The organism is Eggerthella sp. BIOML-A1 (assembly GCF_009875595.1).
Lineage (GTDB): Bacteria > Actinomycetota > Coriobacteriia > Coriobacteriales > Eggerthellaceae > Eggerthella > Eggerthella lenta.
The window spans coordinates 1-49,192 of sequence record NZ_WWRZ01000009.1 but is presented as its reverse complement, the minus strand read 5'-3'; the positions used below and the strand labels follow the sequence as shown (position 1 = coordinate 49,192).

Sequence of the window (49,192 nt, the reverse complement as noted above, 5' to 3'; positions counted from 1 at the left end):
TCCGACGGTTTCCGAGCCGTCGGACGCGCCCGATTCCTTACACGATCTTCTTGCCGAAGACGGCGGCGATCTCGCGCAGCTTCGCCACGAGCACCTTGAACTGGGCCGGCGTCAGCTGCTGCGGGCCGTCGGACAGGGCCGCGGGCGGGTTGGGATGCACCTCGATCATGAGGGAGTCGGCGCCGGCCGCCACGGCGGCAAAGGCGAGCGACGGCACCAGGTCGCGCTGGCCGGCAGGGTGCGACACGTCGATGCACACCGGGCACAGCGACTGCTTGTGGATCACCGGGATGGCGGCGATGTCCAGCGTGAAGCGCGTGGCCGTCTCGAACGTGCGGATGCCGCGCTCGCACAGCACCACGTTGTCGTTGCCTTCCGCCGTGAGGTAGTCGGTGGCGGCCAGCCATTCGGCGATGGTGCCCGCGAAACCGCGCTTGTACAGCACCATCTTGTGCGACTCGGCGGTGACCTGGCCGATTTTCTTCAACAGGCTGAAGTTCTGGAAGTTGCGCGCGCCTACCTGCAGGCCGTCCACGTAGGAGTGGACCAGCTCGCAGTGCGCCGAGTCCATGACCTCGGTGAGCGTTTTCAGGCCGTGCTTCTCGCCGGAATCGCGCATGATCTTGAGGGCCTCCTCGCCCAGGCCCTGGAACGAGTGCGGGTTCGTGCGGGGCTTGAACGCGCCGCCGCGAATCCAGGTGAGACCGAGGCCCGCGACGCATTCGGCCACTTCTTCGAACTGCTCGGCCGACTCGACGGAGCACGGGCCGGCGAAGATGGTGATCTCGTCGGTGCGGGTGCCCAAGTCGGGGATGGGGGCTATCTTCGCTTCGCTCATACGGACGGGGTCTCCTTCATGATCTTGAGAATGGTGGCGTAGATCTCGCACAGGTTCTCGTTGTACAAAGGACCCTCGTTGTAGCTGCTCACCTTCGCGAATATCTCCTCTTCGCGCTTGGCGTCGTACAGGCCCAGGTGGGCTCCGGGCTTCAAACCGCGGATGACCAGCGAGTGGCCGGCGCGCTTGTTGAGCAGCGCGACGATCTGCTTGTCGATCTCGTCGATCTTGGCACGATGTTCTTGGATCTCCGCCAGGGAGCTGTCTCTCTCAGACATCGGCTTTTCCTCTCATGACTCTCATGCTTTAACGTGCGGTTCGACCCGCTGCCTCGCGCGAAAGCGGCGATGTTCTCGGGCGACACGTGTGCTGACATGATAGCAAAAGCGGCGCGCCCGATTGCCATGCCGGCCGAATTAGCGAGGAAGTTCATGGGATATCGCGGTCGGCGCATGCCGAAAACCGATGGAAGGGCGAAGCTGCAAGCCGCTCGGCGCCCCGGCTCCCGTTGACGGTGTACACTGGAAACGCGCGCCTCGCTGCTGCGCCGAATCCGAACCTATTGAGAGGGAAGCCTCGTTGATCTCGCAATTCGCCGACATATTCGTGCAGATGGTCGTCCTGTTCGCCGTGGGCGCGACAGGTTACGCCGCCAAGCGGCTGAACCTCATGGACGAGGACTTCGACAAGAAGTTCTCGAAGCTCATCCTGAATACGGCGTTGCCGGCGCTTATACTGGCCTCCGTGCTGACCGCCGAAACGCTGCCCTCGGCGACGAAGATCCTCTGGACCGCGGGCGTTTCGTGCGCCAGCTACGTGGTGCTCGTCGCAATCGGATTCTCCATCACGGCCGCGCTGCGCGTGCCCGACGGACGCAAAGGCGTCTTCCGGTTCATGATGGTGTTCGGCAACACGGGCTTCATCGGCTTCCCCGTGACGGCGGCTGTTTTCGGCGCGGAGGCGCTCATCTACACGACGGTGTTCAATCTCGCGTTCAATGCGCTCGTCTTCACGCTGGGCGTGTGGATGCTCGCCACGGACAACAAATACGGCGTGAAGATCAAGATGAGCCCGAAGTCGTTCCTCTCGCCGTGCATCGTGGCCAGCGTCGCGTCAATCGCGCTGGCGTTCGCCGGCATCCACGGCGTGCCGGTGCTCGGCGAGGCGCTGGACACCCTGGGCTCGCTCACCACCCCGGCGGCTATGCTCATCATCGGCTCGTCGCTGGCCAACGTGCCGGCGCGCCAGCTGGTGGGCGGGCCGCGCCTCATGGCGGCCGCGCTCGTGCGCCTGTTGGTCGCGCCAGCGCTCGTATGGCTGCCGCTGCATTTCCTCGTGAGCGACCCCGTGCTGCTGGGCGTGATCGTGCTGCTGTCGGCCATGCCGGTGGCCACGAACGGCACCATGCTGTGCTACCAGTACGGCGGCGACAGCAAGACTATGGCGCAGGGCACGTTCGTAACCACGCTGGGCGCCGTTTTCACCATCCCGCTGCTCGCCGTGCTGTTCATGGCGTAGCGGGGCGCAGCGATAACGCAAAGCGGCGCGCCCGAAGGCGCGCCGCGAACCGTGCGATATCTGTATGCACGACCTTTACGGCAGCATGCCCATGCTTTCGAAGACGAAGTAGCCCAGCACCAGCACGCCTACGACGATGCGGTACCAGCCGAACGCGGTGAAGTCGTTCTTCTTGATATAGCCCATGAGGAACTTGATGGCCACCACCGACATGGCGAACGCCGTGATGATTCCCACCGCCAGCACGAGGATCTCGGTGGAGGTCATGGCGATGCCGGCCGCCACGAACTTGATGCACTTCACCAGACCCCAGCCGAACATGATGGGAATGGCCAGGAAGAACGTGAACTCGGCCGCCGCGGTGCGCGAACAGCCGGCCAGCATGCCGCCGATGATGGTGGCACCGGAGCGGCTGGTGCCGGGGATGATGGCCAATACCTGGAAGCAGCCGATCTTGAGCGCGGTTTTCCAGTCGATCTCGTCCACGTCGGTGATCTTGAACAGCGATGCCTCGGCCTCGTCGGACACATCGCCGTACGACACGCGCGCATGGCGGCCGCGCGGCGCCTCGAGGGCGGCTTCGGCCTCGCGCAGTCGACGGCGATTGCGGCGCTCGAGCACGATGAACACCACGCCGTACAGGATGAGCATGGCCGCCACGGTCACCTTGTTGTAGAAGTACTCGTTCACCAGATCGTCGAACAAGAGGCCGATGACGGCAGCCGGGATGCAGCCGATGGCCACCATGCCCCACAGACGCCACGTGCTCTTCTTCTCGACGGCGTCCTTCTTCGGCGAGAACGGGTTCAGCTTGTGGAAGTACAGGATGAGCACGGCCATGATGGCGCCCAGCTGGATGACCACGAGGAACAGGGCCAAAAACTCGTCGGACACCTGCAGCTTCACGAACTCGTCCACGAGGATCATATGGCCGGTCGAGGAGATGGGCAGCCATTCGGTGATGCCCTCCACGATGCCGATGAGGAAGGCCTTCAATGCTTCGATGATCATGCGTGCGTATCCTTGGTTGGGTCGATGCGGTTATCGTTTGCGCTGATGATGGTCTTGCAGCATGGCGATGGCCAAAAGCGCCACCGACAGGCACAGTCCCATGAGAACGAATTGGGGAAGCTCTTGGCCCAGCGCGATGGTGGCAAGGGAGACGAGCGCCACTACGAGCGCCGCCATCTTGCAAAGGTAGGAGATGCGGTCGTTGAACGAGGCGTGCATCTGACGGCGCTCCTCGTCGGTGGGAGCCTCGCGACGAGGACGTTTCGCCGGGCGCGCAGGCGCGGCGACGTCGTCTGACGCGGCAGGAACGGACGCGGGCGCGTCCAGCTCCAAGTCGTCAAGCGCCTCTATGTCGTTTCGCGCGTTCTCCATGCCGGAAATTGTACACGAGGATGAGCGTGGAGCGTCGAGAAACCACAGGGGGCACATCGAGGGGGCATGCGCCTACGGGTTGCACCTGCCGCAGGGGACGTAGCCGCGCGCCTCCGCCTCCTCGCGCGAGCCGTCGAAACCTTCCCGGTTGGCCGCCTTCATGTCTTCGACCGAGGGGCAATCGGGCTTGTGGAAGCGTTTCGTCTTGACGTTGAGGACGTAGGCGTACTGGGACGCATCGAAGGCGCCCTGCGATTCCAGCGAGCCGTCCAGCCGGCTCTCGCCGGTGGCGTAATCGATCTCCACCCCCGGCTGCGCGTTGTAGGCGAACACGTTGAACGAGACGCCTGCACCGCCGTCTTCCACCGACTCGGCTTCGATGTGAACGCCACGCGCCACCAGATCGTCCCCCTCGAACACCGGCGTCGCCCGGTACAGAACGTGGTTCCCCGTTCGATCGACGTACGAAGCGACCCGGTCCTCGAACGGAACCATGCCTCGAACGTTCATGAAACGCGTGCCCGTGACGAGGTTGCGCTCGTTGGCATTCTCCCCCGCAAGCCGATACGCGATGAGGTGGCAGCGATTGTAGAGGTACGCCCCGTCGACGATGTCGTACTTGACCAGATGCCAACCCGACGGCTTCACGCTGCCGATGGAGCCGCGTTCCTCCGTCGGCATGGTCTCGGGGCCGATCAGCGCGAACGCCGTGCCGCAACGGCCGAGCCCGTCGAGGGGAGCATAGGCTTCGAGCGCGGCGAGATCGCGCTCCGCTTCGGAGAAGGAGGGCACGTTGCCGTTCACTTCAACGAACGGGTCGCCCGAGAATTCGGGCAACGCGTCAAGGGAGACGGCTTGCCTCGGGGGCTCGAGCGGCGCCTGCGTTTCGCCGGCGCACCCTGGCAGCAGGACGCCGCTTGCCAGCAGCACGCCGACAAGCAGAAGCTTCGCTAGATTCCGAGCCATCGTCCCCCCTTCGACCGTCGGTTGAGTATACGGCATACATCTTACCGCGCGCGCTGCGAAGAGCCCGTCGAAGCGTCGTTTCCGCTACAATACGGGGAAACGATCGGAGGAGGAAGCCATGCCCGAGAGAGAAGAGCGACGAGCCCAAGCGGCGAAGCACCTTGCCCTGATGAAGGGGGCGTTCTCGACCGAAACCGAAGCGACTGTCGCCGCCGCACGCGTGTACGAGGACGGCGAAGGACGCGAGCTGCCCATCCCGGAAGCCGTGTTCGAGACCACCGAGACCTCTGTCACCACCGCCTTCGCCCCCGCCGCCCTGCGCGACGCGCGAGGCAAGACCGTCGTGGTGGATCCGGCGTCGTTCACGCGGCCCGGCGGCGGCTACGAGGACGGCTCGTTTGGGCCGGAACAGATCCTGTGCTCGGAAAGCAACCTCTACCCTATTCTTTACGGGCTGAAAAGCGCGTACCATGACGGCAACCGCGGCTGCCAGCGCGGGCAGCTGTTCACGGATCGCGCCCTCTACCTGCCGAACGTGGCGTTTTCGCATGCGGGCGTCATCCGCAAGGCGGACGTCGTCGCGCTGCCCGAGCCGAACCGCGCCCGCGCGCTGGAGAACCATCGCTCGGAGCGCGAATGCGACCAGGTTCTGGCGGAGCGCATCGAAACCTTGCTGCGCATCGCCGCCTCCAACGGATGCGAGACGCTCGTGTGCGGCGCGTTCGGCTGCGGGCGCGGAGGGTTCGACGCGCAGCAGGTGATCGGCCTGTTCGAGGATTGGATCCGGAAGCATCCGGGCGTCATCGGCCGCATCGTGTTCGCCGTGCCCCGCACGCATGCCGCCGCGTTCGACGCCGCATTCGGCGAGCCGAAGGTCGAGGAGATCGCTCCGGTTGCCGCCCACGAAGACGAGGAAGACGACTTCGACCTCAGAAATATCGAGCTGCCCGAAGGCGTTACGCTGCGTTAGAGCAGAGGAGCCTCCAAGAAGAATAGCTGTGCGCCGATGCAGCCATCTTCAAGATGGCTGCATTGAGCCATGAGTTGCTTTGCCCTGCGCAAGCTCCGGACGAAACGCGGAACGGCGCGACCGATTCCGCCATCCCTTCCCGTCATGCAAAACACGTGCAGGTGGGCCGACAAACGCCGTGCGGGTTTCGTTTTCATGTAAGATGGCAGCGAGATAATTTCAACGGGCGCTTCCAACATGCCACCGCCCGTACGCAAAGGAGCAAACATGACTGCCACCCCGTCCAGCCAGTTGGTCATCGTCGTCGATTTCGGAGCCCAGTACGGGCAGCTGATCGCGCGGCGCGTGCGCGACTTGCGCGTGTACTCGGAAATCGTCCCATGCGACATCACCGCCGACGAGGTGCGCGAGCTTGCGCCCGCGGCCATCATCCTGTCGGGCGGCCCGGCCAGCGTGTACGCCGAGGACGCGCCGTCCATCGACCCGGGCATCTTCGAGCTGGACATCCCCGTGCTGGGCTTCTGCTACGGCCAGCAGATTATGGCCGTCACGCTGGGCGGCACCGTGGGCCACACCGAGAAGGGCGAGTACGGGGCCGCGCCTTTGACGCGGCGCGACGAGGGAGCGTCTTCGCTGTACGGCGAGACGCCCGTCGAGCAGACGGTGTGGATGAGCCACCGCGACGCCGTGTCCGAGGTTCCCGCAGGGTTCGCGGTAACGGCCTCGACCGACGTGTGCCCCGTGGCCTCGATGGAATGCGCCGAGCGCCGTCTGTACGCGACGCAGTTCCACCCCGAGGTGCGCCACACGCCGCACGGCGACCAGCTGCTGAGGAACTTCCTGTTCGGCATCTGCGGCCTTGAGGCCAGTTGGACGATGGACTCCATCATCGACGATGCCGTGGCGGCCATCCGTCAGCAGGTGGGAAGCGATCGCGTGATCCTGGGCCTTTCGGGCGGCGTGGACTCCTCCGTGGTGGCCGCGCTGTGCGCGAAGGCTATCGGTAAGCAGCTGACCTGCGTGTTCATCAACCACGGGCTGCTGCGCAAGAACGAGCCCGAAGAAGTTGAGGACGTGTTCACGAAGCAGTTCGACGTGGACTTCGTGCACGTGCACGCCGAGGACCGCTACGCCGCGCTGCTGGCCGACGTCGTGGAGCCGGAGCAGAAGCGCCGCATCATCGGCTCGCAGTTCTGGAAGGAATTCTTCGCTGTGGCGGAGGAGCTGGCCGAGAACGGGCGGCCGGTGAAGTACCTGGCCCAGGGCACCATCTACCCCGACATCATCGAGAGCGGCGCGCGCAAGACCGGCGGCAAGGCCTCGACCATCAAGAGCCATCACAACCTGATTCCCTTCCCCGACGGCGTACATTTCGATTTGATCGAGCCGCTTGACCACTTCTTCAAGGACGAGGTGCGCGCACTGGGCACGGCGCTCGGGCTGCCTGATCACATCGTGCATCGCCAGCCCTTCCCCGGACCGGGTCTGGCCATCCGCATCATCGGCACGGTGACGCGCGAGAAGCTGGAGATTTTGAAGAACGCCGACGCCATCGTGCGCGAGGAGCTGGACGCTTACAACGTCCGCGTGTTCGAAGAGACCGGCGAGCGCAACAGCGAACGCAGCGTGTGGCAGTACTTCGCCGTGCTCCCCGACGTGAAGAGCGTGGGCGTCATGGGCGACGAGCGGACGTACGCCTACCCCATCATCTTGCGCGCCGTGGAGTCGAGCGACGCGATGACGGCCGACTGGGCGAAGCTGCCCTACGAGGTGCTGGCCCGAGTGTCGGGCCGCATCGTAGCCGAAGTCCCGGGCGTGAACCGGGTAGCGTACGACATCACCAGCAAACCGCCCGCGACGATTGAGTGGGAATAGCGAGAACTGGCTTCTGAACTCGCGTTTTGGTGCTGCCGAGTACCGCCTGATACTGTTTCGGCATCGCCGCAGGACGAAGCCACCAGCGAAATAGTGGGAATAACAGCCCTCGAACCCTCTGGTTCGAGGGCTTTCTTTTTACATCTCTACCTGGGAAAACGACCCAATTATTCCCGCATACCCCTACTGGGCGGTACGGCGGAGTACTCGGCGGTACGGGAATAATTGGGCCCTGCGGGAATAATTCACAATTCGGGTCCCCCGAAGGCCGATTTCGAACGGTCGAAACTGAGTTGAAACTGCGAGGCGGATTCAAGCCCTCGTCGATTTCATTTGCCCAGGTCAACAAACGGGAATAATAAAACGCGATAATCGGTTTCCGCAGTTTCGAGAACCCCGAATACCGCCGAATAACGCCGCGTACTCTGCCGTACTCGGGCATGCAATTATTCCCCGAACAGGGCTTCTGGGGAGCGGATTTCATACGGGAATAATGGAACAGCCCCGGAGAACCGGAGGCTGTTCGCAAGGAAACGTCAATTTACCTGGGAAGATATCAGAAAGATGCCTTCCAGTCGGCGTAAGCGGCCTCGTCGACTTCTCCGCGCTCAAGCTCAGCGCGCTTTTCCGCCCAGGTCTTGATCGACTGCGCAAGCTTTGCGGCATGCGGCGCCCCGGGGTCGACCGCCAGGCCCATGCCGCCGTCGCCGGGCACGAGGCCATAGTCCTCCTCCAACTGCAGCAACAGAGCCATGAGGTCGCGCGATGTCTCGATTCCGTAGTCTTTGAGCGCACCCACGGAGACCTCGAGCGCCTTCGCGATCTCCTCCAGCAGCTCTGGCTTCACCGCGCGGATGCCGCTCTCGTAGTGCCTGATCGCACCCTCGGTGAGCCCCACGGCATCGGCGAGCTGGGCCTGCGTAAAGCCCTTCGCCTTGCGATACCGCCGAATGTTGTCGCCTGTCGCCATGTGCCCTCCTGTAGATTCCATCGCCGACCATTCTATCAGCGTACGAGTTTGTACGCAATTCTATTGACAGTACAGATACGTACGATTATTCTCAGGAATACGAGCGTACGAATACGTACGGATAGACAGGAGGTCCAAGATGGAACAGCCGGTGGCAAAGACGCCGAGGCCGAGCATGCTCACCGCCGACGAGGTGGCGGAGCGCCTGAAGATCAAGAAAGGCAGCGCCTACGAGGTCATCCGCCAGATGAACAGGGAGCAGGAGGCCCTCGGGCGCGTGGTGATCCGCGGACGCGTCCGCAGCGACCTGTTCGATGCCCGCTACTTCCCGGAGGTGGACGATGCCAGCTTATAAGGACAAGAAGACGGGCCTCTTCTACGTGCAGTTCTACTACCGCGACGCGCGCGGGGCCAAGCGGCACAAGACGAAGAAGGGTTTCCAGACCGAGCTAGAGGCGCTCCTGTGGGAGAAGAACTTCAAGGCCCTCAAGGACGACGCCATGGACATGACCTTCGCCGACTTCTGCAATGTCTACGAGGCGGAGGTGAGGCCGAGGGTCCGCGAGCACACCTGGCTCACCAAGGAGAACATCATCCAGAGCAAGCTCCTGCCGTTCTTCGGCGACATGCGCATGTGCGACATACGGCCCGTCGACATCGTCAGGTGGCAGAACTCCCTCACGGGGTCAACAAGGCCGGACGGGGACGGCTTCAAGCCCACGTACCTGAGGATCATCAACAACCAGCTCAACGCCATCTTCAACCACGCAGAGCGCTACTACAACCTGGAGAAGAACCCCGTTCACAAGGTGGACAAGATGGGCAGCAAGGAGGCCGGCGAGATGCAGTTCTGGACCAAGGACGAGTACCTCCGCTTCTCGGAGGCCATCTCCGACAAGCCGCTCGCCTTCTACGCTTTCGAGGTGCTCTACTGGATGGGCATACGCTGCGGCGAGCTCATGGCGCTCACGCCCTCGGACTTCCTGATGGAGACGTCCGAGCTGCGCATAAACAAGTCCTACCAGCGGCTGCGCGGCGAGGACGTGGTCACGAAGCCGAAAACGCGCAAATCGGTGCGCACGATCAAGATGCCCGCGTTCCTTCGCGACGAGATGGCGGAGTTCATCGAGATGCGCGATGACGTGGCGCCCGACGAGCGGCTCTTCGGCTTCACGAAGCACTTCCTCGTGCACGAGATGGACCGCGGCTGCAAGGCGTCGGGCGTCAAGCGGATACGCATCCACGACCTTCGCCACAGCCACGTGAGCCTGCTCATCAACATGGGCTTCTCCGCCCTCGACATCGCCGAGCGCGTGGGACACGAGGCCATCGACATCACATACCGCTACGCGCACCTTTTCCCCGCCAAGCGCGCGCAGATCGCCGACGCGCTCTCCGAGCTGAGGGGCGAATAGGATGCCGTGCGAGAACGGCGCCCGCAAGCGCAGCAAGACGATGGCGTTCCGCTGCACCCCGGAGGAGTACGAGCTGATCGCCAACATGGCCGCCTGGAGCGGCATGAGCAGGCAGGACTACATCATGGCGAGGCTGACCGGGACCGAGATAACGGTGAGGCCGTCGTCGCGGACGCAACGGGCGCTGCGCGATTCCATGAAGAGCCTGGCGGAGCGGCTCCTCGCCGTGTGCGACGCCGATGAGCTTGATGCGGACCTCCAAAGGCAGCTCGCCCTGGTCATGGAGATCTTCAACGGGTTCGGCGAGGCGCCGCCGCCCGGAAGGCGCGCAAAGCGCGAGAAGGGGCCCAGCGACGATTTCTTCGGGATGTCTCGATGCTAATCCCGGGCCGCGATTGGGAGGCGCAACCGCTTCCGGGCGCACGCGCGCGTGCCGGCGCGGCGAGGGGCCGCAGGCGCGATGCGTGGGCGACCAAGGCAATCAGAGGCAATTTGATGAAAAAGGTATATACTATTTTCATCAAAAAGGAGGAACGCTATGACAGAAGCAGAGGCCATCGCTAAGCGCATAGAGAGCTTCGGCGCCGGCAGGGCCTTCACAGCCGCCGACTTCTCCGACGTCGCAGGCCGGCGCAATGCCGCCAACGCGCTCGGGCGCTTGCATGCAAAGGGAGGGATCGCCCGCGCCATCCGCGGCGTCTACTACGCGCCGGAGCGCAGCGCGCTCATGGGCACCGAGGTGCCGGCCAGCGCCGACGAGGTCGTGCGCGCCGTCGCCCGTGCCAACAAGTGGATCGTCGCACCGTCCGGCGACGCAGCGCTCAATGCGCTGGGCCTCGACACGCAGGTGCCCGCAAAGCTCGTCTACGTCAGCAGCGGTCCGTACAAGCGCTACGAGTACGGGCCGTACGATATCGAGCTCCGGCACCGCGCCAACCGCGACCTGCTCGACTGCTCGCAGATCACCTGCACCATCGTGCAGGCCCTCAAGGCGCTCGGGCGCGATAACGTGGGCGACGAGGAAATCGGAACGCTCGCGCGCAACCTCACGGAAGAGCAGGTCGGCGCGTTCCTGGAAGAGTCGGCGGGGCTCACCTCCTGGGTTGCCGACGCCGCGAAGAAGATATGGGAGGCGAAGCATGGACAGAATCGCTAGGGCCTCGACCGGCGAGCGCAGACTGGTCTTCGAGGCCGTCGCGCAGAGGATGGCGCTTGCGCCGGCCGTCGTCGAGAAGGACTTCTGGGTGTGCTACACCTTGGACCACCTTTTCCACAGAAGCGGCTTCGCCGAGTCCATGGTGTTCAAGGGCGGCACGAGCCTGTCGAAGGCTTTCGGGCTCATCGAGCGCTTCTCGGAGGACATCGACCTCATACTCGATTGGCGGCTCCTGGGCTACGGCGAGGACGAACCGTGGGAGCCGCGCAGCAACTCGGCGCAGGAGCGGTTCAAGGCCGACAGCATCGAGCGCACGAACGCCTTCCTGGCCGACGCCTTTGCTCCGAAGCTCAGGGCTACGCTCTCCGAGTCCCTCGGCACCGAAGCATCCGTTAGGTGCGGGGCCGAGGAGGAGACCGTGTACTTCGACTACCCGCGCTCCTACGAGTCGGCGGGCACGCTCGACACCATCAAGCTGGAGATAGGACCCATGGCGGCATGGTCGCCCTCCGAGGAGGCGGCGATAACCCCGTACGCGGCGGACGTGGTTCCGTTCGGGCCCGAGCTGTCGACCACGGTGCGCACCGCGAGTCCCGAGCGCACGTTTTGGGAGAAGGCCACCATCCTGCACCAGGAGGCCAACAGGCCCGAGGGCAAGGCTATGCCCAGGCGCTACTCCCGCCATTACTACGACATGTACCGCCTCGGCCACTCGTTCGTGCTCGGCCGCGCCGTAGCGCAGCCTGGCCTCCTTGAACAGGTCGTCAGGTTCAAAGAGAAGTTCTACCGCACGCCGTGGGCCAAGCTGGCCGACGCGAGGCCCGGCACGCTCAGGCTCGCCCCTCCAAAGGGCAGGCTCGACGAGCTGGCAGCCGATTACGCCTCGATGAGGCCGATGCTGTTCGGCAGCTACCCGAGCATCGATGAGATAGTCGCCTACATGGTGGAGCTCGAGGAGACCATCAACGGGCTAAGCTGACCAAGGGCGCCCCAATTCCGGGCGCCTGCCGGAATCGAAGAGGCGGGGCGGGCAACGCGACGGCTTCCCCGCCGAGAGCGGAGCGTTCCTTTTCGACGGGCGGCGTTGAGAGTTCGGCATAAAAGACCTCGTTCTGCAGCCTCCAGGATGCGCGCGGCGTCCTCGATGCGCTCGGCGCATCTCTCGCTTATCGACCTCAGGGCCAGTATGCCCTCGACGTCGAGAGGGTCCAGCTGGTCGGCGTGCGCCATGGACTCGAGCAGCTGGTCCAGCCCCCTCGCCAGCCTTCCCGCATCTGCCACCGCGTCGAGCAGCTCGCGACGCTCGTCCTTCTCGTTGATGCCTATCATCAGCCGTCCTCCTTCTTCCGACGGACGTGCTGCGCAGCACCGTAGCCGTTCCGCATGGAGAGCCGCCCTGCCGCCAGCGGCCCCGTGAGCATATCGACCGTGAGCGGCACGGGAGAGGCCGTCCCGATTAGGGTAGCGGCGCCGCGACTCGGAAACGCGCCTCCGTCCTCCACGCGACGTCCCGACGTAACCCTCGCGAGCGCCCCAGCAATCGCCGACAGATCGCATCCCATGTCCGGAAGCCCCGGCGCCCATGCCCGATTCCATACCGCACGCCTCCGCCCCTCCGACTCGAAACCCGCCCTGGCGCTCCTTGGACGCGCAGGGTCGCACGCCGGCGGGCGGCCAGCAAGGGCCGCGACACTTTTTCGGGTTCTTCGCCCCATGCGCTCCGCGCGCGAACAACGCGAAAAACTGACGTCGGGAGATTTCTATAACCACGCCCGACTTCGCTTCCTCCCTTGCCGGCGCGCCCGCGCTGCATGCGACTCACGCGACGCAAGGCACGCCACAGGGGCGGGCCTCAGAGTCTAAGGAGCAAGACATGAACGACATGAAGGAAAAGGCGATGGGCGCGGTCAAGGCCTTCCTCGAGCGCAAGGGCTACGAGATCGTCGACGAGGCCTGGCAGGGGCCCGAGGGCATCGGCGGGATCGACCTCGTGGCGGTGGACGAGGACGGGACCCTGGTGTTCGTCGACGCCACGGTCCGGATCGGGACGGACGGCTTCCCCGAGGTCCACAGGGCGCGCGGGCTGCGCGAGGCGCTGGCGGCGACGTGGCTCGCCGGCAACGGCGACGACTACGCCGACACGCCGGTCCGCTTCGACGAGGTGGCGATGATGGTCGTCAAGGAGAACCGAGCGCTCCTGCGCCACCACGTCAACTGCTTCGGCGAGATGGAGCCGCTCTCCTAGGCGGCGCGCCCGGCCCCGGGCTCCCGGGGCCGGGTTTCCCCGAATCCGGCCCCTGTACCACGAAAGCGTACATATTCGTACGTTTTCGTGGTACACTCCGCTTGTCGGACAAATCCGTACGGTTTTGTCCCGACGCTCCGAGACTCGGGGCGCGCCGGACCGGATGCGGCGAGGCGCGCCCCACGCTACACGCTAGAGAGGACGCGACCCATGCGCACGATAGCCATTTCCAACTACAAGGGCGGCGTCGGCAAGACGACTACCGCCGTGAACCTGGCGGCCATCTTCGCCGCCCGGGGCCTCCGGACCCTGCTCGTCGACCTCGACCCACAGGCGTCGGCAACCGACTTCTTCGGCCTCTACGACCGGGCCGCATCCGAGCGGCGCACATCGGTCGAGCTGCTCTACGGCGGCGCGCCCGTGGAGGAGGTCGCCTACGCCGCCGGGGAGAACCTCGACGTGGTGGCCTCGACCATCGACCTCGTCGACCAGAACGAGATGCTCCTGCGCGAGCAGCGACTCAAGTTCGCCCTCGACGACGCCTCGGGCTCCTACGACGCCTGCCTCATCGACTGCAGCCCCGTGATGCGCAGGCTCGCCTTCAACGCCTACCTCGCCGCAGCGGAGAGCGGCATGGTCATCATCCCCGTGAAGCTCGACTCCACCGTGATGCGCGGCACGGCGCTCACCGTGGAGGCGACGCGCTCCATCGCCGACGCGCTCCGCATGCCGACGCCCCGCTGGAAGATTCTCCGCACCTGCGTGCCCGGCCGCATGACCAACGCCGAGGCAACGGGCGCGGCCGTGCTCGACGGGTTCTTCCCGGGCGAGCAGTTCGAGACGGTCATCCACGCGAGCAGCAAGGTCTGCGAGGGCAGCTGGCAATGGAAGCCGGTGGCGGCCTTCGAGCCGGGGAGCCGCCCCGCGCGCGACTACGAGGCGCTCGCAGACGAGGTATGCCGTGAGCTCGCCTAGGCAGGTGGCCGCGGGCTTCACCATCACGGGGCTTCTCGACGGCGCGTCGCGCACCCGCGGGCGCTACCCGGTGTCCGAGATCGCGGTGGCCGACATCGCCGACCACCCGGCGAACGCCGCGTACTCCATGGACCCGGCCGGCATAGCCGAGCTCGCCGAGTCCATACGCGAGGACGGCCTCACCGACCTGCCGCTCGTGCGAAAGGTCGGCGACGGCTCGTGGCAGATGGTCTCCGGGCACCGGCGCAAGGCCGCCTATGCGCTCCTCGCGAAGGACGACCCCGCCTACGAGAGGATGCCCTGCCGCGTGATCGAGGGCATCGACGACGAGCGGGCGGTGACGCTGCTCCACGCCGCGAACTACTTCACCCGCGCGCTCACCGTGACCGAGCGCGCAGCCGCGACGGAGGCGCTCAGGGGCGACGCCGTGCGCCTGCGCTCCGAGGACCCGTCGCTTTCCGGCATGCGCGTCGACGACGTGAAGGCCGCCATCATCGAGCGGCAGACGGGCCGCAAGGTCTCCGGCAAGACCATCGCGCGCGAGGAGAGGCTGGCCCGCCGTATCGCCGAGGATCTCTCGCCCGAGTGGGCCGCCGAGGCCGACCGAGGCAACCTCAGCGCCGAGGCGGTGCGCTCGCTCGCGGGCATGCCGAAGGAGCGCCAGGCGGAGATGCACGCCGCAATGGAGCCCTGGCGGCGCACCAAGCGGGAGCTCTCCGACTACGTGAGGAGCGAGAGTAAAACGCAGGCCGGCCCCGACGGGCGCATCTCCAAGGCAGCGAGGCTCGTGGCCGACTTCCTCGAGAGCCCGCCCGAGAGCCCGAGCGCGGCCGACCTCTCGCTGCTGCGGGAGATGGCGCTCATGACCGCGCCCTACGCGGAGTCGGGCGCAGGAGCCCGGAAGGTTCGAAGAAGGGCCTCGCATTCGAAATCCAGCAAGTAGCCTATGGCGTCCGACATCCCGTCGGGCGTCCATAGCACTTGGGGACCGGGCGGCCTCGGACCTGTCATGCCGCGGGCCGTTCGGGAGCCCGCTTGCGCGAGGCCCGGTCCCAGAGGCGGCGCCCGGGCCGGGCCGCCGCCTGCGGGGGATCCCCCGCGCCCCTAGAGAGACGCGCCCGCCGCGCGGCGGGCCCGAGGAAAGGAATCCGCCATGGAAGAGGAAGCCGGCGCCGTCAAAGGCAAGGAGCGCCGCGTCACGTTCCGCATGGAGGGAGGCGACTACGACGCGCTCTGCGAGCGGTGCGAGCGCGCCGGCCTCAGCAAGTCTGAGTACCTGCGCTACCTCGTGCGCATACCGCTGTCGACGGAGGCCAACGCGGGAGACGAGCACCGCATACTCGTGGACCGCAGGGCCCTATGGGCGATGTCGCGGGAGCTCACGAAGTGGGGCTACCACTACAACCAGGCCGTGCACGCGATGAACCTCATCAACTTCCACGCCCGCCACGGGCACGTCGACCGCGACCTCGTCGCGGAGAGCATCCCGACGATCGAGCGGGAGCTCGCCGACGTGAACGGTGCGGCCCGAGAGATGGCGGCCGAGCTCGGGCGCATCGGGGCCGACTCGCTCGTGGAGGGATCGCCATGCCGATCCTGAAGCCGATAAGCGGCCACGGCTCGACGGGCGGCATCCGCCGCTACCTCGAGAAGGGAGGCCGCGCCCTGGCGCGAGACCTGTTCAACCTGAGCTACGACGAGCGCGACGCCGGCGCGCTGGGAGACGAGGCCAAGGAGGCCTGCGCCTGGGACGCCGAGATGGACGCCACGCGCGCCGCGTTCGGCACGGACGCACCCTGGAGGGGAAAGCCCGCGCGCACGTTCAAGCACTTCGTGCTCTCGCCGGACCCTGGCGACGACATCGACCTGGCTGCGCTGCGAGAGCTCGCGTGCTCGTGGGCGCTCAAGCACTTCGGCGACCACGAGATCGCCATCGTCTACCACGACGACAACGCCCGCGGCATACCGCACGCGCACATCGTCATGAACAACGCGAACCTCCGCACCGGCTACCGCATGCAGACCCGGCACCCCGAGGACCTCAACCGAGACCTGCAGGACATGGCGCGCGAGCGCGGGCTGTCCGGGCTCTCCAACGACCGGTCGCCCGAATCTCCCTCGAGGGCGCGCGGGCATGCCGGCGCGGGCGGGCCCAGGAGCCGCAGGAACGTCTACCTGGGCCGGGCCGAGAAGGAGATCATGCGCTCTGGCGGCTACTCGTGGGTCGGCGACATCCGCGCCCGCGTCGCGCTCGCCAAGACCACGGCGCGCGACGAGGCGGAGTTCCTCGGCATCCTCGACGCCTTGGGCGTGCACGTCGCCGACAACTCGGCCAAGGCGCGGCGGGACGACTGGGTGTTCAGTCTGGCGGAGGAGCCGTCCAAGAAGGTAACCGGCGAGCGCCTGGGCTTCGTCTACGGCAAGGAGATGCTGCGCCGGCGCTTCGAGCGCGAAGACGCCTACCGCCCCACGGACGCGAGCACCGCGCGGATCCGCGAGGCCGCCGAGCGGGCCCTCGAGCTCAACGACCTCTCGGAGCTGAGCAGGCTCTCCTCGGCGCTCGAGACGTGCGCGAAGTTCGACGTCGAGTCGATTGAGGAGTTCGGTCTCAGGATGGCGACGCTCGAGCGGCGCGGCCAGGCGGGTGGCGAGGGGTACCGCCGCCTCGAGGCTGCGCGCGCCTACATGGCCGAGAACGGGCTCATGCCCCTCAAGATCCGCTATGGGGACGATCGCGGGCGCAATGCTGCCGAAGGAAGCTCGCGCGACGGCCGCCGCGAGGACGAGCAACAGCGCATCCTCGCCGCCGAGCGGCAGCGGGTCCAGCAGGACCAGCGCAGGGAAAGGGGCCGGAGATGATGGTGAGGATAGAGTACGAGGGCGGCAGGACGACGCTGTTCGACACGCTCTCGTTCACGGAGGGCTCGCCGTTCTCCGGCGCGAACATGCTCACGGAGTTCGAGCTCGAGATGCGCGAGGAGCCCGAGAAGGGGCTCTGGCTCACGGCGAACTGGCACCAGGTACGCGACGACTGGCGCGCCGACGCGCCCGCGGACGGCATCCCGGCGGCGCGCAGGTCCCGCGGGTGGCGCTTCATGCTGGCCTCGGAGGCAGAGCTCGGGCGCGCCCGCCGCGTCCTGCTCGACGGCGACGAGGCGTTCGCCCGGGTGCGGGGATACCTGTGCGACTCGACCGCGATTGGCGCCTGCTACCGCGAGCACGTGGGCCCTCCCTCAAAACCGCTGAAGTCGCAGATAAGGGAGCTGCAGCGCGCGCTGGGGAGGGCGGAGGTCCCGGGCGTGCCCGACGAGCTGGCGAGGCTGCTCGCGGAAGAGAAGGAAGAGGACGCCGAGGAGGGCGTGCGTAAGGTCAAGGAAGATTGGGGTGACGTCGATGAAGAGGCTTGGTAGGTTCCTCATGGCGGCGCTTAAGGTCACGCTGGGCTTTTTCGTCTGGCTGTTCCGCGCCGTGTTCAAGTGGGTGATGTGAGAAGAGGGGGGCAATTGCCCGCCTCTTCTTCTTGGCATCTAATCTTTCTGATCGTCGATGAGCCAGCAGTCGGTTCCGTCCGTGAGCAGCGTCCTGGCTGTCCGGGATGCCGCTGCGATACGTTCGATCTCGCCTTTTCGATCTTCGGCTTCGGACCTCAGTTTCGACTCTCCCGAGCGTAGGCTCGTGCGCATCTCAACCTTAGCCTCGAGGAGCTGCTTTTTTGCGGCGGCTCTAGGCGTCTGGGAGACCAGCCTCTTGAGGGCGTTCCCCTGGGTGCCGCGAGGAAGCGCGATAGGCGCCCCCTTCATGCCCCCGATCTTCATCTCCATGAGCGCGGCGAGGACCTGCCTCTTTTTCAGGAAGCCCTGAGATTTGTCGAGGATCCGCTGCTCTTCGATGAGGGCGCTGCGGTCGTCCATGCTGCCGTCGTAGTACATGCGCGTCATGGCGAGCGCCGACAAGGCCTGGAGGCACATGCCGAACTGAGCCTCGTAGGATTGGATCTCTTTAAGCAACGGTTCGAGGTCCTTCTCGCGCTCGGCGGCGCCCCTGACCCCGTCTTCGACGCCGGCGAGTTGCTCGGTAATCCAATCGATTACCTGGCCGACGTCGTTGTATCTGCCCTCGATCTCGTTTCTTGCCGCCTGGCGCGCCTCGGCGGGCTTTTGGAGGTAATCGTCATGAAGGGCTGCGTAGGTTCTGGCGATATCCAGGGCATTTTTGACCTTCGCCTTCTGATCTCCGGCGATCATGGAGGCGATCGATTCCAGCTTGGCGTCGATGCGCCGGAGGCTGTCGCTGATTTCGGTCATGTACGCCTGGCCGACAACCATCGCCGCCGCGGCAAGGCCGATGCTGGCGATCTGCGCGGGGCTGACCCCGGTGGCTTTGAGCGAGACGTCGCCGCTCAGGCGACCCTTTGGGTCTCGGACGAGGGCCCTCACCGCTTCCGGATCCTTCTTCGAGGCGACGAGGTCCTTAAGGCTGTAGCCTTCGGGGACCTCGACTTTGTAGAGCTGCTTTCCCTCGACGAGGTCTATGACATCCGAGGCGAGGCCGAGAAAGGCGTCCGCCCGCTCTCCGATGCCGACGTTGTTCTCTTTGCTCGTATTGGTGTTCGCGATGACCTTGATACTGTTGAGGTCGTCGATCGCAACAACCTCGACGCTAATCGGCGCAAGTTCTTTGTCGCTCATGCTCTTAGCGCCTATCTCGCCTCGTCGGAGCGTGCCAGGACATCCCATTTGTTGTACGAGCTCTCGGCCTGAAGATCCCTGACGAGGGTCTCATAGCGGCTCTCGAGGTCTTTCTCCTCACACGGGAAGAGCAGGATCATCATGGGTCTTTTGAACTTGAAGTCGGCGTAGACGTCGACGTTGCCGAAGCCGCAAAGCTGTGTGTATATGCTGAAGCCCATGGATTTGCCGCAACCGACATAGACGTCCTCGTAGACGGAAGGGTCTTTCTCTCGTGCCGATTTCATCGTGACGACGGCGTAGCAGCCGGCGATCGCCATGTACCCATCGCTGAGGTCGGCTTCGCTGGAGACGTTGTTCTCGAAGTTCTCGAAGAAATCTTTTGCGGAGATCGGCGGAAGCGAGCTTGCCACGGCCTTCTTGCGGGATGCCTCGAGTGACTTTTGCTGCTCCTTCTTGTCTTTGATTGCCCGACCCTTTGAAAGGAATGAGTCCCTGGCTTCTCCCAGGCTATCTGCCGCCTGCTTCCCCCTTTGCTGCCCCCAGTCGATCAGAGCGGGCCCGTATTTGTTCACAGCGGGCTCAACGAAGGGCAGAACGTCTTTTCCGATGTCGATAGCCTTTTTGACGTCTTGCAGCTTAATCTTTCCCAATTGCGCACCTCTGTTCATGGACAACCGGAAGCTTATCGAGAAGCAGTCGGCAGCGTCTTGTTTCTATCAAGTGCGTAAATTATCTCACCACATGCAAGACCCCTTGCCGAGATATAGCGGCAAGGGGTCGAAGGGCCATATTCGGTTGTAGTTTCGATCTGCAAGTCCTAGTCTCGGTCGTCGTCGCCGGCTGCGCAGCAGGCGTAGGCCGTGAGCGTGAGGAGCCCCATGAGGAGCCCTATTCCGAAGGGCGCGAATCCCATGCTTCCACCTCCTTCGCATAGACCACGGTGCGGGAGTTGCTCGTCTGGTAGCTGCACGTCACGAAGGCCCAGGCATGCGCGACGTCCGCCGAATCTTCCAGGACGACCTCGCACTGGGACAATTTGTCCCCGAGGTAGGCGTCGAGCTCCGCAGCGCCGGCGAAGTTGGTCCGCTTGCCCTCCGAGCTCGCGTCGACCACGTCAGCCGCGAAGACCTCGAGCTCAATCGCATTCTCGCGGGTGTAGACCCGGATGGTGCGGTGCCCCTCGGCGAAACCGCGCGACGAGTACTGCGCGAGCGGCGCGAACATGGTGCCGTCGGACATATGGTGCCCGTAGACGATGACGAGCGGGCTCTCGGCGCCCTGCGCGCACCCGGCATCGATGTAGGGAGCGCCCCACGCTGATCTTTCGCCGCCGGCGTCGTGCGTGAGGTAGAAGTCGGGCGATTCGGGCCGGCCCTGGACGATCGGGTAGTCGACGGTCGTGCCCGGCACGCGCACCCAAGCGACGACGGAGGCGGGAAGGGCGTCCCAGTCGATTCCGCCTCCCGTCTCTTGAGCCTCCATTGCCGCGTCCTCTTCCGCAGTAGGAACCTCGTGCATCTCGTACGGGCTCCTCTCGGGCAGCGGCAGGACGGCGAGCGCCGCCAGCGCCAGCAACGCTACGGCAATGGCGAGTGCCGTAGCGGCTTTCCCTTTGTTCATGTCCTCCCCCGTTCGCAGGGGAGGCCCCGGGCGGGCGCCCAGGGCCTCCGGTTCGGTATCGATGCGGCGCCGCTACTCTTCCGGCTCTTCGGCTGCCGCGTCCTTACCTGCACCGGCCGTCTTGCGCTTGCGGTACGCGAGCGCTCCGCCCGCGCCCGCCGCAGCTGCTAGAGCGATGCCTGCGGCCACGGCGTAGCCGGTGCCGTCGGGGGCGTCGGCCCCGGTCTTGGCGTAGGGCTCCTCGGGCACCTCGGGCGTGTCGGGGTTGTCCACGACGACGCTCTGCTCGGCGGAGTCGATGTCCTCGTGGGTCGCAACGACGTTGCCGGCGGAATCCAGGACCTTCTCGAAGACGACGAACTCGTCTCCCTCGGCCAGGCCCTCGGTGTCGAACTCGAAGGTCACCTCGACGGTGCTGGAGGGCACCTCGGGCTCGAAGGGCGTGCGTGCGGTCACCTCGTTGCCGTCCTTGTCGAGGAACGGCTCTCCGGTGCCCTTGTCCATGAGCGTGCCCACGGCGATGTAGGTCTCGCCAGGAACGAGGCCTTTGTAGGCCACCGTGTCGACGACCTTTGCCTTGCCGGCCTCGACGACCTGGTCGCCGTCGGCGGCGTCAGCCGCCTGGGTGCCCACCTCGACGGCGACGTGGACAGTCTGGCCCTCATCGGAGAGGTCCGCGTGCGACGCCACCTCGGCGCCGTCCTTGCGAAGGCTCTCGAACACGACCAGGTCGCGGCCGCCGAGCAGGCCCGCGTCGAAAGAGATCTCTACGTCCTGGCTGCCCGTCGAGAGCGCGGGCGCGAACTCGGCCTTGGCCCCCACGGGCTTGCCCGAGGCATCGGCCACGGGCTCGCCGGTCGCCTTGTCGACGAGGGTTGCTGAGAGCTCGTATTCCTCGCCGGCCTTCAGCCCCTCGTAGGCCACCGCGTCGACGACCATGGCCTCGGCGTCGGCCGAGACGTCCTTGTCGCCGTCCGCCCCGTCCTTTGCTGTGGTGGAGATGCGCGGGCCCTCCTGATCGTCGAGGCCCATCCACGCGGCCTTGGCTACCGTCGAGTCGCGCTCGATCCAGAAGCTCCTGGTGATGAGCTCGAGGCCCTCGTTGGCCTCGCAGCGCAGCTCGGTCATGGTGTAGGCGCCGTACGGCAGTGCCGCCAGCGAGTCGTCGACCGGCGCCGAGGAGCCGTCCTCGCCGAGCGAGAACCAGATGCCGGCCTTCGGGTCCATGTCGGCGGCAGCAATCGGGCCCTCATGGCCGAGCAGGGCGTCGTTGACGTTGGTGTCCCTCGAGTGCCTGTTCCAGCTGCTCGCGGTGGACGCGTCGCCGTTGCGGTCCGTCACCAGCACGTGCGTCTCGCCGGTGGCCGCGTTCTCGATGGCGAACGGGACCATGAGGCCGGCGTTGTCGGACTCGCTCTTCTTGGAGACCTCGAGGTCGTTGCGCACCACCTGGTCGCGGAACTCGAGCGCGGCGCCGTCCGCGGAGGCGATTACGACCTCGCCGTTGGCGCGAACCTCGAAGGTGCGGGGCTCGCCGTCGGTCAGCAGGTAGCTCCCGTTGGTCGCCGTCTCCCGCACGTCGTAGGTTCCGCACGGCAGGGCGTTGGCCGCGGTCTGGGCGGTGTAGGCGCCGGCCTCGTCGTTCCATGCGGTGGTCAGCGTCGCCACGGCTTCGCCCGGCTCGCGCCACTCGCCGTCAACGAGGACCTTGTGCGCCGAGCGGTTCGTGACAGTGAACTCGATCCCGTCGAGGCCGGGGTGCTCACCAGGCGCCTCCTTGTGGCCGCTGCCCGCGAGTGCTTCGGACGCCTGCAGCTCCTTGTCGGACTTGGTCACCTGCACGCCGCCGCGAAAGACCTCGTCGGTCACGGGATCGCCCGTGAGGTCGCGCACCTCGCCGGCTTTCACGGTGAACGCGACGGAGGCGTCGCTGGCGTCGTAGCCCTCGGGCGCTCCGGACTCGACGATGCGGTAGCTGCCCGCGGGCAGGGCGTCGGCGCCGGTCGCGGCGACGTGCGACCCGTCCTCGGGCACAGTCTTGATCGTGGCGCAGGCCTCGCCGTCGGCGTAGTACTTGCCGCCGACCAGCACGTAGCGGCCGGTCTCGTTCACTACGGAGAAGCTCGCGCCGTCGAGCGAGGCGTCGCCCTGGGGCTCGGCGCCCGCCTCGGAGTCCTCTTTGGCGACCTTGACGCCGCCTGCGGACCAGCTGAAGCTCACGAGCGTCTGGGAGCCGCCGCCGGTCCTGACGCAGAACGCCTCGAACCCGGCGGAGACCTTGCCGGCGTCCGCCTTCATCTTGGCGAAGGTTCCGCCGATCAGCTCGGATTTCGCCCAGGAGGAGAACTCGGAGCTCGTGCCGTGCGTGGCCGCCGACTCGGACCCCGAGTAGGCGTAGGCGATGAGCACGTGGCTCGCAGCCGCGTACTTGGCGTCGTCCCAGCCGCCACCGTCGTACCAGCTGCCCGGGAACATCGACGCGTCGAAGCCGGGAGAGCCGAACGAGTACCAGATGGCCGCGGTCACGTCGGCGTTCGGCACGGGGCTCGTCGAGTAGGAGCCCGGCGCGGGCGTCGGGGACGAGGGCTCGGCGCAGTAGGCGATGTTGCCGTCGGCGCTCATCCACGTGGTGGCGAAGCCGCCGTAGGGGATCTTGCCGCCGATGGACACGTCGACCGTGCTCGGCGCGGCGTAGGCGGGCGAGGCCGCCACGGAGGCGAGCAGCGCCCCCGCCGCCAGGATGAGCGCCATGGCGCATCGGAGGAGCTTTTCCTGCAGGGTGCAGTCTTTCGCTGCGTTCATCTTTCCGCCTCCCTATCTCTCGACGCTTCGCTGGGCGCGGGGCGCCTCGTGCTCGGCGGCGCGGCTCGCCTGGCGGGCGTGCTCGGCGCGCTCCGCGAGGTAGCGCGAGCGACCTGCGTCAACGGCCTCCTTGAGCTGCGCCGGCATGACCTTCACGGTGTCCTTGACCGCGCGGCCGCCCTCGTCGAGCTCGGGCTGGCCGTCCGGGCCCATCACCGTCTTCCTCAGCCACACCTCGCGGTTCGCGAGCAGCGGTATGTCTCTGAAGTCGGCCCCCTTGAAGCGACTCTCGTTCACGAACATGGGGCTGAACTCGTAGCCTCCCACGTCCACGCCGTCGACGACGGTGCCCTTGGGAAGGGTCGCCGAGTTGAAGGTCCTGGCCTCGCCGGTCGCGCGGTCGGTGTACTCGATGCCCTCGCGCACGAAGCTCTTGTGCAGCGAGAGGTACACGTTCTTCCTCTCTTCCATGTCTTTCCTCCTTTTCGTTTTCAATCGGTCCTTGTCTTCATCCGCCGGGACGCGTGCCCCGGCGCGGTGCCCCTATCTCATGGCGACCGCCCCCTTCCTCGCTTTTCCGCTAGAAGCCGCTCACGATGTCGCGCGCCCAGGAGCCGCTCTTCACGAGGGCCAGGATGAGCAGCACGCACATGGCCAGGTACTGCAGCGCGTAGGTGAGCCCGTTCGCGACCGCGTCGGCCGGGGTGCCCGTCCCGGGGTTCGCCCCGGTGAGCCCGCCGAGCACGAGCGGGAACGATATGAGCAGCACGAGGATGATGACGCCGGCGATGCAGACCGCCCCGAAGCTCTTCAGGTAGCCAAGGCCTATCTGGCGCGTGGCGTCCATGCCGAGGAACGCCAGCGGGATCGGGGCGAACGCGGCCATGATGTAGAGCTGGAGCGCGCGGGCCCAGCAGACCACGAGGGCGACGACGTAGGCCGCCAGCACCACGACCCAGCTGATGAGGCTCACGACGAGCATGGCGATGAGCGACGGGATGTCGTCGTCGGTGGTGACGACGGACACCTCGGGCAGGTCGAGCGCGCCTCCGGCGCCGAAGAGCGCCTCGACTCGGTCGATGGCGAGCCCGCAGATCTCGTAGATCGACGCCATCAGGTCGAAGCTGTTCTGTATGAGGAACAGGAACACGGCGAAGAACACGAGAAGGAAAACGACCTCCTTGACGCCGGGAAGGCTCTGGCTGCCGTCCATGCGCTGGGAGATCTCGATGAGCTTCAGGGTGAAGACCAGGCCGAGCACCCCGCACCCGATCGGCAGGATGGCAACCTGCCATACGCCCCGGGCGACGTCGTGCATGGTCAGGTCGCTCGAGCTCGTGAGCATGTGCGCGAAGTCGGCCGAGAGGATCCCGTTCGCGCCGATCGACCCGAGCACGCCCGTCTGCGCCTTGAACATCCAGTTGCAGCAGTCGCGCAGAAGGCCGCACAGCCAATCGTTGACGTCCTCGGCTATGTCGGCGTATGCCGGCTGCGCGGGGACGAGCAGGAGCGCGCAGAGGGCGAATGCCGTCGCGGCGGAGATGGCGAACGCCCTTCGGCGTCGCGATTCAAGCGCCCGCACGGCTACATCGCCTCCAGCGAGCCGCCGCGCGAAACCACGGTGACCACCGTCGAGGCGGGGTCGTCGAGCGTGAAGGTCGTCGACGCGACGTTCCCGGCGTAGTCGAGCCACACCTCCTTGTCCCAGGTGGCTCCCGTCGCCTGCGGGGACACCTCCGCCGCCTTCCCGGCGACGGCCTCCTCGATGGCGGCGACGTCTGCGCCAAGCGCCTTGGAGAGGCGGTCGTCGGTGCCGGTCACGGAGAACGCTCCGTCTTGCGCCTTCTGGGGCACGTAGGCCTGCGTCAGAAGGTCGCATGCCAGGGTGCGGTCGTCCCCGTCGCCCGAGACCTGGATGAGCGACAGGCCTCCCGCCTTATCGCCGGTTCCCTTGACCTCGATGGGCACGCTGAGCACGCCGCCGGCCTCGGAGGGCTCCTCGGCCGAGAAGAACCAGGCGCGCTCGGTGCCGCCCTCGCTCTCCACCATGGCGCCCTCGACGATCCGCAGCGTGGCTGTCGGATTGTCGGCGCCCGTCCATGCGGTGTTCCAGAGCGCCTCGGCGCCCGAGGCGGCCTTTCCGGTTGCCGCGTCGGCGCCTGCAGCCGCGGGCTGCTCTTGCTCCTGGGGACTATCCTGCGCGCCTTCCTGCGGGGCGATGGCGCAGCGCGCCGCGCCCGCGCCGAGCGCCACGATGAGCGCCCCGGCCGCGACGGCTGCCATGACCCTTGACTTTCCCTGCATTGGTTTCTCCTATCTCGCGGTGAGCGCGCAGCTGAAGCTGCCGATGCCGCTCGCTATGCGGCACACGTCGCCCGTTCGCGGCTCGTGTATGTACCTGTCGTCGCCGATGTAGATGGCCACGTGGCCCGAGCGGTAGAGGATGTCGCCGGGCTTCGCCTCGGAGAGCGGTATGCGCCTGAGCTCCTCGTACTGGGAACCCGTGTAGTGGCTTATGCGGATGCCCGCCTGCGCGTAGCAGTACTGCGTGAGCCCGCTGCAGTCGAGGGCCTTGCCGGGGGTCGAGCCTCCCCACACGTAGGGCACGCCGAGCTGGCTGTACGCCGCCTCGACGATCGCGTTCCCGCTTGCGGATGCGTCCTTCAGGTCCTCGACCGTCATGGAGTCGAACCTGTAGAGGCCCCATTGCGCCATGATCGACTTCAGGGACTCGACGTAGGACGAGTCGGTCGCCCAGCCCGCGTCCTTGAGCCCCTCGGCCATCTTGTCCGAGTCGTGCCTCTCGATCGCCTCGCGGATGAGGGCGTTGCCCGAGTAGCGCTCGGCCTGCAGGAAGACCCTGCTGCGGAAGCGGACGCACTCGGCGTCGCCGGTGAAGCGGATGAAGCTCGCCGTGATCTGGGTGTGCTCGCCGGGCACGTACTCCTCGCTGGTGGCCCAGTTCGCCTTGCCTGCGACCTCCGGGCAGCCCGCGTAGCCCGACCACCACTTCATGCCGAAGAGGTTGTGGTCGCGCTCTGCGAGTCGGCTCATGCGGTCGCCCTGCCCGGACTCCTGGATGATCTGCGCGATGGTGCAGCCCGCCGGGTGCCCGTACTCCTCCTGGCACTCGAGCGCCGCCTCGACCATCTCGTAGGTGATGTAGGGCGGCAGTCCATCGAGGACTTGCTTGGAGGCCGCGTCGTCCCAGAAGCCGAACAGCGCGCTCAGCAGCTGCGCGACGGCGAGCGCGCACGCGACGAAGGCCATGATCCCGGCCACCGCCCCGAGCAGGGCGGGCGCTGCGCCCGAGACCGCGCCCGTGATAGCCGAGGCGGCGCCCTTCGAGCCCGCGGCGCGGGCCGCCTCGCCCGACGCCTGCGCCGCCGCCTGCGCCGCCGCCTGGGCCGCCTGGGGCTTGGCCGAGGCCGTCGCGCCGGCGGCCTCGGGGCTGCGCGCGCCTCCCTTGGGGGCGCCGAGGGCGGTCGCCGCCTTGCGGCTGCCTTGGGCGGACTTCTTCGCCTTCCTCCGCCGCAGCCTTCCCGCGGCCTTCTCGGCCGCGCGCCCCGCGTCGTACATGCCTGAGGCGCCCTCGAGCTCCTCCGAGTCGTCGAATTGGGAGACGGCCTCCCGGGCGATCGCCAGCTTCGCCGCCTCGACGCGCGAGCGCATCGCGGCCGCCGCGCGCCGGTCGCCGGCGGGTTGGGACAATTTGTCCCCGAGCCCGCCTTCTGGAGCATCGGGCTTGGAGGGGCGCCCCTTCGCCGTTGCGGCGGGGCCTCCCGCCTCGTCGAGCGGGCCGGCTCCCTCCGAGACGTTTCCCAGGGCGTCGCGCTCGGTCTCCGCGACGTCGCCCGAGGCGAGCACGTCGCGGCGCTGCGCCCCGACCACCTCGAGCATCCCGCCGCCCTCGCTCGGGCCGGCCATTCCTATTCCTCCGCCTCTCGCGCCGCCCGGCGCATCTCTCGCTCGGCGACCTCTGCGGGCTTGGTGTTCCACAGGTCGTAGAGCGAGCCTTTCGGGAAGTCGTCGGTGATGGGCACGCGGATCCCGGCGCTGATGAGCAGGCCCTCGCCGGGCTTGACGGCGTCGCCGATGTAGCCGCGCTCCGTTGCGGATAGCTGGAGCATCTCCGCCCACGCGTCGAGGTCGGCGGTGGACTGCTTGTGCAGCAGGAAGAACTCGGAGTTGAGCACCATGTCGCGGGCCTCGGCGTTGGCCAACATGTGGCTCGTGTTCTGGCTGATGCCGGTGCAGATGAGGCCAAACTTGCGCCCCTCGCGCCACAGGCGGGCGAAGTACTCGACCACCGTCGGGTGCGCGAAGAGGCTCTGCACCTCGTCGATGTAGAGCCACGTGTAGTTGGGGCGCGGCGGTGTGACCATCACGCGGTTGCGCACCATCTCGAGCGCCGTGATCATGCCGAACACGCGCATGTTCTGGCCGAGGCCGTGCATGTCGATGTTGGTGATGCGGTTATCGAGCGCCACGTTGCTCTGTCCGTTGAAGAAGGAGAAGGCGCCCTTCACGTAGCGCTCGTAGCGCAGCGCGATGTCGGCGGCCTCGGGCTCGGGCTGTGCGAGCAGCGCCGCGTGGAAGTCGCCGAGCGTGGGCAGGCGGCCGTCCTTCGCGCACTCCCGGTACGCTTCGCCGACGCAGCGCGCGATGATCGAGCGGTCGCGCTCCGGCAGGCCCTCGCGGCCCTCGGCCATGAGCGCGCTCGAGAGCGCGAGCACCGCGTCGGTCTTGTATGCGAGTTTGGCGGCGTCGGCGCGGTCCGCGACGTCGGCGGTGTCGAGGGGGTTGAGCACCGCCGAGCATCCCGGGGCGAGCTCGACGTTCGCGCCGCCGAGCGCGCCCACGAGGTTGCCGTACTCGCCGGCCGGGTCGAAGATCACGACCTCGTCCTCGGGGTGCGCGAGTACGGTGTTGGTTATCTCGCGCTTAACCGAGAAGCTCTTGCCCGAGCCTGGCTTGCCGCACACGAAGCCCATGGGGCTCGCCAGGCGCTTGCGGTCGCACAGCACCAGGTTCCCGCTCTCCTTGGACTGACCGTAGTAGCCGCCGCCCGCCTCGTCGAGGCTCTGGCTCGCGAAGGGCATCTGCATCGCCACCTGGCCCGTGGTGAGGTAGCGGCTCACGGAGACGTGGTTGTCTCCGAGCGGGAGCACCGAGTTGAGCGCCTGGCGCTGGCGGAAGTGGAGCGGCTCGAGGCCGATCGTGCAGCCCTGCGCGACGCTCGTCACCTGCTGGACGCGGCGGTCGAGCTCGTCGAGGCTGTCGGCCCAGGTGTAGACGAGGCCCGTGTAGACGAACAGGCGCTCTGACTTGTTGCGCAGGAAGTCGAGCAGTTCCTCGGCCTCCTCCTTAGAGAAGCGCAGCTCGGGCGGCAGGATCTGGTAGTCGTAGCCCTTCTTCACGGCGCTCATCTGCTCGTCGATGATCTCCTTGTCCATCCAGTCGATCTGGCGCTTCACGAGCGCGAGCGCCTCGCTCTGCGCGATGGGCTGCACGTGCAGCGTCACGTTGAGCGGCAGAGGCAGGTCGATGACGGAAGCGAGGTAGGTCTCCTCGATGACCGACCCGAAGCTGCGCACGGCGAGCACGGCGCCGTAGCGCCCGTCGCTGCAGAAGCAGTCCGACCTGCCCTCGGGCTTGAAGTCGAGCGTGGAGGGCATGACGAAGTCCTTCGTGCGCGCGCCCGACGTCGGGGACAATTTGTCCCAGGAGAACTCGAAGCGCGACCCGGGGCGCAGCTGCCCCTGCAGAAGCTCGAGTCTCTCGGCGCCGTCGAGGGCGCGCGACGAGCAGCGTATGCGCGCGAGCGTCTGCTCCACGTCGCCGCGTATGCGCGCGAGCTTGGGCACCGCGGCGTCGACGTCGTCGGCGCCCACGGCGTAGGTCAGGTAGCGGTGGCGCACGAGGTTCGAGACGCCCTCGCGCATCTTGTCGTTGAGGATGCGGTTGTACTCGGCGGCGAGGCCCGCCGTGGCGCGCTCCCCGGGCTCGAAGAAGACCTTGCGGCCTACCTCGTCCGCGGGGATGGGCGCGTTCACGACCTGGAGCTGCACGTGGGAGTCCGCCGGGAAGTAGTTAAACAGCGAGCTCATCACGGTGAAGGCCGTCTCGCGCGCCTCCTTGCGCGCGGACTGGTAGCTGATGTCGGAGAACTCGAGCGTCTGGCTGAACACTCCGGGCATCACCTGGGCGATGCCGTCCCTGTACATGGCGTCGTAGCCGACGTAGGCGGCCATCTCGCGCGAGCGGTCGCGCTCCCGGCGGCGCCTCTGCCGCTCGGCCTCCGCGCCCTTCGAGGCGTCCTTGCGCCCGCCTGTGCCGCCGAGGAGCAGCCCGAGGGTGCTCGGGCGCTTCGGCCTATTCTCCTTGTTGGTTCTTGCTCGGCTCATAGAGCTCGGCTCCTTTCTTCCTGGCCCTGCGCCTCGCGCGCCGCCCTGGGCGGCCCGGGCGCGGCGAGCCCTCGGGAAGGCTCCCGGCGAGGCAGGGCTCGTACGCGAGCAGCTGCGGGGAGAGCTCGTGGGCCGCCAGGAGCGGCAGCAGCTCCTCGGCCCGCATGCCGAAGGGCCGCCAGAACCCGGCGAGCCAGAACGGCATGCTGCAGAGCATGATCGGGAAGGCCGCATCCGCGACGTCGGCGTGCAGTCCCAGGTGGACGAAGGCCGCCGCCCCGACCGCGCTGCCGAAGCCGAGCGACACGCACGCGAGCGTGCGCAGGCTCATCTTCCCGACGATCTTCTCCTCGTACTCGCCGATGTCCTTCTGCACCGGTATCCGGAGCGCCATTCGCGACGCCCCCTATGCCGGCAGCCAGGACGTGTCCAGCTGCCCGAAGTAGACCGATGCGGCGATGATGATCGCGCCGCCGGCGATGGTGGATATGGCGGTCGCGATCTGCGGGCCGCCCTGCTGCTCCCTGATGGCCAGGCCGAGCGAGACCGCGCCCCACACGACCAGGAAGCCGCCGAGGAAGGTTACGCAGCCCGACACGAGCTTGATGACGTTTGCGAGCATGCTGCTCTCCTTTGCTTTCGGTTGACGATGTTTCTTGCTGCTTCTCCCCTTCGGCGGGGGAGGCCCGCGCCCGGCGCGGCCCCGTCACGAGTCGCCCTCCTTACGCCTGCGGTACTCGGCGAAGTCGAACGGGCCGCGGCGCGCCGCCTCCTCGAGCAGGCGCGAGCGCGGGTGGCGCTCGAGGCGGTACTTCCGATCCATGAGCGGCATGCAGCCGTTCACGAGCACGAGCGCGTCCTCGCGCGGCATGCGCGCCACCTCGGCGGGCTGTATGAGGTCGCGCTCGGAGATGCCGCGGTTCACGGTGCGGGTCCAGCCGGCGCCCCGCGAGTCGCTCTGCGTCTCGCTCGCCACCGTCTGCTTGCCGGCCATCTTGCTGATCTCCTCGTTGGTCTCGTTCGCCTTGCCGCCCAGGTAGAGCAGCGTGTCGCAGGCGTTCATGATGGTCTCGGCGTTGTTGTCGCCGTAGGTCTCCTTGAGCTGCGAGAGCGACTGGGCGATCATCGAGACCGCGATGTTCCTGCTGCGGGTGACGGCGATGGTGCGCTCGAAGTCGGGAATGCGCCCGATGTTGGCGAACTCGTCGAAGACGAAGTGCACCGTCGTGGGCAGCGATCCGCCGTGCGTCTCGAGCGCCTCGGCGCAGAGCGCGCTCACGGCGGTGTCCATGAGCAGGGCGAACAGGAAGTCGAAGGTCGAGTCGGTGTCGCTCATCGACGCGAAGAGCGCGACCCTGGCGCCCTCGTCGCCCATGTGGGCGAGGTCGAGCTCGTCTTTGGAGGTGAGGTTGCGCACGGCGCGGATGGAAAGCGGCTTCAGGCGGACGTTGCAGCTCGAGAGCATCGACTTCATGGTGTCGCCGGCGGCCACGCGGAATTCGTGGTAGCTCGCGAGCGCGAAGTCGTCGGGCGGCGTGGGCTCGCGGACCTTGACCCACTCCCACGCTCCGTCCTCCTCGGAAAAGCCGCGCAGCGATCCTGCGCCCTCCGCCGCGGCGCCCTCGCGCTTGACGTAGCGCTCGCCGGTCTCCAGCTCGCGGAACACCATGTCGAGCGGGCTCATGTACCCCGGGTCGTCGCGGGCGTCGGCGAGCGAGAGCAGCGTGAGCAGCCCGTCGAGGTTCCGGTCGGCGGGCTCGCAGTGCATGACGAGGTAGGCCGTGAGGGCGGTGTAGACCAGTCGCTCGGCCTTTTCCCAGTAGGGGTCGCCCTTGTGGTCGGCATCGCCCTCGGTGTTGGCGACGATGGCTCGGGCGAAGCGGATGACGCCCGCCTCGTCGCGTATGTAGGCTATGGGGTTGAAGCGCATTGAGCGCGAGAAGTCGATGGTGTCGAACGCGCGGATCTCGTAGCCGAGCTCCGCCAGCGCGCTGCCCATCTCGCGGATGAGCGTGCCCTTCGGGTCGGTCACGAAGAAGCTCGCGTTGGCCTGCAGGAGGTTCGGCTTGACGTAGTAGCGCGTTTTGCCGGTGCCGGGTCCTCCCACCACGAGCACGTTGTCGTTGGTGTCGGTGGAGAGGTCGAACCTGCGGCTCACGAGGCGGATGCGCGCGTTGTCCGTGAGGATGATGTTGTTGTCGGGGTCCTTGGAATCCCCGAAGGGCGCGATGTCCTTAGGCGTGGCCCACCTGGAGCTTCCGTGCTCCTCGCCGTCGCGCCGGGCCCCTTTGGTCCCCAGCGAACGGGCCCAGGCGAGGAGCACGCCGCATGCGCATGCCGTCCCCGCGCACAGGGGAAACGCCTCCGCGGAGAAGGCGCGTCCCGCGCGGAGCGCCGCGGGGATCGCCGCCATGGCAGCCTCGGGGTCGAGGAGCGGGTTCGCGCCCGACGCCGTGGCGGCGCCTGCCGCGAAGTCTCCCACGGCGAACGCGGCTGCGGCCAGCGCGGCCGCCGCCTGCCACCTCATCTCTCGGGCCTCTCGATCTGGCGAGGGCCGCGGTCCCGTCCGAGGCCCTGGCTGTGGGCCCTCGATGCCTCGCGCGCCCGTTCGGCGCGCTCTGCCAGCCGTTCGGGCGCCCGGCGCCTCTCGGCGATCTCGACGAGGCGCTCCCTGGCGCGGTCTGCGGCCTTGCCCGTCTCTTGCTCGAGCTGGCGGAATGCCTCGTCGACCTCGGGTGCGTCCTCCACCTTGAAGAGCAGCCAGTCGTGGCCCTCGCCAGGGATGATGTGGTGCTCGACCGACGCGGCGCGCAGCTTGTCGGATACGATCTCCTTGATCGTCGCGTACTCGGGAAGCCCCGAAAGCTCCTCGAGGCTGAGCTTCGCGTAGGTCGGCGCGCCCTCGGCCGCGACCTGCTCGGCGCGCCCGCCGGCGATGGTCCCGCGGATTCCCGCGAGGCGCTCCGAGAGCTCCCTCGCGCTGCGCGTCATGGCCTCGGCGCCGGCCTCCTGGCCGATTCTCAGCATCCAGTCGAGCAGCTTGCCGCCCGCCTCGTCCCCGTAGTCGCTCGCCATCCCGCGCCTCCCTTCCAGTCGAGTTGAAAAGGGGCGCATTCGCGCCCCGGTTGTCCCTATTCGGCCCCGACGGACCTCTCGCGCGCCATGGGCGCGCGGGCATCCTGCCCGGCATGCGCGCGGCTCGCCTCGCGGGCGGACGCGGCGCGCTGCGCCAGCGGCTCTGGCGCCTTCTCGTGCAGGTGGGCCCACTCGCCGCTGCGGCACTGCTCCGGCGTCGCCTCGCACATGTCGAGCATGGCGCGCTCGAACCGCTCGGGCTCCTGGGCGATGGCGCCGAAGCTCCAGCTCTCGAAGCTGGTCCATGCGTCGCCGTCGCGCTTGAGCGTCCACCACTCGTCGCCGCCGTTTACCTGCTGGATGAACGCGAGGTCGCGGTAGCAGAACCCCTGGCGTATGGCCCAGTTGCCCGAGCCGAGCGCTTCGCGGAGTCTGTCGAGGCTATCTGTGCGGGAGAACTCGTAGGGGTACTCCTCGAGGAACGGGTCGTCCTGCCAGTCGAAGCCGCCGACCTTGAGCCAGCCGTTTTCCTGGCACTTCTCCACGAGCCCTTCGTGCTCGCGGCCGGTTATCCTCTCAAAGCCGTCCATGGGCGCTCTGCCTTTCGTTTTCTCGTATGGCAGGCGGCGTCCTCGCGATGGGGGCACGGTGCGAGTCGGAGCAGGCGTGCGTGCTGGCGCGTCGGCGCCGCCCAAGACGTGTATAGCGATTTCGATTGTGGCGGCGACCGGGGCCGCCCGCGATGGGTCGAGCTGGGTCGAGCCGTCCGCGCCTCCACGGGAAGCGCACAAGCTAGCCGAGCCGGCGCCTGTCCCTTTCGCCCAGGTAGACGGGCCTGCAGGTCTGGAAGATCCTGCTCGCAATCGCCTCTGCCGTTACGCGCTCGCCGCGCCTCGCGAGCCTGTCCGCCAGCGCGCCCGGCGCGTAGTTCGACGTGACGATGTTCGGGCGCATGTCCTCGTAGCGCGCGTCGAGCACGCTGAACACGGTGCCGACGGACCATTCCGTCGCGTCCTCCTTGCCGAGGTCGTCGAGCACGAGGACGTCGCACTTGGCGTACCGCGCGACGGCGGCCTCGGTGCCGCCCTCGTCGAACGTGGCCTTCACGCGCTCGAGCATGCCCTTGGCCGTCGTGAAGGCGACGTCGTAGCCGGCCTCGGCGAACAGCCTGGCCATGGCGGAGGCGGCGTGCGTCTTGCCGGCGCCGACGCCCCCGTGTATGTAGAGCCCGGCGCCCCCGTTGCCCGCGAACGAGGCGATGTACTCGGCGAACTCGGGGCGGTCGGCCTCGGCGGCCCAGTAGCGCCTGGGGATGCCCGCGCGCGAGAGCGCCTTCTCCCGGCGGGCGGCCTCCTCCTTGGCGGCGAGGGCCGCGCGCCTTCGCGCCTCGGCCTCCCGCTCGCTGGCTGCGCCCTTGCACGGGCAGGGGGCGGCGGAGACCCAGGCGACCCTGCCCGCCAGCGCCGCGCCGAGCGGATCGAGGGCGGCGCCGCAGTGCGGGCACGCCCTCGGCTCCGGCTCGTCGAAGGAGAGCCCGGCCGCCCGGGCCTGCTCCAGGGTGATGAGTCCCGCTCGGTCCATCGGGCGCCCCTTTCTTATCTTCTGAAGTCCTTGTTGTCCCTTTTGCTTATTGGGTGGCATATCGTCAGGGGTTTCCCTGTCATTTCGTCAGGGGTTCGGGCTGCGAACCCTGACGGTTCGTTATCCTTGTTCGCTGCGAACCCTGTCATTTCGTCACCCTTCCGCGCCGGAAACCCTGACGAATCGTCAGGGGTTGCCAGCGCTCCGGGCGGCAGCCTCTCGCGCACGATGCGGTACCGCTTGGTGGCGTGCCCGCGTGCCGGGGCGTGCATGCCGCACTCTTCGATGAGGCCCCGGTCGAGCAGGTCGCGGATGGCGCGGTGGACGCTGCGCTCCTGCACGTTGAGGAATCGGGCCAGGCCGCCCTTGCTCTCGAAGTAGCCGCACCCGGCATCGCAGAAGCCGAAGATGCGCGCGTAGACGAGCAGGGAAAGGCCGGAGAGGCCCAGGTCTGCCATCATGAAGTGCCGTACCGTTGTGAACTCGCGCGGGGAGGGGCCGTCGCGCCCCTTCGGGCCTGCGGCCGCCATCGGCGCTAGCCCCTTCTGGGCGAGCCGACGATGCTGTTCCGCTCGACCCATGCGACGAGCTCGTCGTGCAGCACGATGCCGTCGCGCGTCTTGCCGCCGATGTAGCGGATCGGGAACGGGTCGTCGGGGTCCTTGGCGAGCCGGTACATGGCGTCGCGGCTGATGCGCAGCATCGCGCACGCCTCTTCGGCGCCGAATATCGCGTTGGTCGATGCGATGAGCCTCACCTGGCTCCTGCTAATGCTCTTGGTCATGGTCGTCCTCGAGCTCCTTTCGTCTCGAGGCTCCCTCGCGTGCCCGGCCGCGGGCGGCTCCTGGGGCGGTCGCCGCCGTCATTTCCTGCCACTCCTCGACTCGATATAGGCGTCCACTGACGCCCTCGACACCAGGAGCTTCCTTCCGAGCCTGTACGAGTCGATCTCTCCCGACCAGATGAGGTCGTACGCCTTGCTCCGGCTCGCCCCCATGTACTCCTGCATCTCGATCACCGTCATCCACTCGTCGCGGCTCCGGTTGCCCTCGGGCGCGGCGCATTTCGTCGTGTTCGCCATGGCTGCCTCCAATCTTTCCGCGCCATGCGTCTGCGCGGTCCCGTGTGCGTTTTCGTCTGCGCGACGATTGAACCGCCTGATGGCGATTTGTGCGCCTGATGGGAACGTAGACGGGTCGAGGTGGGTCGAGCTGGTCGGGCCTTCACGAAACGGCCACAGGCCGTGTGCCTTAGCTCGCAGCTAAGTCCCTGAAAAGTAAAAGGCGCCCATGCGGGCGCCTGCCTAGTAGCTGGAATTGTTCGGTTGTGGTCGGAATGCTCGTCTTCCGCGGTGCTGTCGTCCGGGGTCTGGCATCTGTCGTTCGCCTCTTCTGTCGTGTTTGCTGTTGCGTGTTCTGCGAGCGACCTTGCTCAGGTTTTTCAACCCGTTGCCCCAGGTGCACCCGGGTAAATAGTACCCATCCGTTGGGACATGGCCTACTGAAAGAGATGATTGCGTGATGAGGTGGTAGATGAGTGGCGCAATACACGTGCCCTTACAAGTTTTGCGTCAGCAAAGCACTAAGCGATTGACAGCACTGAATAAGGTCCTTGATTTTCTTCGCTGCTTTGATAAGCTGTTGCGATTATTCTTTCTGCCGTTTAGCGTGAGCTCCTTCTGATTTTCTTGATTGTCTGCTACACTTCAGCCCATTGGATGTCAGCATCCAATGGGCTGAATATTTAAAAGGAGGGGCAATGTACTGCACAAAATGCAACCGCTTTACCGATAGCGGTACATGCCCTGAATGCGGCGGAGAGACAACCGAAGAAGCTCCTCATGTCGTTTATTGGTGCGGCAGCTGCAACATCCCGTTGATTCACATCCCGGGGGACCGAAAAATCGAATGCCCGATTTGCGGGCACGAGGCAAAGTATCTTTGTGCAGATATGCGCCCCGTCTTTCCTGAGGAAAGGCTGCTTTTTGAGGTAATGACGGGGAAACCCCTTGCGTATATCCATGAATCCGTGTGGGCTTCGGGAAGCAAGTATTACGTCAATGGCAAGGCAACAAACATTACGGTTGCCGAATTCCTTTCCTCTAACCCAATCGAGGTCAGGTCGCAGATCGACGAATATGCCAAGGGGAATAGCTACGATGCATTCGATCGCTACGTCGATGTTTTCGTTGAGGCGAACCGTGCGCATCTTGACGCTATCGTGCGCGAGGCGTGCTCTTTCGTCGTCGACGCCTCCAAGGATTATCCCGAGGAAAACCTCGTTGTCTCTTTTTCGGGCGGCAAGGATTCGACCGTAACCGCCGATATTGCTGTTCGCGCCTTGAGTGACCCCTACCTCGTTCATATATTCGGCGATACTACGCTCGAGTTTCCTAGTACTACCGAGTATGCAAAGCGCTTTCGCGCCAACCATCCTTTGGCGATTTTCAAGACTGCGCGTAACTACGAACAGGATTTTTACGATATGGCCGAGGTCATCGGTCCGCCAGCGCGAATGATGCGGTGGTGTTGTTCGATGTTCAAAACGGGGCCGATTTCGCGAGCATTCAAAGGGCTTTTCGGCGATGAGCCCATCTTGACCTTCTACGGCATTCGCAAGGGAGAGTCGGTCTCGCGCAGCAAATACAATCGCATTGAGGACAGCGCCGAATCCGTCAAGATTCAGCGGCAGACGGTTGCGGCACCAATTTTCTATTGGAATGACCTTGACGTTTGGTTGTACATACTTGGTGAAAAAATCGATTTCAACGATGCCTACCGTCTCGGTTATGAGCGCGTGGGCTGCTGGTGCTGCCCGAACAACAACGCGCGAGCTCAATTCCTGTCTCAAATCTACATGCCAGAAGCTGCGGCTAAATGGCGCAGCTTCCTAGTTGATTTCGCGCGCCGCATCGGTAAACCGGACCCGGAGGTATACGTCGACACGGGCAAGTGGAAAGCGCGCCAAGGGGGCAACGGTCTTGCCGCTGCAAGCTCTGTTCTTGTTGAGGCGAGCCACTGCGCCACCGACGACAGCGCGACCATCTTCTCGCTTGAAAGGCCCTACTCAGACGAATTGGTGGGCCTGATGACGCCCATAGGCGATTATGCGCCTGGCCTCGGCCGTCCGCTACTCGACGAGAAGGTCATCGTCGATCACCGCACGAGGGAGCCGCTTATCTCCGTCATGCCTTTCGCGCAACCTGGCTACGAGTACGCCGCGAAAGTGCGCGTGCTAAAGGCCTCTGATGCCGAGACGTTGCTGCGCATGGCGAAGTATCAGGTCGTTAAGTTCAATGCTTGCAGGCAGTGCCTCAAATGCGAAGGCCTGTGTCGTTTCGGCGCGATCAGCATTACATCGGACGGCTATCGAATTGACCCGCAGAAGTGCGTGCACTGTCGACAGTGCGTAACCGATAAGTATCTTGAGGGCGGTTGCCTCATGCGCAAGTACCTCAGAACCAAGGAAGAGTAACGTCATGCAGATGAAGTTCAAGGCACACCAGTCTTTTGCCGTGCGCAAAGGATGGCTCGGAAAAGGCCTCCGCACAATAGCGAATCCCGATAACGCTGCGCTTCTTATGCCGAGCAACAGCAAGGCCGCGATGGACGAGCTAGGTTTGGGCTCGAACCAGGTTGTGGCGCTGCGCTATTGGATGCAGACGCTTGGCCTTGTGGACTACAGGAAGGGATCTCGCAATCGCGAGCACGTTCTTACGCCTCTAGGTAAGCTTATCTATGAAAACGACCCGTACACCGAGGAGATTGGTACGCTTTGGGCGCTTCACTGCAACCTCGCATCCGCGCTAGAGGACGCCGCTTCCTGGTACTTTTTCTTCAATGAGTTCGGTATGAGCGTTTTTACGCGAAAGGATTTTACTCGCGCCCTTGAGCGCTACATCTTCACCTACAACGACAAGAAGGATGTGTCCCTTAAGTCGCTCGAGGACGATTTCAACTGCATCATCAACACTTACGTCGCGCACGGCTATGCCGGCAAGAAGGGCGGCTCGCCGGAGAGTGTTATCGATTGTCCCCTCGGCGAACTCGGCCTTGTGAGTATCGAGAGCCGCAGCGCAAGAAGCTTTCGCAAAACGAGCGCTAATCCCACCATGCTTCCTGCATTGCTGGTGCTCTATTGCATCTGCACGATGATGGATTTCCAAAAACGCATGGACAGCCCTTTCGGACGAGAGATAAGGCTCGCCGACTTGCTTGATGCGCCGTGCTCGCCCGGAAGGGTTTTCAACCTTGACGCCGTGGCACTTCTTGGCAAGCTTTACGAACTTGAGGGCGAAGGCTATGTCCGTATAAATCGCACTGCTGGCCTCGATGTCGTTCGTCTCAATGAGCCAGGCATGACTGCAACCGCTTGTCTCGAGCGCTATTACGAGATTATTGGTTAGGAGCGCTCCTGTGAACCTAAAAGATATGGTCGTCCCCAACAAGGACTTTCAAACATCGATAAACATCGAATTCGACTTCGGCTCCAAAGAGAAAATCGAGGGTCTCATTCCCACCGATTCCGTTTGTCGCTACCTTGAGCGCATCTTGGGCGATGTTATTGCCCCCTCTAATCAGCGGGCAAAGCTGCTCGTCGGCGCCTACGGCAAGGGTAAGTCCCATGTCGTGCTCGCGGCGCTGATGGCGATGTGGTGCAAAGACCCCGGAGCATTTCAGAGAATCACAAACGCATATAGGCGCAGGAACAGCGGTTTTGCAGAGACCTTCGACAGATTCGTTCAAGATGGCCAGCGCTTGCTTCCCGTCGTTATTTCGGGAAGCACGTCTGATCTTCGCCATTCGCTTCTTTTCGCGCTCAGAAATGCCCTGAAGCTTTGCGATTCCACCGATCTTATGCCTTCGACGAATTACGACGGCGCAATTAGAGTACTTGACAGATGGCGCCGCGATTATCCGAGCACGCTGAAACGATATGAAGAGCTTACGGGCTCGACCTACGGTACGACTGTCGCAAAACTGCGCGCCCTGGAAACTGAAACGTATGAAGAGTTCGTTGCCGCCTACCCAAGCTTGACCTCGGGTAGCACGTTTGATGTGCTCGACGGAGCAGACGTGCTTTCCGTATACGAGCAGGTGCTCTCCGGCCTTGCCGAGCGCGGCGTTAGCGGTCTTTATGTCGTCTACGACGAATTCAGCAAGTATCTAGAGACGAGCATAGGACGAGCCACCGTTGAAGACACGAGGCTTCTTCAGGACTTTGCCGAGGCATGCAACAGGAGCGGCGCAGAAAAGCAGCTACATCTTCTGCTTATTAGCCACAAAAGCATCTCGAACTACATTGACGCCGACCTGCCCAAAGAGAAGGTCGATGGGTGGCGCGGCGTGTCCGGTCGCTTTGAAGAAATCGAAATGTCCGACGACGAGAACCAGTCCTACGAGCTCATGTCTTCGGCGATTATCAAGGATTCCACGAAGTGGAGCCATTGGCGCTGTGATCATGAAGCGCTTTTATCGCGAATCGAGGGACGCTACGTTCATAATGGACTTTTCGCGGGCAATATGTCCGATGTCGTTGTGCGTGGTTGCTACCCGTTGCATCCGTTGACGGCGTTCTTGCTCCCGAAGCTGTCTGAGAAAGTTGCCCAGAACGAGAGAACCCTGTTCACCTTCCTGTGCGCCGAAGGCGACAAAACCATGTCGGCGGTTCTGGCGGAGTCGGCAGAGTTCGTTACTCCCGACTGCATTTACGACTACTTCGAGCCCCTCCTTCGCAAGGAAATGTACACGAGCCCCCTCCATAGGGTTTACGAGCTTGCTCGCGCATCCCTTTCGCGCGTCGAGCCCGTCTCCCTCGAGGCGCGCATCATTAAAACCGTTGCCGCAATCGACGCGGTCGCGCAATACGATCGGGTGGAGCCAACCAAGGAGACTCTCCTCGACCTCTTTTGCGACTGCGGACTGAGAGCAAAAGAGGTCGACGAGGCCATTACTCGCCTTGTCGAAGGAGACTCAATCGTCTATCTGAGGCGCAGCAACGCATATCTCAAACTCAAGGAAACCACTGGCGTCCATGTGGATGCAGAGGTTTCCAATCGAGCTGGCTCGCTCCGCAGCATGATGAGCTGCGAAGCGGCGCTTAACCGAGAAATCGGAAATATGGCCCTGTACCCGTCTCGATACAACGAAGACAAAGGCATGGTCAGGTTCTTTGAGTGCGGCTTCGTTGGCGCGTCCTCGCTAAAGAAATGGTGCGAGCAAGAGGTGAGGCCCGATCGTATCCTCGACACCGGCAACGATTGGGTGGCGGATGGTCAGGTCGTCGGGGTCTACTGTTCGACGCCGGATGAGCTCGTTGAGCTGAAGGACCTTGCCAAGAATGAGCTTTCGCGTGAAAAGCTGACCGTTGCGGTTGTGCCGAGATCGTTCACGAGGATCGAAGAGGCGCTTTACCGGCTTGAGGCCGCAAGGCAGTTGAAGGAAGAGGCAGCAGACGATGCAGCGCTTGCTGACGAATACGAGATAGTCATCGAGGACTACTCGGAAATCGTCAACGGCTATATTGCCGGCTTCTTTCAGCCAGAGCTGAGGCAATCCCTCTATTACGTCAACGGAAGCCAGAAGAAGGTCGTTACGCGTAAACGGAAGCTTTCCGAAGAGCTGTCTCTGCTTTGCGACGAAGTCTTCGGCTCAACGCCAAGAATAACCAGTGAGTCCCTCAACAAAAACGATCTAACGGGAACAGCCTTCAGCAGTCGAACCAAGATTCTTAAAGCTTTGTGTGCGCCTACGCTTGCCCAAAACCTGGGCTTCGTGGGTAACGGCCAGGAGACGTCCATGGCGAGGAGCGCATTCGAGAAGACTGGACTCATCAAGGATATCGCGAAAGCAATTAACGAACCCGGCGTTCCAGAGTCAGGCATTGAAGCGGTCGTCGATACCATCAAGGACTTTATTGAAACTGCTGACAACACGCCCCTTTCAGAGCTCTACGATAAACTGATGGGGCGCGATCTCGGCATCGGCTTGCGAATGGGCCCGATCCCTCTCTACCTTGCCTACGTTCTCAGAGACTACAGGGAACAGGTCAAGATAACCTTCAATGGCGAAGAGCGGTCCCTTAACGAGACCCTCTTTGATGACATAGCAAAGAATCCAAGCGATTACCGCCTGACAAGACTCAACTGGTCCCCCGAGATGGAATCCTATGTGAAGAAGGTAGCAGGGGTTTTCGGGTGCAAGTCCGATAGGGCTACGCGAGCCGACGTTGTCGACGCCATGCGTCTCTGGTATGTCGCCCTTCCTCAGATGACCCGTAATGCCAATACTGATCGCTCCCATGGCGGGGCGGAGCCCATCTCGAGGATAAGGAAGCGCTTCTTTAAGGCGATAAAGAAAATAGATTGCGACACCGACAAGCTGCTGTTCGAGGAAATCCCCTCGATATTCGGAGAGCCTTGCGATTCGGACGCCTTAATATACGCGCTCAAAAACGAGAAGGACGAGTGCGATGAATATCTGCGCGACTGCATCGAGGGGCTGGCGCACGCTTTAATGGCGTTGTTCGGCCCCGATGCGCACGAGGACGCGAGTCTTTCATCCGTTTTGAGAGATTGGGTTGATGCCCATCCGGCTGTGCAAACGAGCGTCTATTCGGGTATCAACAATCAAGTCCTTCAAGCTGTGGCTACTTCAACGGGCGACGACTTCGTGACCATCAACAGAATCGCCAAGGCGGCGACCGCGCTTCGCATCGACGACTGGAATGACGAAAGGTTCGATGACTTCCTCCGAATCGTTCAAGGTATGAAAACTGAGGTCGAATCAACCGTCGATGAAGCGGGAACGACTGAAGACGAATCCGCCTGCCTGAGCATCAGGTTTGCCGACGAGGGTGGCGTGCTTAGGGAAAAAACGTTCCCGGTCGTTATCCCGTCCCGGCGCGCCAAGCTTCTTAAGACCGGACTTCTTGCGTGTTTGGATGAGATGGGCGGCGCTCTTTCCCCCGAGGAAAAGAGACAGGTCGTTTTCGATGTTCTGAGGAGGCTTTGCTAGCTATGCCAGAAACAGCTTATTTCGATAATGCGGCGACCACTTTTCCGAAGCCGAGCGTCGTCTATGACTATGCCGACTCTTTTTATCGCAATTCCGGCGGCAATATCGGCAGGGGCGGCAACGCTCTGGCCGTTGCTGCCGGCGAAATCGCCAAAGTAGCAAAGAGCAACCTGAAGAAGCTCTATGGCTGCCCTGCGGGTGAGATCGTTTTCACGGCTTCGGCGACCGATGCCCTAAACCGCATTCTCCTTGGCTTGAATCTCGCCAAAGACGACGTTGTTTACTGCACGCCCTTTGAGCACAACGCTGTAACCAGGCCTTTATTCCATTTGGTCGAAACGACTGGTATAAGGATTGAGATTCTGCCATTTGATGACGAGACGTTTGTGCCCCGATACGAGGAAATCGAGGAAGCCTTTGCTGCCCAGCCGCCGAGGCTCGTTGTGATGACTCACGCTAGCAACGTATGCGGCGCGGTCGTTCCTGTGGAAACTGTCGCGCGAATGGCTAAAGCCTATGACGCAACGACCGTTATCGATATGAGCCAGACTGCTGGCTTGCTCCCGCTTCAGCTCTCCAGCGATCTGTTTGATTTCGCAGTCTTTGCGGGCCATAAGACCTTATACGGTCCATTCGGCATCGGAGGCTTTATTTGCAAGCGCGGAGCCAAGCTCAGGCCCGTTTTTTTTGGCGGGAATGGCATCAACTCGGTCGAGCAGCGGCTCCCTGAGAATATCGTCCAGATGGAAGAGATCGGAAGCCAAAACACGTATGCAATCGCGGGGCTTAAGGCGTCCACAGATTGGCTGCTCGAGCAGGGATTGGAAGCGATTCGTAAAATCGAAATGGAGAATCGGGACAGGCTTTTGGAGTGCCTGAGGGCCGCCGGGTTTTGCTCTCTCATCGGTGAAGGCATGGAATGCGAGAGGATAGGCGTTGTGTCTGCTCTGTTTGACGGGTACTCACCGGATGAAGGGGAAATGGTCCTTGGCCGATGCGGGGTTGCTGTGCGCTCCGGCATTCAATGCGCCCCATACGCCCATCGTTTTCTCGGCACTCTACCCGCTGGAACAATTCGCTTCAGTGTGAGCGCTTTGACCGGCGACCCCGAGTTCGATGCGCTGGAACGAGCGTTGGACGCCATCGCAGAATAAAATAGCCGCCCATTGATAAAAACTAAACCATCTGCCGAACTTATCCCCAGTGGATAAGCCACTTATTGTCCGACAAACCCATAAGCCGCCTTATAATGGATAAATTGTCGGACGGAGGTGCTGGGGTGAGTTTTCGCGACCTCAAAATCAATAATGAATATCGCTCGTTGCTTCACGACGTAGTTCGCGAGTTCTACACGCCTTTGCTTTCTCAGGCTTGTCTATATCAGCGTGCCGTAGGTTTCTTCTCCTCATCTGCTTTAATTAGCATGACCGAAGGAATTAGAGGCCTTCTTGAAAACAACGGTCGCATCGAGGTCGTTGCCTCGCCGAGGCTTACCGAGGAAGACCTCACTGCAATTAAGGACGGTCTAGAGAGGCGCGACGACATCATTGTCGACTCTCTCCTGCGCGAGCTCGATGCACCAAAGGGCGCTTTTGAGGAGGCTAGGCTCAATCTCCTTTCGAATTTGATTGCAGCAGGCGTCATGACCATCAAAATCGCACTCCTAGACTCCACTACCGATATCGGCATGTTTCATGAGAAGCTGGGGCTAATTTACGACTCTTTTGATAATGTCGTTGCCTTTTCGGGTTCGATGAATGAAACAGCGAACGCCTTTTATCGCAATTACGAGGCGTTCGATGTGTTCACTTCCTGGTCCGAAGACGCTGAACGTGTGCGCACAAAACAAGCAGCGTTTTCGGCCATGTGGCACGATACGGAGCCAGGCATTAGGGTTTGTGAGTTCCCCCAGGTTTCCGAAGCCATTATCAAAAGATATAAAGTTAGGGACGGTATCGACCTCGATGATCTTAGCGTGGGGGTGTCTGACGATGCTGTAGATAATGTATCGACGGCGAAAGAGGAAATGGTTACGAATCGCCCTCGCATTCCAAAAAGTGTTACGCTGCGCGGCTATCAGAACGAAGCTATTGAAGCGTGGGAAAGTAACGACTTCCGTGGCGTTTACGACATGGCTACCGGCACTGGAAAGACGTTCACCGGCCTCGCTTCCGTCTGCCGTCTTTCTGAGCTTCTCCACGATGAGCTTGCTGTTGTAATTGTCTGTCCCTATCAGCACCTTGTAGATCAATGGGTTGAGGACATCGTCGCCTTCAATATCGAACCCATCATCGGCTACAGCTCTTCGCCGCAAAGGGACTGGGAGAAGCGCCTCGATTCTGCAATTCGCGATCAGAAGTATGGCGTAAAGGACTCCGAGTTCCTTTGCTTTGTGTGCACCAATGGAACGTACTCCACCTCACGTGTGCAGAAGCTGATAGACAAGATCAAAAAGCCGAAGCTCCTTGTCGTTGATGAGGCTCATAACTTTGGCGCGGAGTACCTTCGTTCGCTTCTAAGACCAGATTTCAATTTCAGGCTTGCGCTCTCGGCAACGATTGAGCGCTATGGCGATGACGAAGGCACTGCGGCGTTGTTTTCTTACTTCGGCCCGCGCTGTATCGAATACACGTTGGAGGAAGCAATCTATGGACGTGGCGAGGAGACGCCTTGCCTCACTCCATACCGCTATCACCCGGTCATTGTTTACCTGGAACCCGATGAGCTTCGGGAGTATGCGCAACTTTCGCGGCAGATTGCGAAAGCCATAGTCAGCAAGAATGGCAAAAAGAAGCTCAGCGAACGTGGCAAACAGCTTGTTCTCAAGCGAGCAAGGCTTGTTGCTGCGGCGCACCAAAAACTTCCTGCGTTAAAGCGCGAGATTGCACCTTATGCGCAAGACGACTATATGCTTGTATATTGCGGTGCCACGAAAGTCGAGGTCGATGCGGGTGAAGTTCCTGGTGTCGATGATTACGAGTTGCGGCAGATTGACGCCGTGACACACATCCTCGGCGACGAGCTCGGCATGCGCGTTAGGCAGTTTACGTCGCGCGAAAACAGCTCCGAGCGCGAGGAGATCAAGACGATGTTCTCAAACGCCGACCTTCAGGCGCTGATTGCTATCAAGTGTCTGGATGAAGGTGTCAACATCCCCATGATCAAAACCGCTTTCATTCTTGCGAGTACGACCAATCCCCGCGAGTACGTGCAAAGACGAGGACGCTTGCTTCGCAAGGACAAGCTTGGACTCAAGAGGCGTGCGGAGATTTATGACTTTATCACATTGTCGCGCCCCGCTGAAGATGCAGCGGTTTTGCCCGATGAGGATGTAAGTGGTGAGAGGCGGCTAGCGTACAACGAATTAGTTCGAGCAAGGGAATTTGCTGATTTGGCAGAAAACCGTGCTCAGGTTAGCCAAATCCTCGATGCAATTGAGGAAGGCTTCTTTGGCGTAGACGGCATTTCGGCTTTTGAAGCCGAGAAGGAGGTTGAGTAGCACATGACAGCCCTCGGGGACGTACAGTTGCCTGACAACGTTGATCAGAAAAAGGCAAACCGACTCATTAACTGGATCGTTGATCTCGAAGATGATAACGACAAGACTGCTAGGTACGACGATTCTGCGATGATTCAAAAGATCGGCAAGCAAATCAAGGATGAAATCAAATGCTTATAAAGACCATTACGGTTGAGAACTTCCTTCCTTTTCAGGGGAAGCAACGTATAGAGTTCTCTACTGACAAAGATCATAACGTTACTTTGATAATGGGAAACAACGGTGCTGGAAAGACATCGCTTGCCCAAGCTTTCGAATGGTGCCTATATGGCAAAGCTCCGAAAGAGACCAATCAAGTCATCAACGCCTTCGTCCGAGACCATATTGCTCCCGGAGCATGCCGTTATGCTTCGGTTGAGATTGAAATTGAAAAGGACGATAAGACTTACTCCGTGTCTCGCCGTCAGAAGTATTCTCGCAAAGACAATGGAAGGTTGGACAAGCCTGCGCAGCATGAGTTCTCTATCCTCTATAAGGAGAATGGAGAAACGAGGCAAGTTGCTGCAGGCGACCGTGGATCAACCATCAACAGGCTTCTTTCTAACCAGCTTTCGCACTACTTCTTCTTCGATGGCGAACACGTCAAAAACATGCGCAAAGAAATCGAACAAGGAAAGAGCAGCGACTTTGCGGATGCTGTAAAAACTATTCTCGGACTTCAGCCTATCGCTTCCGCGCTTGATCATCTAAAGGCGCCGGGCAATCGTCTGTCAGTTGACAGATGGTTTAATAGGCAGCTTGATGTTGCGGGAAACGCTGACCTTGAAGAAAAAAAGAAGCGAATTGAGACTCTTGGTAAAACTATCGAGAGAGAAAGTAACGACCTGGAGCTGGCGGAAGTTGATGAGGACGTGGCGAAGGAGAACGTCGCGGAATGTCAACGATTGCTCAGAGAAAATGAAGAAAGCGAAAAGGCGCAGAAGGACGTTGAAAAGACGCAGGCGCTTCTCAAACAGGCAAACATTGCCGTCACCGCAAGAAGAAATGAGCTCTTTAGACTGTTCCGCGATTGTCAATATCGATTCTTTACGCAGAGACCAATTCTCGACGCGCAAGAAGAGCTCGCTGACGAGGACAAGATTAGCAAGGGTATTCCCAGCGTTGACGACAAGACCATTCGCTTTATTCTTGAGCGGGGTGAATGTATTTGCGGGACCAAGTTTGAAGCGGGAAGCGATGTCGCAAAGCATCTTTATGAGCTACTCGATTACGTGCCGCCAAAGGATCTAGGCACGTATATCGCAGAGTTTGATAAAGATTGCCGAGTGAGAACCGAGGGTAGTTTCAACTTTATTGATGATTTGGCTGAGGCGTATAGAAAGTATTGTGCAGCCTGCAACTCGGTAAAGACCGCTGAACAGGCGGTTGAAAAAGCTGTTGCGTTTCTCGAGGGCCTCAACAACGTCGACATCGGCATCCTGAGGAAAAATCTTCGAAATGCTGAGGCTGATCGCAGCAAAGCTGCTGGGCGAGTTGCTACTGCCCGCAGGGCAATTGCGAATGCGAAAAACGAACGTGAAAGGTTGCAGTCCGAAATCAAGGCATATAGCGTAAAGAATGCAAAGAACCAAGAAATTATGCTTTGCCTTAGCTACGTTGACTATATTTACGATTATCTCAATGCGTATTACAAAACGCATGAGGCTTCGACAAGGGCGCAGCTGAGAGATACTGTCAACAAATTCTTTACTGCGATGTATGAAGGAGAGCTTCATCTCAGTTTGGACGACAACTATGGTGTTGCGGTAACCGTTGACGATGTTGACACAAGCGGCGAGACGTGGAAGACCTCTTCTGGCCAGACCCTGGCAATCATTCTTGCCTTCATTCTCGGCATTTTGGACATAGCCAAATCTCAGTCTAAGGAAGAAGATGATCTGCTCAAGGGGGATACATATCCGCTTGTTATGGACGCTCCTCTTTCCGACTTTGATAAAACTCGAATTGGGACTATTTGCAACCTTCTGCCATCCGTTGCTGAACAGGTGATTATCATCATCAAGGACACTGACGGCGAGCTCGCAGAAGAACATATGAAGGACAGGATTGGACGCCGTTACAGCATTGAACGTCTCCATGACTATGACTCTGTTGTTAAGGAGTGACCATGGCGGACCTATTTAGATCGCAGGTTAGGTTTTACGGTAAGCATGGACAATATCTCGAGGCCCTAACGCCAGCTTCTGAAAAAGCCAAAGATGTTGAGCTGCCGGAGATTGAGCGGGTAAAGTACCTGTTCAATTCTGTTGTCGAAATCTATGAGGTTGCTCCGTTGATTGGCTATCTCTATCAACGCTCGGCAGAAAAAGACGGCAATGAATCGACAAAGAACATCATGGAAGGCGCTTTGTCCAACCATCATGATCGTCTTCTGTTTAGCTATGAAATGCTGATGATCATAGACAAAGGCAGCGAACCAGACCTTAACGAGAGGATCAGGCGAGCCTTTAGGGCAACGGACGATCTCGCAGCGGAAGGCATGAAGATATATGACGCCTACGCCCGTGGCGGCATCGAAGTTCTCTATGAGAATCTCATTGACAATGCGGCCACACCCGATGACCTTATACGTAATCTAATGGACTTCACGGAAGACTGGAATTCAAGATTTCTTTCTGCCGTTGAAGAAGTTGATTTAGACCGATTGTTAAAACGGTAAACCTGGTTTGGTCTTGCCGCGGCAATGCCCACGCTCAGGGTCTATATTACCTTGAGCGTGGGCTTCTTCTTTTGCAGGTAGCAGTTTGTCTTATCGAGTTCGCCGCGCTCGCTGGGCATGAGGCCGTGCAAGAGGTCGAAAAAGAAGCCGCCTGCGACAATTCTTTCAGTCATCGCTCCCGCGTATCCCATCTGACCTGCGGAAAAGCAAGACGATAAAGCCGCTGGCTACGATTCACTTCGCTAAACAGGCAGCAAAGAAGAGAATCAGCCGTTTTGGCGTTCATTTCGGTCGATTCAGAGCCTCAAAACCTGCCCGTTTTTGTCCCTGGGACAAAAATGAAACTGCGGGCGCGCGGGGGGGTGCGGACGAATAGTTGGACCGTTCGGTCCGGTCAGGAGTCCGTATGTACAGCCAAGACTCAAAGGACAAAGCCCTCGGCATGCTGAGGCTCACCGGCGACGTCGAGAAG

Annotated in this window: 48 protein-coding genes; 22 read left to right on the top strand and 26 right to left on the bottom strand. The window is 63.0% G+C overall.

Annotated features, from left to right (window positions below):
• Nucleotides 1-37: 37 nt before the first annotated feature.
• A complete protein-coding gene (aroF, locus tag GT590_RS11750) occupies nucleotides 38-838 on the bottom strand; it encodes a 3-deoxy-7-phosphoheptulonate synthase (RefSeq protein ID WP_015760299.1) in 801 nt (266 codons plus the stop codon).
• Nucleotides 835-1,116: a chorismate mutase gene (locus GT590_RS11745; RefSeq protein ID WP_009304913.1), complete on the bottom strand. Its 282-nt coding sequence runs from the start codon at nucleotides 1,114-1,116 to the stop codon at nucleotides 835-837. The genes aroF and GT590_RS11745 overlap by 4 nt, the downstream gene beginning before the upstream one ends.
• Before the next feature lie 301 nt (nucleotides 1,117-1,417).
• Between GT590_RS11745 and GT590_RS11740 the strand changes: the two genes are divergently transcribed.
• Complete coding sequence (locus GT590_RS11740) at nucleotides 1,418-2,356, top strand: AEC family transporter (protein WP_009304914.1); 939 nt, start codon at nucleotides 1,418-1,420, stop codon at nucleotides 2,354-2,356.
• Nucleotides 2,357-2,431: 75 nt separating this feature from the next.
• On the opposite strand, the gene GT590_RS11735 is transcribed toward GT590_RS11740, so the two are convergent.
• The 3 genes from GT590_RS11735 to GT590_RS11725 all read right to left on the bottom strand — a co-directional run bounded on the left by GT590_RS11735 (nucleotide 2,432) and on the right by GT590_RS11725 (nucleotide 4,705).
• Nucleotides 2,432-3,367, bottom strand: coding sequence for an undecaprenyl-diphosphate phosphatase (locus GT590_RS11735; RefSeq protein ID WP_009304915.1), 936 nt, complete (start codon nucleotides 3,365-3,367; stop codon nucleotides 2,432-2,434).
• A gap of 30 nt (nucleotides 3,368-3,397) precedes the next feature.
• On the bottom strand, nucleotides 3,398-3,739 hold the full coding sequence (locus GT590_RS11730) for a hypothetical protein (RefSeq protein ID WP_009304916.1): 342 nt from the start codon (nucleotides 3,737-3,739) through the stop codon (nucleotides 3,398-3,400).
• A 72-nt stretch (nucleotides 3,740-3,811) separates the two neighbouring features.
• Nucleotides 3,812-4,705 carry a DNA/RNA non-specific endonuclease gene (locus tag GT590_RS11725; protein WP_114533202.1) on the bottom strand — a complete coding sequence of 298 codons (894 nt, stop codon included), beginning with the start codon at nucleotides 4,703-4,705 and terminating at the stop codon, nucleotides 3,812-3,814.
• A gap of 118 nt (nucleotides 4,706-4,823) precedes the next feature.
• Between GT590_RS11725 and GT590_RS11720 the strand changes: the two genes are divergently transcribed.
• Both GT590_RS11720 and guaA read left to right on the top strand, forming a co-directional pair.
• Entirely contained in the window at nucleotides 4,824-5,675 is an 852-nt protein-coding gene (locus tag GT590_RS11720; RefSeq protein WP_114533204.1) for a TIGR02452 family protein, read from the top strand.
• Between the two features lie 267 nt (nucleotides 5,676-5,942).
• Nucleotides 5,943-7,550 carry a glutamine-hydrolyzing GMP synthase gene (gene guaA, locus GT590_RS11715; RefSeq protein WP_114533208.1) on the top strand — a complete coding sequence of 536 codons (1,608 nt, stop codon included), beginning with the start codon at nucleotides 5,943-5,945 and terminating at the stop codon, nucleotides 7,548-7,550.
• A gap of 556 nt (nucleotides 7,551-8,106) precedes the next feature.
• On the opposite strand, the gene GT590_RS11710 is transcribed toward guaA, so the two are convergent.
• The gene (locus GT590_RS11710; protein ID WP_161171124.1) at nucleotides 8,107-8,520 is read right to left on the bottom strand and encodes a helix-turn-helix domain-containing protein; all 414 of its coding nucleotides are present in this window, start codon (nucleotides 8,518-8,520) and stop codon (nucleotides 8,107-8,109) included.
• Between the two features lie 139 nt (nucleotides 8,521-8,659).
• Here GT590_RS11710 and GT590_RS11705 point away from each other — a divergent pair, with 139 nt between their 5' ends.
• The 5 genes from GT590_RS11705 (at nucleotide 8,660) to GT590_RS11685 (ending at nucleotide 12,070) form a co-directional block, all read left to right on the top strand.
• Nucleotides 8,660-8,875, top strand: coding sequence for a hypothetical protein (locus GT590_RS11705; RefSeq protein ID WP_161171123.1), 216 nt, complete (start codon nucleotides 8,660-8,662; stop codon nucleotides 8,873-8,875).
• Entirely contained in the window at nucleotides 8,862-9,935 is a 1,074-nt protein-coding gene (locus GT590_RS11700) for a site-specific integrase (RefSeq protein WP_161171122.1), read from the top strand. Before GT590_RS11705 ends, GT590_RS11700 begins: the two co-directional genes overlap by 14 nt.
• A 1-nt stretch (nucleotide 9,936) precedes the next feature.
• Entirely contained in the window at nucleotides 9,937-10,317 is a 381-nt protein-coding gene (locus tag GT590_RS14335; protein WP_192925355.1) for a hypothetical protein, read from the top strand.
• A 156-nt stretch (nucleotides 10,318-10,473) separates the two neighbouring features.
• Nucleotides 10,474-11,091 carry a DUF6088 family protein gene (locus GT590_RS11690; protein WP_161171121.1) on the top strand — a complete coding sequence of 206 codons (618 nt, stop codon included), beginning with the start codon at nucleotides 10,474-10,476 and terminating at the stop codon, nucleotides 11,089-11,091.
• Entirely contained in the window at nucleotides 11,075-12,070 is a 996-nt protein-coding gene (locus GT590_RS11685; protein WP_161171120.1) for a nucleotidyl transferase AbiEii/AbiGii toxin family protein, read from the top strand. The genes GT590_RS11690 and GT590_RS11685 overlap by 17 nt, the downstream gene beginning before the upstream one ends.
• Here GT590_RS11685 and GT590_RS14385 read toward each other — a convergent pair.
• Nucleotides 12,028-12,420, bottom strand: coding sequence for a hypothetical protein (locus GT590_RS14385; RefSeq protein WP_204986935.1), 393 nt, complete (start codon nucleotides 12,418-12,420; stop codon nucleotides 12,028-12,030). The genes GT590_RS11685 and GT590_RS14385 overlap by 43 nt on opposite strands.
• Nucleotides 12,421-12,964: 544 nt before the next feature.
• Between GT590_RS14385 and GT590_RS11675 the strand changes: the two genes are divergently transcribed.
• The 6 genes from GT590_RS11675 to GT590_RS11650 all read left to right on the top strand — a co-directional run bounded on the left by GT590_RS11675 (nucleotide 12,965) and on the right by GT590_RS11650 (nucleotide 17,721).
• Entirely contained in the window at nucleotides 12,965-13,336 is a 372-nt protein-coding gene (locus tag GT590_RS11675) for a YraN family protein (RefSeq protein WP_161171119.1), read from the top strand.
• 210 nt (nucleotides 13,337-13,546) lie between these two features.
• Nucleotides 13,547-14,311, top strand: a complete 765-nt coding sequence (locus GT590_RS11670; protein WP_161171118.1) for a ParA family protein — start codon at nucleotides 13,547-13,549, stop codon at nucleotides 14,309-14,311.
• Nucleotides 14,298-15,254, top strand: a complete 957-nt coding sequence (locus GT590_RS11665) for a ParB/RepB/Spo0J family partition protein (RefSeq protein WP_161171117.1) — start codon at nucleotides 14,298-14,300, stop codon at nucleotides 15,252-15,254. The genes GT590_RS11670 and GT590_RS11665 overlap by 14 nt, the downstream gene beginning before the upstream one ends.
• Before the next feature lie 210 nt (nucleotides 15,255-15,464).
• Nucleotides 15,465-15,911 carry a CopG family transcriptional regulator gene (locus GT590_RS11660; RefSeq protein WP_114555323.1) on the top strand — a complete coding sequence of 149 codons (447 nt, stop codon included), beginning with the start codon at nucleotides 15,465-15,467 and terminating at the stop codon, nucleotides 15,909-15,911.
• Nucleotides 15,899-17,170 carry a relaxase/mobilization nuclease domain-containing protein gene (locus tag GT590_RS11655; RefSeq protein ID WP_161171116.1) on the top strand — a complete coding sequence of 424 codons (1,272 nt, stop codon included), beginning with the start codon at nucleotides 15,899-15,901 and terminating at the stop codon, nucleotides 17,168-17,170. Before GT590_RS11660 ends, GT590_RS11655 begins: the two co-directional genes overlap by 13 nt.
• Nucleotides 17,167-17,721 (top strand): hypothetical protein, encoded by a 555-nt coding sequence (locus GT590_RS11650; protein WP_161171115.1) that lies wholly within the window; start codon nucleotides 17,167-17,169, stop codon nucleotides 17,719-17,721. Before GT590_RS11655 ends, GT590_RS11650 begins: the two co-directional genes overlap by 4 nt.
• 117 nt (nucleotides 17,722-17,838) lie before the next feature.
• Here the strand turns inward: GT590_RS11650 and GT590_RS11645 are convergent, their stop codons facing one another.
• The 18 genes from GT590_RS11645 to GT590_RS11565 form a co-directional block, all read right to left on the bottom strand.
• Entirely contained in the window at nucleotides 17,839-18,999 is a 1,161-nt protein-coding gene (locus GT590_RS11645) for a hypothetical protein (RefSeq protein WP_161171114.1), read from the bottom strand.
• Nucleotides 19,000-19,010: 11 nt separating this feature from the next.
• A complete protein-coding gene (locus GT590_RS11640; protein WP_204986936.1) occupies nucleotides 19,011-19,652 on the bottom strand; it encodes a hypothetical protein in 642 nt (213 codons plus the stop codon).
• A 238-nt stretch (nucleotides 19,653-19,890) separates the two neighbouring features.
• Nucleotides 19,891-20,622 (bottom strand): class B sortase, encoded by a 732-nt coding sequence (locus GT590_RS11635; protein WP_161171112.1) that lies wholly within the window; start codon nucleotides 20,620-20,622, stop codon nucleotides 19,891-19,893.
• Between the two features lie 72 nt (nucleotides 20,623-20,694).
• Nucleotides 20,695-23,424, bottom strand: coding sequence for a VaFE repeat-containing surface-anchored protein (locus tag GT590_RS11630; protein ID WP_161171111.1), 2,730 nt, complete (start codon nucleotides 23,422-23,424; stop codon nucleotides 20,695-20,697).
• Between the two features lie 12 nt (nucleotides 23,425-23,436).
• Nucleotides 23,437-23,895, bottom strand: a complete 459-nt coding sequence (locus GT590_RS11625) for a hypothetical protein (RefSeq protein ID WP_042433176.1) — start codon at nucleotides 23,893-23,895, stop codon at nucleotides 23,437-23,439.
• A gap of 109 nt (nucleotides 23,896-24,004) precedes the next feature.
• A complete protein-coding gene (locus GT590_RS11620; RefSeq protein ID WP_233839722.1) occupies nucleotides 24,005-25,006 on the bottom strand; it encodes a conjugal transfer protein TrbL in 1,002 nt (333 codons plus the stop codon).
• Nucleotides 25,007-25,008: 2 nt separating this feature from the next.
• Complete coding sequence (locus GT590_RS14330) at nucleotides 25,009-25,728, bottom strand: hypothetical protein (protein WP_192925354.1); 720 nt, start codon at nucleotides 25,726-25,728, stop codon at nucleotides 25,009-25,011.
• A 9-nt stretch (nucleotides 25,729-25,737) separates the two neighbouring features.
• The gene (locus GT590_RS11615; RefSeq protein WP_233839721.1) at nucleotides 25,738-27,351 is read right to left on the bottom strand and encodes a glucosaminidase domain-containing protein; all 1,614 of its coding nucleotides are present in this window, start codon (nucleotides 27,349-27,351) and stop codon (nucleotides 25,738-25,740) included.
• Nucleotides 27,352-27,353: 2 nt separating this feature from the next.
• Nucleotides 27,354-29,678, bottom strand: coding sequence for a VirB4-like conjugal transfer ATPase, CD1110 family (locus GT590_RS11610; RefSeq protein WP_204986937.1), 2,325 nt, complete (start codon nucleotides 29,676-29,678; stop codon nucleotides 27,354-27,356).
• 121 nt (nucleotides 29,679-29,799) lie between these two features.
• Nucleotides 29,800-30,225: a PrgI family protein gene (locus GT590_RS11605; RefSeq protein ID WP_042433164.1), complete on the bottom strand. Its 426-nt coding sequence runs from the start codon at nucleotides 30,223-30,225 to the stop codon at nucleotides 29,800-29,802.
• Between the two features lie 12 nt (nucleotides 30,226-30,237).
• Nucleotides 30,238-30,453: a hypothetical protein gene (locus tag GT590_RS11600; protein ID WP_006234636.1), complete on the bottom strand. Its 216-nt coding sequence runs from the start codon at nucleotides 30,451-30,453 to the stop codon at nucleotides 30,238-30,240.
• An 84-nt stretch (nucleotides 30,454-30,537) separates the two neighbouring features.
• On the bottom strand, nucleotides 30,538-32,358 hold the full coding sequence (locus GT590_RS11595; protein WP_161171109.1) for a VirD4-like conjugal transfer protein, CD1115 family: 1,821 nt from the start codon (nucleotides 32,356-32,358) through the stop codon (nucleotides 30,538-30,540).
• Nucleotides 32,355-32,906: a hypothetical protein gene (locus tag GT590_RS11590; protein ID WP_161171108.1), complete on the bottom strand. Its 552-nt coding sequence runs from the start codon at nucleotides 32,904-32,906 to the stop codon at nucleotides 32,355-32,357. The genes GT590_RS11595 and GT590_RS11590 overlap by 4 nt, the downstream gene beginning before the upstream one ends.
• Nucleotides 32,907-32,962: 56 nt before the next feature.
• Complete coding sequence (locus GT590_RS11585; protein ID WP_161171107.1) at nucleotides 32,963-33,496, bottom strand: peptide ABC transporter substrate-binding protein; 534 nt, start codon at nucleotides 33,494-33,496, stop codon at nucleotides 32,963-32,965.
• 202 nt (nucleotides 33,497-33,698) lie between these two features.
• Nucleotides 33,699-34,487 carry an ATP-binding protein gene (locus tag GT590_RS11580; RefSeq protein ID WP_161171106.1) on the bottom strand — a complete coding sequence of 263 codons (789 nt, stop codon included), beginning with the start codon at nucleotides 34,485-34,487 and terminating at the stop codon, nucleotides 33,699-33,701.
• A 14-nt stretch (nucleotides 34,488-34,501) separates the two neighbouring features.
• A complete protein-coding gene (locus GT590_RS11575) occupies nucleotides 34,502-35,017 on the bottom strand; it encodes a hypothetical protein (protein ID WP_161171105.1) in 516 nt (171 codons plus the stop codon).
• A 5-nt stretch (nucleotides 35,018-35,022) separates the two neighbouring features.
• The gene (locus GT590_RS11570) at nucleotides 35,023-35,271 is read right to left on the bottom strand and encodes an AlpA family transcriptional regulator (protein WP_161171104.1); all 249 of its coding nucleotides are present in this window, start codon (nucleotides 35,269-35,271) and stop codon (nucleotides 35,023-35,025) included.
• 78 nt (nucleotides 35,272-35,349) lie between these two features.
• Nucleotides 35,350-35,568, bottom strand: a complete 219-nt coding sequence (locus tag GT590_RS11565; RefSeq protein ID WP_114557014.1) for a helix-turn-helix domain-containing protein — start codon at nucleotides 35,566-35,568, stop codon at nucleotides 35,350-35,352.
• A gap of 677 nt (nucleotides 35,569-36,245) precedes the next feature.
• Here GT590_RS11565 and GT590_RS11560 point away from each other — a divergent pair.
• From GT590_RS11560 to GT590_RS11525, 8 genes are all read left to right on the top strand, one after another.
• Nucleotides 36,246-37,961, top strand: coding sequence for a phosphoadenosine phosphosulfate reductase family protein (locus GT590_RS11560; RefSeq protein WP_114557013.1), 1,716 nt, complete (start codon nucleotides 36,246-36,248; stop codon nucleotides 37,959-37,961).
• Nucleotides 37,962-37,965: 4 nt separating this feature from the next.
• Complete coding sequence (locus GT590_RS11555; protein ID WP_114555336.1) at nucleotides 37,966-38,892, top strand: DUF4007 family protein; 927 nt, start codon at nucleotides 37,966-37,968, stop codon at nucleotides 38,890-38,892.
• Between the two features lie 10 nt (nucleotides 38,893-38,902).
• Entirely contained in the window at nucleotides 38,903-42,502 is a 3,600-nt protein-coding gene (locus tag GT590_RS11550) for a hypothetical protein (RefSeq protein WP_114551994.1), read from the top strand.
• A 2-nt stretch (nucleotides 42,503-42,504) separates the two neighbouring features.
• Entirely contained in the window at nucleotides 42,505-43,656 is a 1,152-nt protein-coding gene (locus tag GT590_RS11545; RefSeq protein ID WP_161171103.1) for an aminotransferase class V-fold PLP-dependent enzyme, read from the top strand.
• 95 nt (nucleotides 43,657-43,751) lie between these two features.
• Nucleotides 43,752-46,001, top strand: a complete 2,250-nt coding sequence (locus tag GT590_RS11540; protein ID WP_114551992.1) for a DEAD/DEAH box helicase family protein — start codon at nucleotides 43,752-43,754, stop codon at nucleotides 45,999-46,001.
• Nucleotides 46,002-46,004: 3 nt separating this feature from the next.
• Nucleotides 46,005-46,181, top strand: coding sequence for a hypothetical protein (locus GT590_RS11535; protein ID WP_161171102.1), 177 nt, complete (start codon nucleotides 46,005-46,007; stop codon nucleotides 46,179-46,181).
• Nucleotides 46,172-48,166: an AAA family ATPase gene (locus GT590_RS11530; RefSeq protein ID WP_114555339.1), complete on the top strand. Its 1,995-nt coding sequence runs from the start codon at nucleotides 46,172-46,174 to the stop codon at nucleotides 48,164-48,166. Before GT590_RS11535 ends, GT590_RS11530 begins: the two co-directional genes overlap by 10 nt.
• A 2-nt stretch (nucleotides 48,167-48,168) precedes the next feature.
• Nucleotides 48,169-48,720 (top strand): hypothetical protein, encoded by a 552-nt coding sequence (locus GT590_RS11525; RefSeq protein WP_114551990.1) that lies wholly within the window; start codon nucleotides 48,169-48,171, stop codon nucleotides 48,718-48,720.
• Nucleotides 48,721-48,761: 41 nt separating this feature from the next.
• Here the strand turns inward: GT590_RS11525 and GT590_RS14705 are convergent, their stop codons facing one another.
• Entirely contained in the window at nucleotides 48,762-48,893 is a 132-nt protein-coding gene (locus GT590_RS14705; RefSeq protein ID WP_255458528.1) for a hypothetical protein, read from the bottom strand.
• Nucleotides 48,894-49,192: the final 299 nt, after the last annotated feature.

Coding starts and splice junctions, on each gene's coding strand:
- aroF (WP_015760299.1), bottom strand. CDS start 838: ATGAGCGAAGCGAAGATAGCCCCCATCCCCGACTTGGGCACCCGCACC.
- GT590_RS11745 (WP_009304913.1), bottom strand. CDS start 1,116: ATGTCTGAGAGAGACAGCTCCCTGGCGGAGATCCAAGAACATCGTGCC.
- GT590_RS11735 (WP_009304915.1), bottom strand. CDS start 3,367: ATGATCATCGAAGCATTGAAGGCCTTCCTCATCGGCATCGTGGAGGGC.
- GT590_RS11730 (WP_009304916.1), bottom strand. CDS start 3,739: ATGGAGAACGCGCGAAACGACATAGAGGCGCTTGACGACTTGGAGCTG.
- GT590_RS11725 (WP_114533202.1), bottom strand. CDS start 4,705: ATGGCTCGGAATCTAGCGAAGCTTCTGCTTGTCGGCGTGCTGCTGGCA.
- GT590_RS11720 (WP_114533204.1), top strand. CDS start 4,824: ATGCCCGAGAGAGAAGAGCGACGAGCCCAAGCGGCGAAGCACCTTGCC.
- guaA (WP_114533208.1), top strand. CDS start 5,943: ATGACTGCCACCCCGTCCAGCCAGTTGGTCATCGTCGTCGATTTCGGA.
- GT590_RS11710 (WP_161171124.1), bottom strand. CDS start 8,520: ATGGCGACAGGCGACAACATTCGGCGGTATCGCAAGGCGAAGGGCTTT.
- GT590_RS11705 (WP_161171123.1), top strand. CDS start 8,660: ATGGAACAGCCGGTGGCAAAGACGCCGAGGCCGAGCATGCTCACCGCC.
- GT590_RS11700 (WP_161171122.1), top strand. CDS start 8,862: ATGCCAGCTTATAAGGACAAGAAGACGGGCCTCTTCTACGTGCAGTTC.
- GT590_RS14335 (WP_192925355.1), top strand. CDS start 9,937: ATGCCGTGCGAGAACGGCGCCCGCAAGCGCAGCAAGACGATGGCGTTC.
- GT590_RS11690 (WP_161171121.1), top strand. CDS start 10,474: ATGACAGAAGCAGAGGCCATCGCTAAGCGCATAGAGAGCTTCGGCGCC.
- GT590_RS11685 (WP_161171120.1), top strand. CDS start 11,075: ATGGACAGAATCGCTAGGGCCTCGACCGGCGAGCGCAGACTGGTCTTC.
- GT590_RS14385 (WP_204986935.1), bottom strand. CDS start 12,420: ATGATAGGCATCAACGAGAAGGACGAGCGTCGCGAGCTGCTCGACGCG.
- GT590_RS11675 (WP_161171119.1), top strand. CDS start 12,965: ATGAACGACATGAAGGAAAAGGCGATGGGCGCGGTCAAGGCCTTCCTC.
- GT590_RS11670 (WP_161171118.1), top strand. CDS start 13,547: ATGCGCACGATAGCCATTTCCAACTACAAGGGCGGCGTCGGCAAGACG.
- GT590_RS11660 (WP_114555323.1), top strand. CDS start 15,465: ATGGAAGAGGAAGCCGGCGCCGTCAAAGGCAAGGAGCGCCGCGTCACG.
- GT590_RS11655 (WP_161171116.1), top strand. CDS start 15,899: ATGCCGATCCTGAAGCCGATAAGCGGCCACGGCTCGACGGGCGGCATC.
- GT590_RS11650 (WP_161171115.1), top strand. CDS start 17,167: ATGATGGTGAGGATAGAGTACGAGGGCGGCAGGACGACGCTGTTCGAC.
- GT590_RS11645 (WP_161171114.1), bottom strand. CDS start 18,999: ATGAGCGACAAAGAACTTGCGCCGATTAGCGTCGAGGTTGTTGCGATC.
- GT590_RS11635 (WP_161171112.1), bottom strand. CDS start 20,622: ATGAACAAAGGGAAAGCCGCTACGGCACTCGCCATTGCCGTAGCGTTG.
- GT590_RS11630 (WP_161171111.1), bottom strand. CDS start 23,424: ATGAACGCAGCGAAAGACTGCACCCTGCAGGAAAAGCTCCTCCGATGC.
- GT590_RS11625 (WP_042433176.1), bottom strand. CDS start 23,895: ATGGAAGAGAGGAAGAACGTGTACCTCTCGCTGCACAAGAGCTTCGTG.
- GT590_RS14330 (WP_192925354.1), bottom strand. CDS start 25,728: ATGCAGGGAAAGTCAAGGGTCATGGCAGCCGTCGCGGCCGGGGCGCTC.
- GT590_RS11615 (WP_233839721.1), bottom strand. CDS start 27,351: ATGGCCGGCCCGAGCGAGGGCGGCGGGATGCTCGAGGTGGTCGGGGCG.
- GT590_RS11610 (WP_204986937.1), bottom strand. CDS start 29,678: ATGGCCGCCTACGTCGGCTACGACGCCATGTACAGGGACGGCATCGCC.
- GT590_RS11605 (WP_042433164.1), bottom strand. CDS start 30,225: ATGGCGCTCCGGATACCGGTGCAGAAGGACATCGGCGAGTACGAGGAG.
- GT590_RS11600 (WP_006234636.1), bottom strand. CDS start 30,453: ATGCTCGCAAACGTCATCAAGCTCGTGTCGGGCTGCGTAACCTTCCTC.
- GT590_RS11595 (WP_161171109.1), bottom strand. CDS start 32,358: ATGAGGTGGCAGGCGGCGGCCGCGCTGGCCGCAGCCGCGTTCGCCGTG.
- GT590_RS11590 (WP_161171108.1), bottom strand. CDS start 32,906: ATGGCGAGCGACTACGGGGACGAGGCGGGCGGCAAGCTGCTCGACTGG.
- GT590_RS11585 (WP_161171107.1), bottom strand. CDS start 33,496: ATGGACGGCTTTGAGAGGATAACCGGCCGCGAGCACGAAGGGCTCGTG.
- GT590_RS11580 (WP_161171106.1), bottom strand. CDS start 34,487: ATGGACCGAGCGGGACTCATCACCCTGGAGCAGGCCCGGGCGGCCGGG.
- GT590_RS11575 (WP_161171105.1), bottom strand. CDS start 35,017: ATGGCGGCCGCAGGCCCGAAGGGGCGCGACGGCCCCTCCCCGCGCGAG.
- GT590_RS11570 (WP_161171104.1), bottom strand. CDS start 35,271: ATGACCAAGAGCATTAGCAGGAGCCAGGTGAGGCTCATCGCATCGACC.
- GT590_RS11565 (WP_114557014.1), bottom strand. CDS start 35,568: ATGGCGAACACGACGAAATGCGCCGCGCCCGAGGGCAACCGGAGCCGC.
- GT590_RS11560 (WP_114557013.1), top strand. CDS start 36,246: ATGTACTGCACAAAATGCAACCGCTTTACCGATAGCGGTACATGCCCT.
- GT590_RS11555 (WP_114555336.1), top strand. CDS start 37,966: ATGCAGATGAAGTTCAAGGCACACCAGTCTTTTGCCGTGCGCAAAGGA.
- GT590_RS11545 (WP_161171103.1), top strand. CDS start 42,505: ATGCCAGAAACAGCTTATTTCGATAATGCGGCGACCACTTTTCCGAAG.
- GT590_RS11540 (WP_114551992.1), top strand. CDS start 43,752: ATGGATAAATTGTCGGACGGAGGTGCTGGGGTGAGTTTTCGCGACCTC.
- GT590_RS11535 (WP_161171102.1), top strand. CDS start 46,005: ATGACAGCCCTCGGGGACGTACAGTTGCCTGACAACGTTGATCAGAAA.
- GT590_RS11530 (WP_114555339.1), top strand. CDS start 46,172: ATGCTTATAAAGACCATTACGGTTGAGAACTTCCTTCCTTTTCAGGGG.
- GT590_RS11525 (WP_114551990.1), top strand. CDS start 48,169: ATGGCGGACCTATTTAGATCGCAGGTTAGGTTTTACGGTAAGCATGGA.
- GT590_RS14705 (WP_255458528.1), bottom strand. CDS start 48,893: ATGACTGAAAGAATTGTCGCAGGCGGCTTCTTTTTCGACCTCTTGCAC.